Raw genomic sequence first — 52,498 nt, 5'->3', positions numbered from 1 at the left:
GTCGCGATGCCCCACGGGGCGGTCGAGTCGAACCCGGCCGGCACGGTCGAGAAGCTGACGTGGATGTGCGAGGTGTGCGAGTTCGACCCCGTGTAGGCGCGCCACGACCGGAAGTCCGGGTTGGTGATCCGCCGGTTGAAGATCACGTACCCGCCGGGGGCGAGCCGCGGGTCACCAGCGGCGCCAAGCTTGCGCAGATGTTCGGCCAGCCAGGGGGCGTCGATGCCGTCCTTGTCGATGTCTCGGGCCCGCACCACGCCGACACCGTCGAGCTTGACCCACGGGTTGTGGTCGCTCTGCCGTGACGCGTGCGCAGCATCGCCGATCGTGCCGTCGCTGCCCTTGTCGCGGCCCGGCCACCGCTGGTTGATCTCGGCGACCAGCGTCATGCTGGCCTGGCAGTTCCGCCAGCCCATCACACCTCCCCCGGCGCATCGGCCTCGTCACCGGCCCACCGCCACGGATCCGAGTGGTCCTGCTCCCCCGCGGTCACCGCCACCGGATAGGTGTGCAGCTCCGGGCCCGGATCCGGGTAGCCGACCGGCGGGAGCGCGACCGTGTGCGCGGGCCCGTACTCGGGGACATCGATCAGCGTCTCCCCGGACAACTGCCGGTAGATCGGACTGTCCACAGCTACCTCCCGGATCGAGATTGGGGATGCCACCACCGGCGCGGTCGCCAGCGCGGGCACACATGGGGCCCACAGGCGCCGCAGTCGGAGCCGGGCCGCAGGTGGCGGTGAACGTCGCGGGGATGCCCGCACCGGCACACGGTCACAGGGCTCTCCGATCAGTTCGGGGCATCCAGAACCCGCGCAGCCGTGCACCGGCAAGGAACGGCTCCACCACCACATCGATCTCGCTGGGCGAGCAGGACAGCGCAGCCGCCATCCCGTCCCGCAGCAGCCGCTCCGCCTCCACCACCGTGTCCGGGCAGCGGGTCGCCGCATAAGCGACGTCCGGGCCGCTCACAACCCGATCAGGAACGACGCCACCGTTCCGGCCGCGCCACCACCCGCGATCGCCGCCCCACACGCCACCCACACCTTCTGCTCGAGCTTCCGAATCCGCGATTCGTGGTCTTGCAGCATCGGGTCAAGCCGCTGCAGCAGCGTGTCCAGTTTGGTTTCGACCCGGACGAGCCGGTCGTGGTCGTCGTCGAGGTCAGAGCGCATACTGGCGGATCCAATCCACGTACATGTCGGACGGGATGTAGGGCCCGTTGCCGTTGAATCCGTCGAGCTGGATCGTCGGGTGCATCGACCGCGGCGGAATGTGGTCGGGGTTGCAGTCTTGGAACCACTGCACGTTGTCGATCCACCCGGTGACGCATTCGGTGGCCCATTCGACGGCGTAGTTGTGCCAGGCGGTGGCGTCGACCGGGTGGTTCTGGGTGTAGGTCTGCGAGTTGTCCGCGCCGTAGTGCAGGAAGAAGTTCACCGACTGTCGGTCGCCGCGGAAGATTTCGGCGTAGTCGATTTCGCCGCCGACCGGGAAGTCTTCGGCGTCGGGCCACAGGAGGAGCATGGGGTGGTAGGCGCCGTCCCCGGCCGGGGCCTTCATGCGGGCCTCCCACCGGCCCAAGTACTGACCAGACGTGTACTCCATGCCGCCGGTGCGGCCGGTCGCGTCGCCGTGCACCCGCAGCACCTCACCGTTGACGGAGAACGCGTCGGGGGTACGGATGCCGTTGCCGGCGTGCCCGGGGCCGTCGTACGGGTACCACTTGGCCGGGTCGGGCGCGCCGACGTAGTCAAACTCGTCCCCACCGACCGGGGTGCCCCAGCCGCGCTGCACGGCCGCCGAGGTGGGATCCCCGGCAGGTGGTGGTGTCGTCGCAGGCGGCGAGGTCGTCGTCGGCGCGGTGGTCGGCGCGGGAAGCTCAGTGGTGGGGGCCGGCGGCGGGGTGGTGGGGCACGGCGCCAGCACCACCCCGGGCAGCGTGGCCGGCGCCGACGGCGCGGACACGTCGATCGACGGCATCGTGATCTCGGTGCAGCCATCGCCGGTGTCGACCTGGGTCGAGCCACCAGTCACGCGGCAGCCAGTCAGGGCCAGCACAGCGGCCAGCAGCACGCCGACGGTGGCGGGCAGGCGAGAACAGGACACGAAACCCCCTCGGGGTGGGTGAACACAAAGGACAGGCAGGGGCGGCGGGTCAGCTGGGAATGCGCCCGAAGAACGAGCCCCGGTAGAGGGGGCGCTCCTGCACGACGGTGCCCGGATGGCTGTTGTCGATCATCCGGCCGTTGCCCACGTAGATGCCTACGTGATGGACCGGGGAGCCGAGAAACACCAGGTCACCTGGTCTTGCTTGGGCGGCGGGGATGCGGATGGTCCAGGCGGCCTGCTGCGCCGAAGTGCGCGGCGCCGACACCCCGACCGAGCGGAGCACCTGCTGCACCAGGCCCGAGCAGTCCACACCGGATCGGGTGTTTCCGCCCCACAGATAGGGCGTTCCTGCCCAGCCGCGGGCGGCGGCCACGATCCGATCCCCCAACGCCGACGACACGGGCGGGGCCGGCTTCCGCGTGGCGGGCGACGGCTTCGACTTCGACGTCCTCGGTGGTGCCGGTTTGACGGTGGCGGTCGGCGGCGGAGTCGAGCTCGACGGCGGAGACAGCGTGGTCGCCGTCGGCGGCACCACAGTGGACGGTGCGACCACCGTCGGGGCCGAGGATGCGGCGGTGGGGGCCTCCCCACCCGCCACCGCCGCCCCCCTGGTCGGCCACCCGCCCACCACCGCCGTTGTTATGACAGCAGCGGCGGCGAGCGCCGAACCCTTGACCACCCTCTGGATCGGGTGGGTGCGCTTTCTGTGCCGGCCAGCCATCGCTCATCTCCCCCTGATCCACGACATCCAGACGGACGGGGAGGACTGCGAGTACCGGTCAGCTGGCGGGCGGCGTCGGGATGGTCGGGCGGGGCAAAGGCTGCACCCACGCCGGATCCTTCACCCGAGCCTTCAGCCTCGTGACCGCGTCCGTGTAGCCGCGGCCGGCGTCCTCGATCAGCAGCCACACCCGGCCGCAGCGGCGGCAGGCGAGGTGCGCGATCTGCCCGTCCGGGCCGCGCACCTCCCACCGCCCGTTGGTCGGCGGACCGCCGTGCCCGGTCATCGCCCCGGACACATCCAGGTCGTGGCCTTGGGTGGCGCAGTCCTCGTCGTGCACCGCCTGCCGGATCTCGTCGGTCAGCTCGATGGCCACGCCACCCTCCCGTTACGTCCAGATGGCCCAGTTGATCGCGACACTCGGGGGCCGGTTCTCGTGAGCGCCGCCCCCACCGGCGTTGCTCTGCGACACGTTCACGCTGTGGCTGTGGCTGCCGTCGCTGCTGATGCTGTGACTGTGGCTGCCGTCCGACGATCCGGACCCCTGCGAGGTCGGGAACTGGGAACCGCCCGCGGTGCCGAACGTCTGGTAGTTGTGGCCGCCGTGGGAGCCGCCCGAGCCGGTGCCCCCGCCGTGGCTGTGGCTGCCCGCCGAGTTGGTCGACGCGGACACGCTGTGCCCGTGCGAGGGCATCTCGGCGGTGGTCAGCGTGACCCGGGCTTCCCCGAACAGCTGGCCCAGCGTGTACGTGTCGCTGCCGAGGGTGCCCACCCCGACCGGTACCCGGCCGCGAAAGTCGGGCAGCCCGAACGTCGTCGACCCGTCCCCCGACGTGAACAGCCCGGCCATCACCAGGCCCTGGTCCTGCACCCACTGCCACAACCCCGCATACGTGGTGCGGGACACCGTCTGGCCCTGCAGAAACAGGGTGTCCGGCTTCGGGGTCTTGCGGAGGGTCGGCTCGATGTCCCCGGTGGGGCGGCGCGCCACCCGCGCCATGATCGTCGACTGCAGGTCGGTCAGCTCCCGCTCGACCCGGGCCAGTTTCTCGATCTCGGATTCGGCCGGGCGATCGTCAGCCATCCGCGGCACCCCCCACTACACGAACTCGCACGACACCGACTCCTGCCCGGTCTTGGACACCGTGACGGTGCGTTTCCGCAACCGGAACGCGCCCACCGTCGACAGCAGCGAATGCAGCTGATAGGACACGGTGTCGCCGACGTCGTAGCCGGAGATGTCGGCGTCCGGGGTGACCCGCGCGTCCGGGCCCGGCACCAGCAGTGCCTCCCCCCGCGCATCCACCAGTCCCTGCACGTATGAGTCGAGGGTGGTTTGCTCGGACACCCCATCCCATGTGCCGGTGACCGCGGCCCGCCCGAACTTTGCCCGCAGCTCGGTGTTGGCGGCGGTCGCGTAGATCGGATCCGCGCCCGAGCTGGTGCCGGTGCCGAACGCCTCGGACGCGACATCCCCGGGGGCGACCGAGAACACGATGTTCGGGGAGGTCACGTTGCGGCCGTCCAACACGATCGCGTCCTCACCCGTCGACCGGTCAACCCCTTGGATGGGGTAGGCGAGTTTCAGCTTGCGGGTCGCCGGATCCACCGCCACATCGAACCCGTTCCGTCTCGCGCCCAGTTCTTCGACGCGCTGGCCGACGTTGTGCAGCTCTTTGGCCAGATAGGTGGCGTCGCGCAGCACCCCCGAGGCGCCGACATCGCTGGTGTCGATCCCAAAGTTGCCGTACTCCAGGGTCTGCCACTGGTCGATCAGGGCGGCGGCGATGGCGAACTGGTCGACCTGTTTGAACACCTGATCTGTCTGGACGACCATCAGCCGCAGGTAGCCGAGCAGCCCGGCGGCGCGCAGCGTCAACCCTTCACCCTGCACGTTCCCGCCCAGCAGCGGCCCGGTGAACACCAGCTTGCCGTCCCGGTACAGCCACAGCTCGGTCGGCGACGTCGCCAGGCTCCGCAACCGTTGCAGCACCGGCTCGGTCAGGCTGGACACCTTGCACCCGACATCCAAACGCTGCGGGCGGGACAGCTCGTCGGTCCAAGACAGCCCGGTCCAGTCGATCGGGTCGACCTCGAGGAAGGTGGGTGGCCCGGCGTTTTGCGGGATGCGGGCCACGCACACGAGCTCGAACGGGACGGTGATCTGCGCGGTCGCGACCAGGGCGGCGGCGGGGATCTCGACGACGATCCGTTGACCCGCGATGGCTGCCGTCAGCCGCACCGACGCCGTGGGGAGCGCCACCGCGGTGGCGTGAACGGGGCCGATGAGGTCCGCCAGCAGCCGAAGGGTGGCCGCCGGGAGCGCGACCGCGGAAACGCGGGAAGCGCCGGTCAGCGCGGCAACCAGCTTTAGTGGCGCGGACAGTGTGCCCGGCACCCGCTTCGCGCCCGGAGCAGACGCAACCAGCTGCACGGTGGCAGACAGTGTGCCCGGCACCCGCTTCGCGCCGGGCAGGCCGGCCAGCAGCTGCACGGTTGCCGTCGTTGCGGCGCCGCTGATGTGAACGGGATCGGTGAGCGCCGCGGCCAGCTGCAGCGGGGCCGTCAGCCCGGCGGTGGTGTCGTGGCGCGCCCCGCCCAGCCCGGCGGTCAGCCGCAGCGTCGCCGACAGCAGGTTGAGCTTCCGGCCCGTCAGCCCGGCGGTCAGCCGCAGCGTCGCCGACACCGCACCGGAGCCGTGTTTGGCGCCCGCCAGGCTGGCGAGCATCCGCAGAGACGCGGCGAGCGGGCCGGTCGCTCGCTTGGCCCCGGCCGCCTGCGCGACCAGCCGCAGGGGCGCCGCCACAGCGCTGGCGGCCCGCTTGCCGCCCGTCAGCCCGGCGGTCAGCCGCAGCGTCGCCGACACCGGGCCGGACTTGGCGATCGAGCCACCGGCGATGACCAGCGACAGCGACCGGTACGGGTCCTGCGAGGACCGGTTGGCGGTGAACGTCTTCGTGCCGGTCGCCCCGGTGCCCGTCAGCGCGAGCGACGCCACCGACGTGTAGGTGAACTGCGCCGAGATGTCGGTGCGTTCGGTCATCCCCGACGGGGGGCTGTAGCTGTTGCCGCGGCCCGAGTCGTAGTAGTCCGACGCGGCCGCGCACAGCAGCAGATCCCCGTCGGCCTGCCCCGACCCGACCGGGATCGACGGGGCGACGTGGCTGGTGCCCGCGCTACCGGTCGACCACGACGGCACCACCCGGATCGGGGTGGACGTGTCGGCGCCGGAGAGCGCCAACACGCTGATCACCGACGACGACGACGAGGACGACCCGAACGTGTAGCTGGACGGCTCCGACCCGCCCGCGACCTTGTACCAAACCTTGCCGACCGGGTGGAAGCTGCCGCCCGGGGTGGATGCCGTCGAGCCGGCCTGTGTCCAGCCGGCGGGGGCGGTCATCGCCGACCCGGTACTGGCCGAGTAGTCGCAGAACTGGACGGCGACCAGCAGGTCGCCCGAGGTGGTGCCGGTCGGCTTGGTGACGTTGACGCTGGAGACGCCCTCGCCCCACTGGGTGGAGGTGGCACGGACCGCTATCGCCACCACTCACTCCCCAGCCGCGAAGCCGACATCATGCCGAGAACGCTCAGTTGATGGCGTTGAGGGTGGGGGTGGCGGCGTAGGTGCCGTTCGAGCCGTACGACTCGGACGCGGCCAGCGCGCCCCCGTAGTAAAAGGTGCCGCCGCTGGCGAGGGTCCACAGCCCCCAGTGGGTGATCGTGGTGCCGGACGGGATGTCGAGGGTCACCTCCGACCCGGTGACCGACCCGTTCGTCACGCTGCCCCACGTGGTGGCCTTGCGCGCGTACGTGCCGCCGGTGACCTCGCTGGCGCCGGTGGTGCCGGGGTCGGCGGTGTGCAGGCTGATGTAGGTGGCCGCGTTCTTCACCGCGGTAACCGCGGTGGTGAGCGCGGTGTTCGTGTAGGCCATGGGGTGCCTTTCTGTGTCGGGGCAGGACGAGACACCCGCCAGCCCGACGGGCAGGGGGTGACATAAACAGGCGGGCGGAAGCCCGGGAGTGATTAGCGGGGGCGGCCCACCGGGGCGGGGTTCACCCCGACCATGTGTCCCGGTAGGACAGGGTGCAGCGCACCGGCGCCCCGGCTGGGGTGGTGCGCAGGTAGATCAGGTTGTAGCCGCCGTGCCCGGACGGGTCCGGGTTGATGTGGAACGGGTCCCGCGGCAACTGCCAGCTGCCGTACTTGGACTGGCCGTCCAGGGTGACGATCGAGCGGGGGGCGCCGGTGACGCGGGCATCCATGTCGCCCACCAGCACCGACCCGGACGGCAGCGTCACCTGCACGTCGAAGGTGACCAGCGCGGACACGTTCACCAGCTCGATCCGGGACACCGGCGGGCCCGAGGTGGGGCCCTCGATCGTGATCACCGGGTAGGCGGCGATGTTGCCGAGGTTGACCACCTGGGTCATCACCGGGTCCCCGGTGCCGGGGGTCACCGGGATCTCCACGGTGTGCGGGACCGCCGAATAGTGCCGCGGATCCGCGCACCGCAACATCACCGGCTGGCGGGCCAAGATCGTGCCCAGCGCGTCCACCTCGCGGGGCAGCTCGATCGGCCGGTAGCGCAGCATCCGCGGCGACTGCGCTGGGTGCCGCCAGATCAACTCCTGGTCGGTGTCCCGCCGGGGCACCAACGCCCGATACAACTCATCCAGGCGGCGCTCGACCTCGTCGCGGTCCCCGTCATACACGTGCACCTTGAGCAGCACCTGCCGCGCGGACTGCAGGTCGATACCGCGCAACGAGCCCGCCTCCCGGGGCTGGTCCTCATCCGAGGACCGCACCTGATAGCCGTACAGCCCGTCGTGGGATTCGACCGTGTAGGGGGTGCCCGCCCCGATCAGCAGCCCGGTCCAGCCACCCAGCCGGAACTGGTAGTTGAACGGACTGATGCGCGCCGACCCACCCGACGTCTGCAGTACTGGCGGGGCGGTCTTGCTGGCGAGCGGACCGAACACCGTCAGCGAGCCACGGCCCGACGTCTGCAGCGCCGGTGGCGCGTTGCGGGAGGTGAACCGGGCCGGGCCGGTCGACCCGCCACGCAACGTCACCAGCAGCGCCATCCACCGCCGCGTCGACGACAGGATCGTGTTCAGCGAGAAGCTGCCGGTGGAGGTGGCGATCGCCTGATGCACCGACAGCCGGGACCGTTCCCAGTCCTCGTTCCAGCCGCGCGACCAGTTCTGCGGGGACGTCGACTCGAACAGGCGGGCCAGGCTTCCACTGAACCCGAACTGGGCGGTGGAGGCGTACTGGTTCGCGACGAACCCCAACACGAGCTCGTCGCCCTGGCTGGTGGTGCCGGTGCTGCCGGAGAAGGCGAGTTGGCTTTCCCCGGAGCGGACGATCAGCTTGTCGACGACGTCGGCCTGCGCCATCCCCGAATACTCGAGTGCACGCAGCTGCAGGCTCTTATTGTCATCCAGCGCGGTCACCGACACCGACGTGATCGACGGAGACGCCTGCCGATACCACACCGTCATCTGCATGTCCCGCAAACCCGCGGAGCCGAGCTCGGTGAACCCCGAGGGAGTGGTGAGTCGGCTGGGCAGGGTGCCCGCGGCGGCGCACACCACCACGATCAGGCTGCCCGGAGTGGTCGGCCGGGTGAACGTGGCGGTGCAGGTGCGGGACTGGTATTTCGCCACCGTGTTGTAGGTGGACTGCTCCAACACCGGCGGCATCAGCTACGTCCCCTTCCCCAGGGTTCGGCTGTCACGGGTAGGGGTTCGGTGAACCTGCAATGTGGAAACCGACGCGTCGAGATCATTCCCAGGACATCACGAGCTGCCCGACGTCGAACTCGACCGGCGAGTTGCCGTTCTTTGGGGAGATCGGCGCATCCAGCGGGTTCGTGTACTGCGGGGTGCCACCCGACGACGAGGTGAACCAGCCGTAGTGGGTGACCAGCCCCCATGACCCGGTCGGGTTGGGGAAGATGAACTTCGCCCCGTTCGTCTTCGTCGTGGTCCCCGACGAGGTGGTCGCTGGCGGGAAGTTCGTGGCGTTGTTGGTGACCGCCACCCGCGCGTAGGCCCCGCCGACCGGCTCGGTGAAGTTCGACCCGTCGTCGTTCGGGGTCGTGGTCGACAGACCCAAATACCAGGTCGCCGGGGCCCAGGTGGTGGCGCCGCCCCCGAACTGGGAGTCGGCGATCAGCACCTCACGGGCATCGGTTGCGCCGATGATGACCACGCCCTTTCGCAGGTACAGAAAACAGACAGGACAGGACTGGTGGGGTCAGGACAGGCGCAGCGCGAGCATCGTCGACCGGGCGGTCTCGGCCGGGTCCCCGGAGCGGTCCTCCACGGTGATCGACGCCCCGGCGCCGCGGCGCTCGAGCAGCGTCAGCAGTTGGTCGAGTCGCTGCTCCACCCCGGCCTGATCGAGGGCCGGCCGAGCCGCGGCTGCGGCGGCTTGGGCGCGGGCGATCGCGGCGGACACGTCGACGGGGATGAGATCCCGCAGCCGCTGCGCTTCGGCCTGGGGCGGCATCACCGCGACCCGCGAGATCCCCGAGCCCGACATCGCGTTGTTCACGGTGGTGGCGGCCCGTTTGATCAGGTCGTAGCCGAACGCGTTCGCCCCGTAGCGGAGGAACGACAGCGAGCGGGCCGACCCGTCCAACGGCGCGTACACCTCCGGCACCCGCATGTTGTCCCCGACCACCCGCCACGTGTTCGGCGGCACCAGCGCTGCCCGGGCCGGCATCGGCCGCAGCCGGTGCCCGTCGAGGCTGCCCCACCGCCCCCCGCCCGCGAAGGCCACGGTCGGATGCCCGGTGCTGGTCGCGCCGAGCACCCCGCCGTCGGCCATCGGGGCCAACACGCCACCCTGGGCGAGGCTGCCGATCGGGCCCGCCAGCCGCCCCGGGACGGTGTTCACGGTGATGGTCGCGGTCCGGGGCCGGGCCGTGTGGTTGAGCGCCGCCTCCGCGTCGCCGGTGTTCGCCTTCGCGGTAGCCGTGCCCACCGTCGAGTTCGTCCGGGACTGCCAGCCGTCTACCGCCGCGTTGGCCGGACCCGCATTCGCGTTGACCGTGGACGTCGCGCTCGACTTATCGGTCCGCCCGAGGAACGCATCCAACACCTGGTCGGCGGGGAAGCTCTGCCCGTTGATGGTGACTGTGCCGGAGCCCTTGTTGACCGCACCGAGGTAGGCACTCAACACCTGCTCGGCCGGGAAGCTCTGCCCGTTGATCGTCACTGTCGCCGAGCCCTGGCCGATCGCGCCGAGCACGAACGCTAATGCCTGCTGCGCGGGCATCGACTGCCCGTTGATGGTCACCGTTTCGGCGCCAGCCCCGATCGCGGCCAGGATCGCCTGCAGCGCCTGCTCGGCGGGCATCTTGTTCGCCCCGACCTGCACCTCCGCCGAGGCGTTGGCGGCGCCGGCGAGGAACGCGTCCAGTTGGGCTTGCGCGGTCTCGGTTTGCGCGGTGACCTTGAACGTGCCGTCGGGTAGCTGCTCGACCTGGAACCCGAGGGCCTGCAGCTGCCCGACCGCCTCGGTGGTGAGGGCCTGCACGGTGACGGTCTTCGCCCCGGGCACGGCGTCGAACTGGGCGTTCAGGGTGATCATTTCGGCGGTGACGCCGGTCGCGTTCGTCTCGAAGATCGTGCGCGCGGCGGCCGGGATCAACCCGATCTGATCAGCCAACGCCCCGGCCTGCTGCTCGGTCAACCCGGCCGCGGTCGCTGCCTGAATGAACGCATCCCGCGACTGCGCCATGGCCTGCTCGGCCGCGGCCGCACCCGCGGCGACCCCGTTGACCGCGGCAGCCGCGTCACCGGCCCGCGCCGCTGCCTCCCCGGCCGCCTGCCCGAGCCCGACCAGACCGTTCTTCATGATCTCGGTCTGCGGTGCCCCGGTGGCGATCCCGGCCAGGCCCTGCTTGAGGAAGTCCAGCTTGGACGCGAAATCCCCCGACGCCTCGGCGGCCAGCCGGGTCTCCTCCTGGATCTTCTGGAACTCGCCCGAGGTGATGTTCAGTTCGCGCGCCAACTCGGCGGTCGGTGCGCCCATATCCCGGATCTTCCCGACCAGCAGCCCCATGTCGTGCTGCAGCATCGGGTCGGCGATGCCCGCCAACCCCGCGCGTACCCGTTCCGTCTCCGGGGCGAGCCCGGCCGCGTACCCGGCCAGATCGTTCAGGGTGATCCCGTAGCGCTCCAGCGTCTGCCGGTTGGCCTGATAGCCGCGGTCGGCCTCGATCAGCCCGCGGGTGTGCGCCGCCAGCTGGGCCTGCACCCGCTCCAACGCCCCCGCCTCACCCAACGAGGCCCGCACATAGTCGTCGGTGGCCACCCCGAGGTCCTTGACCTTCCGCAGGGTGCCGTCCTTCGCCAGCTGGGAGGCCTTCTCGTTGATCGTGGCCTGGGTGACCGCACCGGAGTACTTGTCCAGGGTGCCGGCCAGCGAGTCCAGGGCGGCCCGGTGCTCGGCGGCCTTCGCCGCCGCATCCGCCTGGTGCTGCGCCAGGATCCCCAACGCCACCCCAGCCGCGCCCAGCGCAACACCCAGCGGCCCACCGGCCATGCTGGTCACCCCGGACAGCGCCAGCTTCAGCTTGCTGCCGGCGCCGTCGACCTCCCGCATCTTCCCAACGAACCCGGACAGATGCCCGGACACCTTCTCGAAGATCGTCATGGCCTTGCCGGCGGCGGCGATCCCCAACAGCCCGGCAGCGACCGGGCCAGCGACCGGGGCGATCGCGGCCAGCGCGGTGGCGAGCGGCCCGATCGCCGACACCACGAGGTTCGCGAGCGTCGACGCCACCGGACCCACCGACTCGGCCAGCGCCGAGAACGCCTGCCCCAGCTTGGTGACCGCCCCCGTCTCCCCGATCTTGTTGATCACCTCGGAGACCGCGGTGACCAGGGCCTTCACCCCGGGCATCGCGGCGTCCACCGCCTCCCGGATCGCCCGGAACAGGTTGGTGATCGTCTCCTGGCCCTGCGCCGAGTTGACGAAGTTCCGGACCTCGGCGGTGATCCGCTCGACCGTGCCCAGGAAGTCGGCGCCAGCCGACTGGGCCGCGGTGAAGATCCCGCTGAGGGTGCCGCCGATGTTCCCGGCGATCCGCCCCAGCTGGGTCAGCGCGGTGACCCCCTGGTCGATCCACCGCCCGAGGTCACCGGACTGCTTCGCGCGGGCGATGAAGTCGGCGAACCGGGCCGAAACATCGGTGAAGGCTTCCGCCAGCCGCGGCAGCCGGGTCGAGCCGACCTCCGCGATGTCGACGAACGCCCTCGTCAGCGGCTCGATCGCCCCGGTGGCCTGCGCCGTCGACCGGCGCACGTTGTCGAGGATCGTCGACACGCTGCGCACACCAGCCGCCGAGGTCAGAAAACCCGTGGTCTCGTGCGCGGCCAGGTTGAACCCGTTCGCGATCCCCACCAGGGTCTTCTGGATCTCGGGCAGGAACTTCGTCGACAGCTGCTGCAGATCAGCGGCGACACCCTCGAACAGCTTCTGCTGGATGGCCTGCTGCATGTCCCGCCACGCGGGGGCGAGCCCACGCACCGCCTGGGCGGCCTCCCGCGCGGCCGGGGCGAGCTTCGCCAGCGCCTCGGCGGCCTTCGCCGGGTCCTCGTCGAGCGCGTCGGAGAAGCCCTTGAACCCTGCGGCGAGGGTGGCGACCGCGGCACCCGCCGCCATCCCGGCGGCGGGGATCAGCCACAACGCGCCCGTCGCGGTGACCGCGGCGCCGCCGATCGCGGCGATCTGCGGGGCCGCCGCGACCGCCGCCGCCGGGAGCGCGATCGCACCCAGCGCCCGCCCGAGCGCGGCGACCTTGACGATCGAATCCGACAGCGACCGGTCGACATCAACCTTGATCTTCGCCGTCTTGCCGTCGAGCTTGTCGAGCTCGCCGGACACGATCCCGAGCGCGGCCATCGCCGCCGCGGTGTCCGCCTCCACCTGCACATCCGCCGACTCGGCACCCAGCCGGGCCAGCTCGGCGTGCAGCCGCTCCATCTCCGCCCGCGCCGCCGCGGCGTCGATGTCCACACCGATGCGCTTGTCACCGAGGGCCTGCATCTCCCCGCGGACGCGGGCGAGCTCGCGCTGCGCCGGCGTCGAATCGGCGTCGAGCTCGATGTCGGGCAGCGCCTTGACCGCGGCCTCGAGCTTGCGGCGCATCGAGGTGGCGAACGCGCCGAGTTCCCGGTCGGCCTTGCGGGTGTCGACCTCGACGTCGACCTCGGCCTTCTTGCCGTCGAGCTGGTCGATCTTCTTGGCGAACCGCTCGACCTGCGCGGCCATCTTCACGAACGTCTGCGACGCCCGGTCGAGCGCGGAGACGTCGAACCGCAGGTCGGTGGCCACGACAAAGCACCCCTTCCACGGGTCTGATCAGGTGAAACGGGGGCTACTGGCGGCGGTGCAGGGTCAGCCGGTGGGGGGCTCCGGCTCACCGGAGCCGAACTCGACGGACTCGAGCAGCTCGAGCACCTTCAGGTCGTCCTCGAAGTCGTGCCACTTGACGTACTCGCCGGCGCGGCGTTTCGCGATCCACGCCAGCGCCGTCCAGGCGAGGGTGGACCCGCCGCGATCCATGAGCTTGTCCCGCCACTCCCGCACCGTCATCCCGGTGTGCCGTTCGACCGCGTTCAGTTCGGCGGCGGTGAACTGGTGGGGGTCGGCCTCGACGGTGTAGGGCTTGCCGTCGAGCCGCAACGTCACCTTGTCCAAAGTCCTCATCCTTCGATCTGCCGGGCCACGTCGGCCATCGCCTGCTCGATTCCGGCCCGCCACCGGGACTCGTAGCGCCGCAGCGTGGAGTAGAAGACCTCCTGGCCGCGCTGCTGCTCCCACACCTCGCGGTTGCCGAACACGGGGTGCCGCCACCTGCCGAGCCCGTCCAGCCCGTAGGACAGCGACCGGCCGTAGACCGGGTCGACGCGTTTGCCCTCGACCCGGATCCGGATCCCCGACCCGAGGATCGAGATCCGGGTGGCGGCCGCGACCCGGGCCCGCAGCCCCGACGACGATCCGCCACTGCGGGACGAGGTGACGTCGACGGTCATCCACGCGGCCCGCACCGCGCGTAGCGCCGGATCCCCCTCGGCGCGGATCGCCTTGGTGAGTTTGCGCTGCAGGTCGCCGCGGCCGGCCTCCCGGAGCCGCCGGGCCAGCGCCCGGTACTGCTCCTGCCCGTGGATCTTGGTCCACACCAGCGCCGCCGCCATTCACGCCTCCTCGGCCGGTGGTGGCCGGCGCAGCTGGATCGAGGTACCCCGCCGGTACTCCTTGCGGTGTTTCTCGAAGTCCTCGTCGGCCTGCGCGCGCACCTCGCAGCCGCGGCAGTGCGTCGGGGCCGCCTCGAACGCCCACGGGTCGTCCGCCCACTCGTCGGGGTGGGTGCCGCACGACGGGCAGGTTTGGGCCTGCCGGATGTGCCACCACAGCGCCTTGTCCCGATCCGCCCGATCCCAGCTCACGAACAGGCTGTGGGGGATACCGCGCGGCCCGCAGTAGGCCATCTCCAACGCGAGTTGGGCGTCGGCGCTCAGCCTTTTCCCGTGCTCACCCGCGGCGCCCGCCCATTCAGCGAGATCGCAGCGTCGAACAGCTCGTTGAGCTCGCCGTCGGTGACGTGCCTGGCGGCGGCGAGCTGCCGCCACTCGCCCTCCGACAGCGGCTGCTCCCCGTCCGGGGTGTCCACCGACGCGGCGAGCAGGGCGTACCGGAACGTCTTCGGATCCCAGATCGCACCCTTCGCGCGCTGCTCCTCCGACGGCGGGTGCGACTCGATCAACTCCTCCCACGCCTCCGGTGGCAGCGCCCGCAGCGGCACCACCCGCACCGGGACCGCCGCCAACGCGGCCTCCGCCTCGGCGAGCTCGGCGCGCTCCGCGTCCAGATCGAACGACCCGCGCGCCTGCTCAGCAGCAAGTGCGCGGGCCGCCTCCTCCACCCGCCGCGCCGCAACATCGTGCGCCGCCCGGTCGAGCACGATCGGGACCTGCGCGGTCGCCACCGGGCGACCGAACAGGTCCTCACGCAGACTCACGCCGGGACAGGAACGTTCTCAGACGGCTCGGAGGTGATCGCGTACGAGATCACCAGCGTGTCCGCCGCCCCGCCACCCACTTCACGGTTCTTCGAGTGCGACGTCACCGTCACCGGATACACGTCCATCTTGTTCGCCGCCACATCCCCACCGTCGAGGATCACGATGAACCCGGCCTGGTCGCGCGGCATCAGAGCGCGCGCGTCCACCCCCTCCTTGTCCATGTAGAACGTGATCGACGAGTCCTCGGCGGAGATCGTTCCCGGAATCGTGGAGGTGTAGCGGGACGCCAGATCCGGGGTCTGGATCATCTCCGAGGACACCGACCAGCCCGACCGGTCCGCCACCTGCGGCGACAGGTCAGTGCCCGCGTCCAACTCGAGCCGGGTCGGGGCGTCCGGGTCCGCGATCGCCGCCACCCAATAGAACTTCGTGGTCCCCCGGGACGTGTACCGGGTCGACGAGGTGATCGCCGGTGCGGCCATCAGTCACTCTCCTTCGTGTTGTGCCGCCGACCGGTCTTCGGGGCGGGGTCCTTCACCACCACGTCGGTGGTGTCCTGCGCGTTGGTGATCTTCCGCACCGGGGCGGGCGGGGTGGGGGTCATGGCCTGTTCGGCGGCGGTCTTGTCGGCCCGCCGCCGCTCGGCCCGCGCCGCCACCTCGTCGGCGTCGAGCGGCACCCACCCGGACGCCGCCAGCATCGGCACCGCTGAGGCCGCCACCTCGATCACCGCACCCGTCTGCGGGTGCCACACGTGCACGCGGGCGGCCATCAGCCGGCCACCGACGCCCTAAACGCGCCCACCGTCACCGACGTCGTGTCGCTGTAGGTGATCGACGCCAACCCGTCGGACGGGTTGCGGTACAGGCTCGCCGGGACCGCAATCAGCCGCGACTCCCCGTTGGGCACCGACACCGCCCGATCGGCCACGGCGAGATCCCCGTCCACGGTTTGCGGGGTGACCAGGGTGACGGTGATCGGGGCGGCGCCCCCGTTGGCCACCTCGAGGAACACGCCCGCACCCGGAGCGACCTTGTCCCCACCCGCAGACGCCGCCACCAACGCCGGGTTCACACCTGTGTTCACAATGGACTGGATGGCGAGCGTCGCCATACCGGCATCTCCTCTACTCGGTGCGGCGAGCGACGCTCACCGATACGTGTTGATCCGGACCGTGAACTCGACCAGCGCCAGGCATCCGCGGCCATCCTGGATCGGCCGGTAGTCCCAGGATTCGATGCGGGCGTCGATCACCCGACCAGGCAGCCCCAGATCGGGGGTCTGCTCGAGCACCGTGTCGACGGTGTCGAGCAGCTCGAACACCCGCGTGCGGCGGGTGGCCAGTTCGGTGTCGCCGCTCCATGACTGGGCGACACAGGTCAGGCCAAACGACTCGTCTGTTGACCCGACATGGAAGCCGCGGTACGCCGTCCCGGGGGCACCGGTCTCCACCGACACCCCGACCCCGATCGCGTCCGGCTCATCCAGATCCGTGATCGGCGGCCCATCATCCACCCGCACGGCCTGCCCAGCGAACGCGCCACGGACCAGCCCAAGCAGCGCGTCCACCGCCGCCGGGACCGCGCTGGACGCCATCAGACCAGCACCTTCGGGCCGACGATCTCCACAGCCGCCCGCGGGATCGAATAGCCAGCCACCACGATCGACTCGTCGTCGCCGCCGAACCCGCGGCGGCCACCGAGATCAGACCGCTGGCTGCGCCACAGGTGCTTCAGCACCATCTGTGCGGCCTTCACATACCGGGCCGGCGGCGTCTCGTAGCCAGCCACGAGAGTGAACCGCACCTCGCCGGATAGCCAAGGGCCGCCGATCACGGTCACAACCCCGGTCTCGGCGACATCGAAGTCGGCGACATCCCAGGTTCGGATCCCGTCGAGCGACACGATCGAGGTCAGCGACACGACCGGCACCCTGCGCAGGGCGACCCGTCGGGTCGGGGCGCCCATCATCACCGTCTCGGTCACCGTCCGGCTGGCCACCACCTCGCCGGCCAGCACCTCGAGCACCTCACCGGATGCGTCGATGAACCCCTGCAGCTCGGCGTCGGAGTCGGTGCGGGTCACGTCCATGTTCAGGAACGCTTTGGCTTCATCGAGCGTGAACAACCCCATCCAGCACCCCCTCCTGTGGCGTCACAACCAGTCCGACCGGTCGCCGTCAGTCCTCGTCTGGTTCGTCGGTCTTGCGCCGCGGGCGCCGGGTCGCGCGCCGCTCCCCGGGCGCCGCGGTCGCCTGCTCCACCGGGCGCGGCCCGACCGCGGTGACCCGCTCCCGCTCCACCTGGTCGACGTCCCGGGCGGGCGCGAACAGGTCCTCGCGTCCCTCGATCGCCCAGTGCCCGACCAGCAGGAGCATGGTCGGGTCGAACCGGCGCTTCACGCCGTCGGTGTCCACGCACACGAACGCCTGTGTGGGGCGCACGAACTCAGCCACGGCTCACTCTCCCGTTCACGCCGAGAGGGTCGACACCTGTTGCGGTGTCGACCCTCTCGGGTGGTGCGTTGTTCAGTTGGTCAGGACGACGAGGATCAGGTGACGTTGAGCAGCCGGAATCCGCCGTCGTTCACGCTGTCCGCGCCGGTGCGGTAGTAGGCGTAGAAGCCCCGCTGCCCGGTCGGGCGCCCAGAAGCGCCGAACAGGTGCGGAATGCTCTCCACCACCATCCCCAGCCGGTCGGTGATCACGTAGTTGGAGAAGTCCCCGAACAGCAGCACGTAGTTCTCCGCCGCCGCGGTGATCGACCCATCCATCGCCGAGGCCTCATGCGTCGGGTAGCCGAGCAGCCGAGCCGGCTGGCCAGCGCCGAGCCGCTCCCACAGCGCGTGGGAGTCGGAGGTGCCGAACTGCCGGACGTCGTTGTAGATCGTCTTGTTGGCGACCCACTGCGCCCGGGTCCGGTACTTCGCGGGCAGCGCCTCCTCAACCGCGTACAGGTCACCTACCGCGAACGTGTCAGCCCCGGCCGAGGCGACCAGTCGGGACGGGCTGGACGCCACGATCGCGGTCACGATCCCGGTCGGCTGCCCGGTGCCGGTGCCAGTGGCGAACGCCGCCGCCTCCAGGTCGTCCTTGCCCATCGCCAGCACGGTACCGATGGCCTCGGTGACGTTCCGCTCGTCCGCGAGCGCCTCGATGCTGATCGGGATGAACCCAGCACCCTTGTGATTCGGGATGGACGGCTGCGCGAACACCGTGGCGTCGTCGGACACCTCGGCGGCCTCCGCGTCCCACGACCAGGTGGCGTGCGTGGTCGACACCCCGTACCAGACGTCCCCGGTGGCCACCACCTTGCGGGAGATCTCCCGGATCGGGTTGGTCGACCCGTCCGAGGTCAGGATCAGGGTCGGGTCCAGCTGCTGCGGAATCAGATACCCACCGGCGTTGTCGGTGAGGCTCATGGCGCGCACCAGGGTGGAGGCCCGCTGCATCGCCGCCCGCTCCTCGTCGTCGAGTGCGTACAGCTCGTTGCGCAGCCCCTTCGCGAACGCCCGCAGATAGGCAGGGTCGGAGGCGACCAGCACCTGCCGGGCCAGGTCCCCCCGATCGGTGTCGAACCGCTCGAGGATGTCGGTCAGCGCGGCCCGGCGGGCGTCGGTCATCGCCGGCATCCGCTCGGCCGCGTCCAGCGCCCGCGCGCGAAGCTCCAGGCCGACCTGGTAGTGGCTGCGGCCGGGCACGTCCACCGCGGACAGGTCCCACGGGTTGCCGCGGCCCCGCGTCGGATCCGAGTCCCGCGGATCCGCGACCGGGTCCCGGTCGGCGTGCTCAGTGTTCCGCGGGTTCTGCGCGGCACGAACCAGCGCCGCCTCGCGGCGCTGCCGCTGCTCGGACTCGGTGACCCGGGTGGCTCGCTCGGTCTCGAGCTCATCCCAGCGGGTCTGCTGCTCGTCGGTGAGGGCGGCGTCGCCGGCCTCGGTGTGGATGGCGCGCAGCTCGTCGTCGATCTCGGCGATCCGAGCCCGCAGCTCCTCCAGCCTCATGGCTGGTCCTCCTTCAGGAAGGGGTAGAGGCGTGTCCGCCTCTCGGATGGGGTGAGACCGGACGGGTGGCTCGCGGCCGGCGCGTCGGTCGATTCCGCGGCGCCGTCGGTCGAGGTGCCCGTGACACGGGCGGCGTCGACCTCGGGGGTGCGAAGGGTGAGCACCCGCGACCGCAGCTCCTCGAACTTGTCAGGGTTGCGGGCACGCATGCGCTCGTAGAACTGATCGGTCATGCTGCGGACACCAGCGGTGGCGTCCGGGTTCGCGGGGAAGGTCACCGGGCCGAACTCGAACACCCGGACCTCCTTGATCGTGCGCTCAGGCAGACCATCGGGGTTGTAGTCCGAGCGGCCGGGTTCGTCGTTCCACTCGTCGCGCACGACCCGAAACATGAAGCTCGACCCGTAGGCGCCGGCGCGCAGCCCGGGGAGCAGATCACGGTTGTAGGAGGTGTCGAGCAGCGGCACCTCGTAGTAGGCGCCGACCTCGTCCTCGCGAACATCGCGGGCGCGGCCGAGCACCTTGTCGCCGATGTGGAAGTCGGTGCCGTGGTTGAACAACACCTTGACCGTGTCGCGGCCCTCGGCCAGGGTCTTGCGGAACGCCCCCGGCGCGGTGCGCTCCAGGAATCGGCCCTCGAACCACGAGTCGATCTCATACCAGGTGTCGAACACCGAGAAGTGCCCGGACATCAGGCCGAGGCTGCCGTCGCCGGGATCGCTGTCGTCGGCGCGCAGGTCGACCGTGCGCGGCACGGCGCGCACCAGATCCATGTCGCGCAGGGTCTCCATCAGGGTTCTCCTCACTCACCCGTCGCAGGGTCGCCAGTGCCCTCGTCGGGCGGGTTCGGAACGTCCTCCGGGGCGATCGGGTCGCTCTTCGTCGGCTGCTGCTCCTGCTGCGGGTTCGGGGGCCGCAACTGCACCGAAAACAGGCCGGTGTGCGCGAGCAGCGCCCAGTCCTCCGACTCCACCGCCCGAATCGCCGAGTCTGGGGTGAACCCGGCATCCACCAACTGCCGGATCGTGGTGGCCTGCGTGCCCTGGATTTCGGCGGCGTCCTTGCGGTCCTCCCGCAGGAACGGGATGTCGCGGTCGTCGTACCACAGTTCAGCGCCCTCGGGCGGGGGCACCAACGTGGCCAGCGACCCGGCGGCGTTCCGCCACAGCGGCCGCATCGTCCCGTCCGCCAGCCGACGACGAGCCTGCCCATAGTTCGAGTAGGTGGCCGACTGCAGGCCCTCGGACAGGCCCACGATCACCGGAGGCACCCCGGCCGCAGCGGCGATCCGGGTCTCCCCCGCGCCCTGCGTCAACTTGAAGTCCAGCTGCCGCAGGTCCGAGCCGACCACCTTCGCGTCCGCCCCACCACCCAGGTACAGCGTCTTGTAGGCGTTCGCGAGGCCACGGTGCTCGGTCTCCATTACCTCCTTGAACCGCTTGAACGCCTCCACCGACACCGACGGGTCGATCGACACCACCATGTTCGGGGTGGCGCCGTTCTCGAAGAACTTCAGCTTGTGGGTGGTCGCCGCGCTGTCCGACTGCAGCTCCGGGATGATCGGCTGCAGCCACGACATGCCCCGATAGGAGGCGACCGGGTCGGGGATCGGCGCGAAATGGGCGACCTCCTCGGGCATCAACAGCACCGGTTTCGCCGTCGACGTCGGCCCACCCGGCTGATAGATGTAGCCGAGCAGATCGGCGTCCAACGCGTCCGCCCCAAGCTCCGGTTCGTTTTCGGAGCCGAGGATGATCGTCACCCAGTCTGGCCGCAGCCTCCGCACCCGGCGGCGCGACCCCACCCCCTGCTTGGTCAGGTAGGCCTGCCCGGCGAGGTCCGCGTCGAGCAGCATCCGGGTCAGTAGATCCCCGGTGGTGCCGCCCCGCCACGGCCGCTCCAACAGCTGTAAATCCTTGGTCCCGAACAGGTCGCCGGGTCGCCCGTTCTGCAGCCTGCGGAACTGGAATCGGGCCTCGGAGAACACCAGCATCCGCGTCAAGATGCACGCGAAGATCACGCCGTTGCGCTTCAGGGCGCCCTGCACCAGGGCGGGGAAGTTCGCCTCGAGCTTCTCCTCCGACTGGCCGGGCAGGGTTTGGGTCAACCCCAGCCCGTAGCTGTGGCCACCGAACCCGAACGCGCCTAGCAGGTTCGCGTAGTCGTCCCAACCGAACCGCTGCTCGACTGCGGCCGGTGCCGGGCGCAGGGCACGCCGCAGGAGGTTCGCCACCCCGACTACCTCCCCGAGCCTTCGTCGCCGGCGTAGGCCAGCACAAACGACGCCGCGCACACCACGCCGGCCACGATCAGCGTCACCGGCAGGCCCCACAGCAGCAGCACCCCAGCCAGCGCGGTCACACAGCCAGCCAGGTAGCCGAGCAGTGGTGCGGGGAGGCGGGTCAGGCGAGGATCGCCCACGGCTCCACCTCCTCCGTGAGTGCCCCGTGTTCGATCGCGAGCCCGCGACCCCACGTCGCGAGAATTCCCGCCACAAACGAGTCGATCTTCAGGCCGCGCTTCTTCTTGACGATCTTCTTGTAGCGGTCGGACACCGGCAGGTCGTCGTCCTCCCGCGGCGCCTTCCGCCCACCCAACGCCACCGCCGCGTTCAGGGCGTGCTCGGTCACAGCAGGGTCGCCGTCGTGGCTGAACTGGCCCTCACCGTGCCGGAACGCGGTCTCCCACAACTCGATCGCCGCGTCCATGCGCCGCTCGACGTTCGTCGGGAACTCCACCACGATCGGCTTCCCGGCCGGGTTCGTCCCGAACTCGCCCGCCCACCGGTCGATGCTGGTCTGCCACTTGTACGGGTCCGGGATCACATGCCACACCTGGTAGGCGGACACCGCGTCCCGCATCGCCCGATCCACCAGCGGCTCCGGCACCTTCCCGCCGTAGTCGTCCGGGTTCCACACCCCGATCCGAAACCAGCGGCCATCGCTGATGCGGCAGGCCAGCAGCGCGGTGTCATCCCGGCTGCGGGAGCCGTCGAACCCGAGCGCCACCGGGGTGCCCCGCCCCAGCAGCTCGTCGGGGTGGGCCAGCGCATGCCAGCGGGTCACATCCACCGCCGGGCGCTCACCCGTGGTGACCTCGTCCAGGAAGTAGCGGCGCGCCTCCGCCTCACCGGTGGCCTTGTCGCGGATCTGGGCGAGGATCGCGGTCTCATCCACCCAGCCACCCGCGCGGCGGCACGAGTCCCCGTACTTGACCACGATCCGCTCGAGCACGACCGCGTCGTCGTCGAACTCGACCGGGGTCAGCGACGGCAGTTGCGCGGCCCGGTGGTCGATGTACACGCCGGGGGCCTTGCTGGCGGCAGTCTGCTGGGCGGCGCTGTTCTCCGACGGATCCCACGCGTTGGTCACCTCGGCCCACGAGCCGCCCATGCCAGCCAGGTTGCGTTTCATCGCCCGCGCCAGCCCCAGCCCGCCGTCCCGCTCGCACATCAAGTGGGTTTCGGTGAACGACGCGAACGTGATCGGGTTCCCCAGCCGCGACCGGGCGGCCGCGGTGACCGGCTCGATCCAGCCGTCCCCGTTGGGCAGCTTGATCCTAGTCTCGCCAATGTCCAGGCCCGGCGTGTCGGCCAGCGGGCCCTCCGACAGCATCCGGAACAACGGTCGGAACGTGTTGTCGGTCTGGTCGTCGCTGGTGGCCGCGATCTGGATCCACGGCGTGTCCACCGGGCGCCCCACCGGCTCCCCGTCGGCGTCCCAGCCGTCGAACTGCACCGGCCCGAGGGCGTGCGCGCAGCAGCGGGCCGCGTTGAACGGGTCCTTGCCCCACTTTTGGCTGCGCCGCAGCTGGCTGCCGTAGTAGACCAGCCCGTCCACCGGCCGCGGGAACCGCGGATGCACCGTGGCGTCCGGTTTGAGCCGATAGGCGTGCAGCAGATGCTGGGCCATCTCGTCGGTCAGCAGGTACGGGGCGCCGCGTTGCGGGCCGTCCGGGATCACCAGATGGGCCTCGATCCAGTCGATGACCACCCACCCCAGGGTGGGGAACTCGCCCGGCTCGTTCGGGCCCCGCCAGCCACCCTTACGGCGGCCCATCAGCGCTCGAAACGGTCCGGGACCGACCCGACCAGCGCCGAGGCGATCCGCCAGCCCAGCAGCGCCCCACCGACCCCGGCGCACACCTGCGCGACGAGGGCGGCCAGGTCAGCCAGCACCGTCGACCGCCTTCAACCCGCGCCGCGACCGCGCGGTCGCGGTGGTGCGGGCCGTGCGTTCGGCCCGCTGGCCGGCGACCTCGTCGGTGGCGACCTCCCAGCGCAGCCGCAGCATCGCCACTGGGTTCAGCCCCAGCCGATCCGACCAGAACCGGGCCTCCTTGGCGGCCTCGATGTCGCCGATCTCGGCGCGGATCTTCCACCGCACGTACTGGGCGACCTCGCGGGTCCACTTGAGTCGCTCCCACGCCACCGCCTGCGGGGTCGCCCACAGCTCCGCCCAGAGCAGCGCCTCGTGCTCGGCCAGCGTCGCCATCTGTGCGGACAGGATCTCGGCGCGCTCCCGCAGGCTCAACAGCCGCCGGGCGGCGTTCTTGGCCTCCCGGCCGGTCCCCTGCGCCTCCAGGGACGCCTCGTCGATCTGTTCGTGCAGTCGACCCAGTTTCGCCTGCGTAACCACGTCCGGCGGCAGCGGCCATGCGGGCGGCTCGCCCGTGCGACCCTCGGCCGGCAGCTTCGTCATCGGCACGGTGGCGTTGCGGCGGCGCCGGTTCGGGTTCGGGGGAGGACCGGGCACACCAACCACCCCCTCCACGTCGTCACAATCCGTAGCCGAAACACGTTCCGTCACGCAGCGTGGTCGTCACGGTGCGCGACACTCATTGCAAGTCGGGCAGCCGAAATGACTCCTGGTAACCCGTACAAAAACAGCGAGCCATGGGCAGCGGGGTCATGGGGGGGGTCACTATCCGCGATGAGGGGGTGCCCCCCTCCCCTGGGCGCATCTCCGCGGGTCACAGCCCTACTCGATGATCACGTGTTGCATTTCCGCAGGTCAGGACCTTGCGTCACCATTTGAGGCGACTGTCACGCTGCGTGATGGTCAAGCATTCACGTGACAATCACTCACAGTTACAGTCACGTTGGGTGAACCATCTGGATCAGATGGTGCGACGCGTGCGACCACCAGCAGACCGGTTGCACAAGGCGTGCTCGATCCGGCGGGGACCGTGCCGGCCACCGTGGGCGATAGCCACAGCGTGTCCGAGGTCGAGGGCCTGACCGTCCAGCATGGGCTGGCCGCAGCGGGGGCAGGGTTTGCCGATGGCTTTGGGCAGCAGCCGGGCACGCTCAGCCTGGTGCTCGGCGCCATAGCCACGCTGGGTGGTGTTCCCGCGGCGACCGTCGACCCGCCGCCGGATGGCCGCCGTGCATGCCGGGCAGCGGGTGGCGCCGTCGGTGAAGGTGCCGCAGTCGAGGCACTGCCGCGCAGCCATCCGCTGTCCTCCTGGTGACGGGGGGTGTCTGGTCGGCGACACTGTGCCGATGTCCCGCCTGCCGTACGTCGTGTGGTCCGCTGTGCTGTGCGCCCTCGCGCTGACTGGGTGCGCCGCAGAGCCTGGCCCGCCTGCTGCTGACCGACCCTCCGCCAGCCCCGCATCGTCGCTGTCGAGCTCGCCGATCCGGGACGAGTTCGGTACCCGGCAGGACCAAGCAACCGAACGGCTGGCCCTCTGCTACCGCTGGCACACCCAGCGTGGCGAGGTGGAGCAGTGCGGTGGCGAGTTGACGACGATGACGCTGCTCGGCCAGGAGATGCGCGAACGGATCAGCACGCTGCCGAACGCCGATCGGTACCGGACGGTGGTGGCCAGCCTCGACCGATTCCAGGCGGCGAGCGAGGGCTACGGCTCGGCGGAGTGCTGGCGTGGCTACACGGCTGGGTCGACACCGTGCTCCGGTTTGTACACGGAGATGGCGGTGGCGTGGACGGGCATGTCGATCGAGCTGCTCACGGTGGAGGGAACCGATAGCTGAGGCGAGTCCTGTCCAGACAGGACTCGCGATTCAACAGGATCTTACGTTCGCCGCAGGTCAAGATGCAACGCGACTTTCGGTGTCCACTTTGCGCCGCTCGTGGGATTTCTGGGCGTCGGCCATGGACCACAGTCGGTGGCGGCGTGTGCCGTAGGGATGCCAGCCGTCTTCGTGGGCCCATCGGCGGATGGTGCCGGGGGCGACGCCGTGGTGTTGGGCGAGGGCTTCGGTGTCGAGCAGCCGCAGCCGAGGCTTGATCATGAGGCGGCTCGGATCAGCGCTGCATCATCGGGGAAGTGGCGGCCGTTGAATAGCCAGCCACCCTCGGCGAGGGCGACGATCTGAGCGACGTACCGGTCGTTGCAGTACAGGTCGTAGAAGGTGCCTGAGCTGTACCGGCCGTCGGACCAGGTGACTGTCGCGGGGCCGAGCGGACTGCTGGTCGTCCAGTCGAGTCGAGGTGGCGGCACTTCGCGGCGAGCGGACAGTTCGTCGCGGGCAGCGGAGACCCTGGTCGGCGCGCTTCGCCGTGCTGCGAGTCGCTTTTCAAGTTCGCCGTGCTGGCCGCGGGCCTTCATCCACAGGGCCTCGCCGCTGCCTTCCCAGCCAGAGCCGCATCCTGTGTTGCGCGGGTTCTGACGTGACGATGGCCAGTCGTAGCCGCGGGCTTCCGGGATCTCAAGCCCGAGCGTGTATCGGCCGACGAGCCGCTGATGCGCCGGCCATCTGAGATGCCCGACGCTGGCGTACGCCATGGCTTCGTCCCGTTCGGTGAACTGGACTCGGTCCTTGCAGAGGAGACAGTGCACGATCCAGGAGCCCGGCGCTGCTACGCGCGTTTGCCAGTGGGCGGTGTCCGCCTGCCTCCACGGCGACAGCAGGCGCGCGACGGTCGCCTCGGTCGTCCGTGTGACAGTGATCCGGTAGCGCCGCGGAAGCGGGGTCAGCTTGTCGCTCATGACGCGTCCAGGAGGTCGCCGAGGCGCAGCCATTCGGTGCGTGGCCACTCTCTGCCGCAGGCTCCGCAGTGGATGGTGTCGCCGCGGGTGGGCGCGTACAGCGGGGTATCGCACAGCCGGGAGTGTTCGCCGTCGTCGATGGTGTTGGGGCAGCGGCCGATGCGTCGCCGCCCGTCCCCGGTGACGGGCTTCAACTGGGCTTGCAGCTGGCGCAGCTCGGCGTCCACCTCCGTCACGAGGGGCTGGCGGGTGATCCAGTCGAGCTGGTGGTCGATCCAGCGGGCCAGGTCGGGGACGTCGGCGCGGTCGGGTGGGCCGGTGATGCCGCGGTGTGCGGCGATGTCCCAGGCGATGGTGTCGAGCACTCCGCGCACCGAGAGCGGGGGGTGTTCGTGTTCGCGGTGTAGCCGGCCGTCGGAGCCGAGCCAGGTGCGGGCGACCGCGATGGAGCGGGGGTCGCGCATGGCGATGACGTGGTCGTTGGCGGGGCTGCGGGAGTGGAACCCGGGGCCGCGGCGGCCGCTGTCGCCGGTGGCGCCGGGGGTGGGGTCGAGCCGGGTGTAGCGGGCGACGATGTCGCCCAGGCGGTGGCGGAGCCGGTCGAGGCAGGGGCTGCAGGTGCGGTAGCCGCGGTCGGCGGGTGCCCACGAGGCGCCGTCGGCGGGTGGGCGGTGGAGGAGGCAGGCCCAGTCGGGTCGGTGGGGTGTGTCCATCGGGGTCCGCCTTCCGGGTGGTGTACGTTGCGGGCTGCTCCCCCTGTTGGTCTCGTCAACCTGGTTGGTGGTGGGCGGTGGGGTGGCCCGGTTGCGGCGGGAATCGTCCGGGCCACCCCACATTCATGTGATCTCCCCGAGCTGTTGCCGTAGCGCCTTGCGTGCGGCGTTGGCGGGGCCGCGCATCTGCTCGTACACGTGGGCGGGCATCACCTCGATGAGCTGGCCGTGGTGGTCGAGTAGCCGCACCGTGTGGACGTCGGTGGGGAGTGCGGGGAGCGGGTCGGTGGGGTCGTGGACGGTGACCTCGTGGCCGAGCCGGTGCACGGCGTCGCCGACGCGGACGAGGGCTGGGTCGGTGCTGGTGTGTTCGATGTGTTGGCCGCACCGGTGGCAGGTGGTGGTGTGCCAGCCGGTGGGGAGCATCCCGGCCAGGTCGGGCTCGGCGGGCTGGGTGGTCACGCGGGAAGCCCCCGTTTTGCCGCCTGGTTTGCCCCAGGAACGCCCGACAGGTGCGCTCCGGTGTCTGTGGCTGGTTTCGGCGTCTTCTGGCTTTCTGTGGCGTTTGAGGGCCGCGACAGGGTGTCGGGGTCGAACTCGCCGCGTTTCACCCCGGCCACGAAGGCTTCCCACTCGCACCGGTGGAACGCCAACGGCGGCAGGTCGGGCAGCTTCGAGTCCCGCACCAGCACCCAGCCGTCGACGGCCTGGACCTCGACGCATTCGCCGAAGTCGCATCGGCTGGCGCGCCGCCACCCGGTCACGAGCCCACCAGTCCGAGCATCTGCAGCACCTGCTTGGCCTCGGCGGCCGACAGCTGGCCGCGGTTGTAGCGGTTCAGCACGGTGCGGACCGCGGCGGCTTCCTCGTCGGGTCCGACGGTCGGGCTACAGCCGAGGCTGATGCCGGAGCGGTCGATGTCGCGGGAGATGCGGGTCACGCTGCCTCCTTGACGCGGACGCGGGCGCCGGGCTGCTCGTCGATCTCGGCGATCCGCTTGGTGGGGTGGAGATCGACCACCTGTGAGTCGTCGCGCCATACCACCCCGGACAGGGCGTCGAGGACGGCGCGGGTGAGCTTGTCGATGTCGGGGCGCTTGATGGCCGGTGGTGTGGCGCGTTTCGGGGTGCCGGAGGGGCGGGGCATCACGAACTCGATGCGGACGGTGAGCGGCCCGTCGAGCGGGGCGGCGGTGTGGGCTTGGGCGGCGTGCCAGGCGACGGTGGTGCGCCACGGGGCGACGTGTTTCGAGGATTCGACGAGGACGCCGTTGCCGACGTGCCGCTTGGAGCCTTGAGGTGCTGGCCTGCCGGGCACGAACAGGTCAAGCAGCCACCGGGTGTCGGGGCTGGCCATCAGGCGGCCTGCTGGTGTCGGGCCACGGCGAGGCTGGCGGCCCACCCGGATCGCCAGGCGCGTTCGCGGGCTTCGCGGTGCCGCTGGTGGACGTCGGCGATGACGCGGCGGTTGGTGGCGGCCCGGCACGTGCAGTCGGGGGCGAGCCAGCCGCACCGCTGGCATGGGTAGATGTTCACCGGGGTCTCCTCGTTTTCATGATCGTCGGCTTGGTCCTGCATGCAGCGCAGCGGCGGCCCACCCACCCTCTTTAGAGGGTGGGCCGCGCGTGCAGGACCGTGCAGGACGTGCAGGACGCGTGCAGGATTCCGACGCCCTGACCTGCACAAATGAAGATCGCGTGCAGGACGTGCAGGACCGCGTGCAGGACCGTGCAGGCCGTGCAGGATCGCGTGTAAAGCGCTGACCAGCACAAATGCCGCATAAGTGCTGGTCAGAGCGTTGACCAATCCTGCACGGGGCTGTGACCTGCGGTTTTGTCATGATCCGCCCCAGGTGGTGTCGGGCGCGGTTTGCGCCCACCTGTAGCGCACTTCAGGTTTTCCGTTACGGCCGACCTCACCTGGAACCCGCACCACCAGCCCCTCTGTGGCGAGCTTTTCGACCTTCCGACGGACCCGCTCCACATCCCCGCGGGACGGTTTGCCGGTCGACTCCGACAGCACCGCAGCAAGATCAACCGGCGTCCAGATCTTCCACGGCTCCAGCCGCATCACGTCCCCGGCGTCGGCCCGCTTCTCCACCTCGGTACGGCCCGCGTCGTGGTCGTGCACCAGCAACAGCGGACCCACCATCTCCGCGGGCTGTTTCAGGTGGTTGAGCTCAACCACAAGATCCCCGGCTTGTCCCCACACGAGGAACACCGACCCGGCGCCAGCGGACAGCTCCATCCCGCCGTGCATGTCCTGCAGCGTTTTGGGTGCCCCTTGGTTGGCGCCGTGTTTGCGCTGGTGGGCGATCTCGACGATCTCAATACCTTCGGCGAGGGCGCGTTGGCGGGCCCGGTTGTAAAGGCCGGCCTGTTCGCTGCCCACCAGGCCGACGGAGGCGTCTTTCACCGAGTCGACGATGATCGTGTCGGCTCCGTAGGCGCGGGCCGCCTGCAGCAGGATGTCGGGGCGGGCGGCCGCGTCCGCGGGCAGCGGACCCTTCCACACCACGAGCCGTGCGGCGAGCAGCTGCCGGTCGCCGTCGTCGACCATGCGCCGCATCGACCGGGCAATCTGCCGTGGCCGGTCCATCGCCAGATACAGCACCTTGCTGGAGGTGGGTTGGACGGGGAACCCGAGGAAGGTGTCGACGAGCCCGACGCGGGCGAGCACCAGCTGTTGGGTGATAGTGGTTTTCCCCACCCCTGGCGGGCCGGTGAAGATCAGTGCTTCGCCGGGCGCCCACAGCACTTGTGCGCCGCGCCCCCAGATCGCGGGTTCCTCGGCTTGGACGGCGAAGATGAAATCTTCGCCGGTGGCGACCTGCGGGTGCCGAAACGGATCACGTTCCCCGCTCGGGTTTCCGTCACCGCTGGGGTCCTCGTCGGGCTCGTCGTCTCGCCCTTGGTTGCTGTCGCCGACGGGTGCCGTGAACGGGTCGAGGGTGGCGGCGTCGGGTGCACCGTAGTCGGGGTTGAGTCGGACGATGCGGGGTTCGCGGCCGCCGTCGCGGACGGCGTGGACGATGGTGCGCCGCACCTCGTCGGCGGGTAGCCCGCAGGCGCGTCCTGCGGCGTCGAGCCGGTCAAGGGTGGTGGCCGGGTCGAGATGCCCAGCCGCGACGAGTTGCCCGATGCTGAACGCCGCCTTGTTGAGGGTGTGGTTGCGAACCCCTTCGGGGGCGGCCGCAACCTCGCGGCACTCGCTGTCGAGCGCGGCTTGGGCGTACCTGCGTGCCTGTGGGTCGTTGGTGGCGGCGACCGGCAGGTCGGGGACGGCGCGGATGTGTGCACGTTCAGGGCGTGGGAGTGCGCCCCGCTCGTACAGCACCGTCAGGAACGGGTGTTCTTTCTCGGCGGAGCTCATGCCGCGTGGGGGCCGTGTTCGACAGGTCGCTGCCCGCGGGCGGTGATGTGTGGGGAGGGCCGCACCCACCACTGGTAGCGGCGCCCGTCGGCGCGCCGGGAGGGTGGGGCGACGATGTAGCCGCCGCGGCCGCGGTAGTCCATGCCGGGGCGGAACCCGGCCAGGTTGCCGCCACCGGTGGGTTGGAACAGCACGTGCAGCCCCCCGCGGGGGGTGATGCTGATGCCGTGGATGTCGGGCAGCTTCCCCGAGTCGCGCAACTCAACCCATTCCCACAGGGCACCGGAGGGGGTGCCGTCTTTGCGGGTGATGTCGACGTCGAGGACGTCGAACATGTGACCGGTGGCGACACCGATGTTGCAGTGGGGGGCGTTGGTCCACCAGCGACGCACCACGTCGAGGTTGGTGGTGGCGTCTTTGAATCCGCGGGACCGCGGGTAGGGGATCTTGTCGCCGGGCTGCAGCGGAAAAACCGGCCAGCCGAGTTCGGCGTAGGCGACCGCGGCCCGGCCGAGCTGCGGCGGCCGCTGGTCGACACCGTCGAGTTGCGCGGCCAGTTGGTCGGCGGTGTGCTGGTCGTCGGCCTCGACGGCGGCTAGGAAAGCGTCGGCGAGCGGGTCTCCGGTCGGCGAACTGGTCTGGCAGTTGGGGTGTTGGGTTTGGCCGAGCTCGGCCAGCATCAACTGCTGGTCGCAGACGGTGCATGTCGAGTAGATACGCAACGGCCTGCCCTCCTTGTTGTGGTCGCCGCGGGGGGAGCGCGTGTTCTGAGTGGTCTCTGCCCCGCCACCAGTCGGGGGCTGGTGGCGGGGTCGACACCGCTCAGAACGGCGGCTGCGAGTTCTGGGCGAGGTAGTTGCGGGCGATGGCCTTGTCGGCGTCGGTGGGGTCCCCCAACATCCACGGGGGAGATTGGCCTGGCTTCTTGTTGCCCTGCCCCAGCCGGCCCAAATTCATGCGGCCGGTGCCGGCGTTCTTACGGACCTGGCCTTGTAGCACCCGCGGGAAGATGAGGGTGTCGGCGTACTCGTCGGGGGCGTCGGGTCCGTCGAGCACGACCACGTCGGCGCGGACGGCGTCGGTGTCGCCGTAGGAGGTTTTGATCCCGGTCTCGACGGAGTGGGGGGTGATCAGCAGCAGCCGGCCGTTGATCTCCTCCCAGGAGATGCCGCTCGAGCTGCCGGGCCCGTCGAACAGGTCGTCAGACATTCTTGTGCTCCTTCTTGTGCTTGTTCTCGGGGTGGTCCGCGCACCGGTGGGTGACGCGGAGGGGCCGCCAGTCGCGGGCGGCCCGGATCAGGGGGTCCCAGCCGATGCGGGGACCGAGGTAGCGCCATACCCGGTGTTCGGCGACGAGCGCGTCGAGGTCGGCGGTGATCGGCAGGTTGTGGCCGTCGAGCACGATCGGGGTGGGGGTGAGGTCGTCGCGGAAGGTGAGGGTGGGTTCACCGCAGTTGGGGCAGGTCGACTCGTCCTGACCGCTCCGGCGCGTGAGCGTCCCCATGAGGTGCCCACACCCGCACGCCTCCCGCAGAGGGTGGAGCAGACCGCCGGTGCCCACAGGTGTCGGCGGGTCGAACGGGTCGGCGCTCACGCTGTTCACCTCTCCCGCTCGATCCAGGCCAGCAGCTCACCCGCCGACGAGTCGCGCGGGACAAGATCGGCCAGTACGACGACGAGCGCGGTCATGCCGCACCGCCTGCCCCGTCCTGGTAGGCCTGGTCCCACACCCATTCGGGCCAGGCGTTGGCTTCCCCGTAGATGGGGTGCGGGACCTTCGCGGCCCGTAGGCCCGCGGCCCGACCGATCTGTCCGGCGCGCCGACCGAGCGGGTTGAGGAAGTCGACGCTGGTGGCCCAGTTGCGTCGTCGGGCGTAGGCGAGGGCGCTGTACCAGCCGTGGTTTCCTTCGAGCGCGTCGACACGGTGCCCGACCTCGCGCACGGTCTCCGCGGCGTGCTCGGCGACGAGTTCGGCCCGCTGCGCCGCGAGCTGCGCGGCTTCGATCTGGTCGATCGCGGCACGCAGGATGTCGAGCTGCGATGTGGGGGCGACCGAGTAGGAGCCGGTGCGGCGGATCGCTGGGAGCACCTCGTGGGTGATCCACCGCTTGAACGCCTTCGCCTCCGGTTTCCGGGAGCGGAGGATCAGCGAGTACAGGCCAGGCTCGTTGACGATGGTGACTTGCTGGTCACCGCCAGGGGTGCGGATAGTGTCCGCACCCTTCTCGTCGTCGTCGAGTCCACGGACAGCGTCGTGGACTCGGCCGATGTCGAGGATGGTGCACACGTCTGCGGCGACGAACCACGGCTCGCCGTCGATCTCGACGGTGCGCACCTCGTGCGCTCCGTAGTGGAACGGAACGATGTCGTTCACGCGGTCTTCCCTTCAAGTAGCTGCGCCTTCCGAGCGCGGCACACCTCGATCAGGTCGGGGGTGCCGTGGCCGGCGGCGTCGGCGGCGAACCACACCTGGTTGAGTGCGTCCACCGTGTCGGCGGCGCGGGCTTCTGCGGTGTAGTCGCGTGTCGCCGGGTCGACGGTGGTGTTGTCGCTGACGCTGTCGGGTTGGGTGGCGACGAGGAGGTCTTTGCGGGCCCGCTGCTCCCGCACATGCACCGACAGTTGGGCGAGTTCCCACCCGGCGGCGATGTTCACCCAGAACAGTTCGGCGCGGCCTTCCCCGGCCGGGCACCACACGATCAACCCCCAGTCGGTGCGCACCGGTCCTGGCCACGGGGTGCGCTGCCCAGTGCCGGGGTGGTAGGCCTGGCCGTGGGCGTACACGGCGAGCTGTACCGAGAATTTGATGCCGCCGAAGTCCATCGACCCGGACGTTTTCTCGTCGGTGACGACGACAGCCCCCGCGGGAATGTGGGTCCGGTCGGGGGCGGTGAGCGGCTGCCGCAGCCGGGACACCCGGTCAGGGGTGCCGGCGACTTGCAGTTCGTCGCAGACACAGAACTGTTCGATGGCGACGTGCTCGAACAGCGGCTCGGTGAGCCGCCGGTAGGCGTCGAGGTCGGCGGCGAACTCGGGGGGAATGAACCCGGGGTCTTCACCGCGGTCGATGCGTTCGGCGAAGGCGTGCATGCCAGTGCCGATGGTGGCGCGGGCGCTGGCCTCGGCAGCATCCATGGCTTGGTCGACGAGGCTGTTGAGCTTGTCTTTGCTGTCGCGGTGGGCGTTGACGGCGAGCAGCAGGTCGGGCCGGGAGGCGACCCCGATGGCGGTCATCCGTTGTTTCCAGCGGGTGAGCCCGTAGGTGTCTTCGAGCGCGCCGCCGAGGGTGGATGCGCGGGTGTAGCCGACGGGTTTGCCGCCGTCGGGTGGGGTGATGAGCGGCCGCCCCCACCGGTCGCGCCGGATCTCGGGGGCGGGGGTGTCGAACAGGTCTGCGGTCAAGACTCGTTTCCTTCGGGGCGGCCGCTGTTTGTTGGTTGGGTTACGGGCTGCGGTGGGGGTGGGGTTTCACGCGCCCGTCTCCGCGGCGTGGACGCGGGCCACCACCTGCTGGTGCCCTGCGACCGCCTCGACCTCGCTGCTGTAGCGGGCCTGTTCCTCGTCGAGGGGGCCACCGAGCACCATCGTTTCGAAGATCAGCGGGCGCCCGGAGCCGAAGCTGTGGTCGATGCCGAGGTGGACGGTGGAGACGGTGACGGCGCCGACGGTGTCGAGCGCGACCCGCCCGTCGTTGTGGCGGAAGGTGGCCACCCAGTCGTCCAGTGTGATCGGGTTGCCCTGCCGGTCGTAGTAGCCGCTCATGCCGTGTGGCCTCCTCGGGTGAAACGGTCGGTGAGGGTGTCGACCTGCCGGTGCCAGTCGGCCAGCCAGGCCGTCCAGTCGCGGCTTCGGCAGGTGCAGTCGGCCTCCGGGGGGTCGACGGGCCCGGGGTGGGTCCACACCCGACAGTCGGGGCGGTGCTGGTCGGCGGGTTCGCGGCTCATGCCGACCCCCGCAGGTCGCGGTCGATGGGGTGCAGAGCGCGGACCGGGACACCGGCCGCGAGGTGGTCGGCGTCGTCGAGGCGGGCGACCCGCAGCAGCCCGTGCCGGAACCCTTGGGTGACGGCGTGCGCCCGGTCGCGGGCACCGAGCGCGGCCAGGATGCGCCGCATATACGTTTTGATGGTGTTCTCGGTCAGGTGCAGGCGCCGCCCGATTCGGGTGTTGCTGTAGCCGACCGCGACCAGGTGCAGCACCTCCAGCTCGCGCGGGGTGAGCGGCCTGCTCATGCCGCGTCCATCCCGTCGAGGTTGTCAAGGAGGTTGACGGGTTCGGGGTTGCGGGAGGTGGACAGCGGCCACCACGCCCCGGCCTGCACGATCTCTTGCGCGCCCAGGACGAGCGCCGAGGTGCGGCATTGGGTGATGACGGGGCACCCGGCGCACCAGGTGTGGGCGACGTGTCGGGCCTGGTCGAGATCGACCCGGCCGCGGTCGTCGACGGGGGAGAACACGGACGGGTTGGCGTCGCGGCAGGCGGCGTGTTCCTGCCAGCCGAGGTTGGGGACGGCGGCGAGGCGGGTCACGACGTGACCTGCCGGGGGTGCTGCCCCTGGGGGTGGCCGTCCAGTTGGTCGGCGCGGGCGAGCAGCCGAACCCGCAGGTCGGCGTTGTTCCAATGCTCGAGCGCTTTGCCCCGGTAGCGGGCGGCGGTGACGTAGGCGGGTTCGTCTGGTCGCTCGTCGACCTCGACGTCGAGGGCCTCGGATGTGGTGTCGGTGGGCAGCCCGAAGCGGGTCGCGTACTGCGGCCACGGCAGCAGCTCCCCCTCGTCGCACCAGCAGTCGAGGTTGATTTCGTGGCAGCTGGTGCACCAGGTGGAGGTGTCGGCGATGTGGGGTGTGTGGGCTGCGTGGGGCGTGCGGGAATCAGCCATGGCCACAAGTTACCGCAAGTTCCCGCAATTCGTCCAGGGGCAGCCTGTGGCGACCTGCCCCTTTATACGGGTCTGCCCCGCACCCGGGCTACGGGGATGCGGGGCAGACTGTGGCGCCGTGCGGCTACCCGGCCCCTGACCTTGGTGGGGTCGGGCCGCGCTGGTGTTGGTAGTGCGACCCCAACCCGGCCGACCCGTAGGGCCGCTGGCAGGGTGAGCTCATGGGGTGGAGGGTGAGCTGCCCGATCACATCCCCGGGCCACAGTTCGAGGTGCAGGTCGCCGACGTTGACCACCTCCAACGTGATGTGGCCGGCGAACCCGGGATCGATCAGGCCGGCGGTGACGTGGACGGTCAACCCGAGGCGGCCGAGGGTGGAGCGGCCGTGCAGGATGCCGCACACATCGTCGGGCAGGGTCACGGTTTCGGCGGTGGTGGCGAGCAGGAATCGGCCCGGCTCCAACACGATCCCGTCCGACCCGTCGTGCAGTTCGGTGAGGTCGTCGGGGATAGCGGACAGGCGCACCCGCCGGAACAGGCTGCGATCGAAGCTGCGGTACTGGTCCCCGAGGGTGAGATCGACGCTGGCGGGTTGGATGCGGTCCGGTTTCAGCGGGTCGATCACCAGCCGGCCCGAGTCGAGCAGGGCGCGGATGTCACGGTCAGCCAGCACGCTGCGTCTCCTGCTCGGCGACCAGCCCGGCCAGCAGGGCGAGGTAGAGGATGGCGTCGTGGATGCGGCCCTCGATCGGCTCGGACAGGGTGCCGCCCCGGCGCAGGTAGGACAGGATCGCGTCGTGGTGTTTGCCGTAGAAGATCCCCCAGACTTGCAGCGGGGACAGCCCGAGCTCGGCACCCCGACGCCGGAAGTTGGCGAGCGCGTCATCGTGGGTGGCGTATTCCAACCCTTTGGAGTCGTTGATCTTCCGCACCTGCTCGAACAGGTCGTCGAGTAGCTGGTTGAACTCGTCGCGGGTCACACGGGTCTCCTGTCGTGGCTGAGGGTCTGCTCGCGGAGCCGGCGGGCCTCGCGTTCGGCCTGCCAGCGGCGCAGCACCTCGTCGCGGTAGGCGGCGTGGGCGGCGTTGGTGTGGGCGCGGGTCTGCCACACCCGCCGCGCCATCTGGCGTAGCGCCGCCGAGTAGGCGTCCAGCTCGTCGAGCCGGTCGGCAGCCTGCCGCAGCACCGCGCACGCCCCAGCCGCGCCGAGGGCGTCGAGCCGGTCGGCGATGGCGTGCACGTCCTCGGCCAGCACCGCGGGGGTAAGGTCCGCGGTCATGTGACAGACCCGGTGATCACCCACGGCTTGTCGATGTCGGCCCGGCGGCGTAGCTCGCGCTCCCATGCCTCGTCGGTTTGGCGGCGGGCGACCTCGCGGGCGACAGCGTCCTCAACAGCCTGGGTGGTGGCCGTTTCCCGCTGGGCGAGCACCCCATCCCACAGGCGCACGAGCATCTGGATGGCGGTCATCTCGCGGTCGATATCGGCCAGCTGCACGCGGGTGGTGTCGCCGGCGAGGGTGCGCGCGATCCGGTTGCAGGCGCGGCGTGCCTCTACCGCGCGGCGGGCCAGCAAGTCACGGTCGTCCTGGTCGGCCCACGTGTGGAGGTCCTCGGGGACCCGCTGGTGTGGGTAGCAGGCGTGGCGGACGGCTTTCTCGGCGTTGGCGGCCCACTGCTCGCGGGTCGGCCATCGGCGGTCAGTCATCGGTTCCCCTCCCTGGGGTGGCGTGCCGGTGGTCGAGCGCGTGGACGAGGGCGAGGACGGCGCGGCCGATGGCGAGCGCACGGGCGTCCTCGGCCGACAGGGACACAGCCTCCGGGGCTGGGGCCGGGGTTGTTGCGAGGGTGGGCGGGGCGCCATCGTCGAGTAGCCGTGCCGCGCTGCCCGGCGTCCAGCCGAGCGCGCGATCCAGCTTGGAGTACGTCAGCTCGTTGAGGCGCGTCTCCACACCGCGCTCGATGTTGCGCACGGTCTGGTGGCTGGGGCCGCCACGCTTTCTGAGCTGTTCCTTTCCCAGCCCGAGTTCGTGGCGCCGGGCCTTCACCGCGGCGGCCAGATCAGTGGGGCTCACCGCTTCCCCCTGCTGGCGTGCCGGAACGTGGCGGCGTAGACGATGGGGTGCTGGATCGGCCACCCGGCCACGTCACGGTGCTGGTAGGTGACGAACCGGCCGGTGCCGGTGACTTGCAGCCACACCCACCGGCCCGGGTCGGTGATGCGGATCACCCGACGCGCCTCGGGGTCTCTCGGGTCGTCGTCGGGGTGGACCCTGACGACCATCGGCGGGTCTTGGGTGGGGTCGCCGCACTGGTCGCGGGCGGGCCGGTAGGTGGCATCCAGCCGGGTCTGCCCGTCAAGGCTGGTCATATCCGGTCACCTCCGCCGCCGCGCCCAGGCCTTGCCCCAGCGGGCCCGGTCAGCCATCGGTCGCCTCCAGGGCTTGGATGGTGGGGCACGGCCACTCGTGCTGGTACGGCCCGCACACTGCGCAGTACGGGTCGTGCTCCGGTGCCGCCGGGGCGACGCGGTGTAGGTCGAGGGCGACCTGCCGTTGGGTGCGTAGCCGGGCGGTGGCGGCGAGCAGGTTCCGCACCGTGTCGGCCAGGTCTTGGTCGCTGCCGGGGTGCCGGTCGAGCACCGCCCACAGTCGGCGGCGCAGCCGCTCCAATTCCGCCGTGCGCTGTAGGTTCGGCGGCTCGTGGTCCCGGGTGCCGGACCACGCGCACCGCTCCCCGTAGGCGTCGTGGTCGGTGAGTCGCCCGTCTGCGGTGAGGGTGATGACCTCGCCGCACTGGCAGCGTCCACCGGCGGCGACCTCCCACGCTCGCGCAGTCTCGCCGCGCAGCCGTTCGACCTCGGCGGCGTGGGCGCAGCAGATCCGCTCGGGGTCGTGCCCGGCGCCGCAGTTGGCTTGCCGGGTGAGCCGCGCGATCTCGTCGGCGCGCCGGTCGTACTCGGCAAGCACGGCGACCAGCAGCGGCCCCGCCCACGTCTTGGCCCAGTGGCGGACCATCACCTCAGCGTCGGACAGGTCCGGGGTGGGAGTCGGGTCACTCATCGGGGGTGTCCTCCAGGAGGGTGGAGGCCTGCCGGAGCGAGGCCGCGACTTGGGCGGGCAGGCGGTGTCGACGGTGCAGCACCCCCGCCAGGGTGTGGATGTCGGCGACCTGCTCGGCGTCCGCCCACGCCCGAAACACGGCGCCGATCAGGGCGCGGTCGGTGTGGAGGTGCTGCCAGGCGACCCGGGTCGCAGCCGAGGCGGTGGGTTCCGCTGCGGCGAGGGTGGTGGCCTCCCGCAGGACCGCGGCCGCGGCCTGCCGTGTCTCGGCACGGCCCGCCGTCACAAGGTCTCCCCGGCGGTGAGGGCGGGGTGCGGGGTGCCGTGCCGGTAGTGCAGCGCCCACCCGTCCGCGTAGGCGACCGCCGGGCCGCCCTCCCGGTGTAGCCGTCCCTGCTCGTCCCGGTGCAGTTGGGTGGGGCGGTCGGTCAGTACCGCCACGTCACGCATCGGCCACCACCAGCCGACCGCCCGGGTCGCGGCGGCGAGCGCGTCCAGCTGCGGTGAGGGGGGCAGCCCAGCGATCGGCCGGGCGACCTGGTGGTAGGCCAGCCAGTACGCGTCCCGCCACGGGCAGAGGTGACCCCCGACCTCGTCCCAGAGTCGGTCCCCGGGCTGGTCGAGCACCGCCCTCGCCCCACCGAGCGGGGAGTCCGCCCACACCACCCAGGTCGGCGCCACCAGCCCCGCCGCCGTGTAGACGGCGCGCACCGCCGCCTCCGCCGCCGGGCGGTCACACCGCTCGGTGGACACACCGACCCGCATCCAGTCGTCCCGCACCCCCTGGATGTGGGTGAGCTGGTCCGCGGTCAAAGCGCCGTCGTGCATCATCGGGTCTCCTCGTCGGTGTCGTCGTCGGTGTCGTGGTCGGTGAGGTCGGCTCGTAGCGCCTCCACCACCCGCACCTGCCCGGCCGTGACGTGCGGGTAGGCGGCACAGATCTGCTCGACGGTCTCCCCGGCCGCCAGCCACTCCCAGATGGTGGCCACATCCAGCCGGGTGTGCCCGATCGTGGGGCGTCCGCCCCGGCGGGCGGGGTGGGTGACGATCAGCAGCTCATCCGTGCCCGGGTCGGCCGGGTCGGGGTGGCCGAGGATGCGGGCCAGCGCGGGCAGCGACTGCACCCGCCATGCCTGCACCTCCGCATCCCGCAGATACAGGCCGGAGTGGTCGGGGCGGCCCGTGATCCACGTCCACCCGTCGATCCAGTCCAGCCGGATGATCCGACGCGCGTCGAGGCCTGTCGGGTCGTCGTCGGGGTGGACACGCACCGTCCCCACCAGGTCACGGCCACAGGTCTCAGGCATCTGGGGTCTCCTCACGGTCGGGGCGGATCATCCGGGCGTACAGGTCGATCGCGGACTGCTGGAGCGCGGTGACGGTCGGCGCGAGGGGGGCCCGAGCGACGGCCCACGCGGCGTCCCGATCGGCGGCCCACGCGACGGCCCACGCGGCGGCCCACGCGGCGTCCCGATCGGCGGCCCACGCGACGGCCCACGCGGCGTCCCGAGCGGCGGCCCACGCGGCGTCCCACGCGGCGTCCCGATCGGCGTCCCGAGCGGCGGCCCACGCGGCGGCCCGAGCGGCGTCCCACGCGGCGGTCGCCTGCTCGCGCGCCTCCCGCACCACCAGCCCGGCGCGATCCGCCGACACCACATCCACAATCCGCCCTAGGTCGCGCACCCTCACCGCCGCCTCACGGCAGGACGGCACCAGATCCAGCCACGCGGGCAGCCACGTGCGGACCAGCCAATCCAGCGCCATATAGGAGCGGGTCTCGTCCAGGCCGTCACCAGCAGTGCCCAGCGCGGCCAGCCCCACCGTCTTGAGCCGCTGACGCGCAGCACGCGGCAGCACATCATTGAGGCCGCGCCCAAACACACCGAGCACCGGGGACACACATTGCGGGTGGTCGGTGTGCTCCTCCCCAGCCACCCACGCCAGCCACTCCATCAGACACACCCCGTCGCCGCGGGTGTCGTGGCTGCCGGACGCGAGCGGGGTGGCCAGCATTTCGGGGGTGATCGTGTAGGCGGTCAGGTCAGGCATTCGGGGGTCTCCTCACGGTCGAGGGTGGGGTGATCGGCGAGCCGCACGATCACCTCAGCCAGGTCCAGCACATAGGCGGCCAACCCGGCCGGCGGCTCACCGGGCCGGGTGTCGCACATGCGGGCAACAGTGGTCAGCAGCCCCCGCAGCGGGCCAGCCACCGAATGTGGCCGCTGCTGGTCGTGCCGGTCCAGCAGCTCCACCGCCCGCCAACACGTCTTGGCCGGGGTCACGCCGCCACCAGCCCGGTCACGCGGGGGTCGCCGTCGCGGGCGGCGCGGGTCAGGTGCAGCCGCAGCGCATCCGCGCTGATCCCCAAATGGGCGGCGACCTGGGCGTCGCTGTACCCGATGCCGCGCAGGTCTTCCAGGGCGTTGAGGACCTCGTCGCGGCGGCGCACCAGCCGCGGGAACCGGTCTAGCCAGCCGTCCCGCCGGGCCCTGATGTGGCAGCGGGCGCACAGGTTGCGGGCCTGGTGTGCCCGAAACCCTCGCCGCGGTGGCGCGGTGCAGGCCCGCAGCGGCCACCGGCAGCCGGGGTTGGCGCACCGCCACGCGTCCGCGGGCACGTCGGCGGGCGGGCCGCACAGGCCCCGCGGGTGATGCCCGACCACAAACCGGACGTGCTCGCCGCGCACCCGGCGTTGATGCCGATCGGTTTTGGTGGCGATCGAGGTGGTCTGCCCGCACCCACACAGGCACAGCCCGCCGGGGTTGGGTGGGGTCGGCTTGCGGCGGCTCACGCGGCGGCCCTGCCCTGCTCGGCCAACCGGACAGGCATAAGGAGATGCCGGTGCGCGCTGTCGTCGCTGTCGGGGAGCAGCAGCATCGGCCGGTTCGGGTTGGCCCCGAAACAGACCCGCACCCGCTCCGCCCCGCACGCCTTGAGCGCATCCGCGAGATAGGCCGGGTTGACCCCGACGATGATCGGGTCACCGACCAGCTCGTGCACCAGGGTGTCGGCCTGCGCCGAGCCGGTGTCGTCCCCGCCGGCGGACACGACGATCCGGTCGGTGTCCACGGCGAGCCGCACCTGCGCCACCCGGTCCGTGACGACCGCCACCTTCGCGGCCGCCTCCGCCAACCCGGCCGTGTCGACCACCGCGTAGCGGGACAGGTCGGTGGGCAACAGCTGCCGCCAGCGGGGAAACTCCACATCCAACAACCGGCCGACAAGCCGGTGCGACTCGGTGGCGAACCCGAGGTTGCCGCCGTCGTGGTGCACGGCCAGCGGCCCGCTGGGGGTGGCCTTGACCGCGGCGTCGAGCAGCCGCGGTGTCACCAACAGCTCCAGACTGGCCTCACCGGCCGGGGACCATCCGATGGTGGTGGTGGCCAGCCGGAACCGGTCGGTCGCCGCCAGGGCGATCCGGTCGCCGTCGGATTCGACGCGGACCCCGGTCAACATCGGCAGGCTGTCGTCCCTGCCCGCGGCCGGCACCACCGCCGCCACCGCCGCCCGCAACACGCCGGCGTCCACCGTCCCGACCGACTCGCCCAGGCCCGGGAGCTGCGGGTAGTCCTCCACCGGCAGCAGCGGCAACCGCCACTCCGACCGGCCCTCCCGCACCGTCAACCGGGCACCGTCCGCCGTGATCTCGACGTTGGACTGCTTGCCCAGCTTGGCGGCCACATCCGACAGCAGCCGGGCCGACACCAGCAGCCGGCCGGGCGTCGTCACCGTCGCCGAGATGGTGGCCGACAGGCAGGTCTCGTAGTCGTAGCCCGACACCGTCAGCTTGTCGTCGGCGACCTCGATCAGCAGACCCCCGAGGACGGGCACGTGCGGGCGGGTGGCGACAGCGCGTGCCGCCCACCCCGCCGCCTCATGCAGATCAGCAGCAGACACAATCAGACCGGTCACGCGGACTCCAAAGTGTCGAACAAAACAGGCAGTGACATCTCGTCGTCGAGGCGGCGCAAGTTGTCCACCGAGGTCCGCCAATAACTCGGCTTCAACTCGATCCCGACCCCGCGGCGACCCAACTTGCGCGCCACATACACCTCCGAGCCGATCCCGGCGAACGGCGACAACACCGTCTCCCCCGGGTTCGACCACAACCGCACACAACGCTCGATGAACCCCAGCTGGAGAGGGCAGATGTGCCGCTCATCCGCGTCGTCGCGGGCCACCCGGGCGTTGAGCGTGTCGGTCTCCTGGATGTCCAGCCACACCGGCTGCGCCCAGTCGATCCATTCGTCGTTCGACACATCGGTCTTGACCGGGATCGGGTTCTCCCCCCGGGGCCCGGAACATCAGCAGGTAGTCGGCCAGCGCCGGGCGTGTCTTCGACGAATCCCGGTTCTTCGTCACGAACATCAGCGCCTGCGCCTTGGTGCGGATCGCCTGCGCCTGCGGATCCTTGTTGACCGTCACCTCGCCGTGGAAGACCCATCCGGCCTCCTGGTAGGCGGCGATCACCTGCCCGCGGAAGTCAGTCAACCCGACCACCCCGTCAGAGGCTTTGGTGGTGGTGAGCTGCTGGACATGCACGCACGCGATCCGGCCGGGCATGGCCACCCGCAGCAACTCGCGGATGATGAAGCCGTAGTGGGTGAAGAACTCCTCGCGGGAGGAGCTGTTACCGAGATCCCGCGGGGTGGGGCTGTAGGTGAACAGGCTCGCGAACGGCGGCGAATGCACCGACAGGTGCACCGAACCATCGGCGATCTCAGTGAGCCGCTCGCACGAGTCCCCCAGCATCAGCGTCCAGTCCTGCCCGGACGCCTCATCGGTGATGTAGTCGTCGATCACGATGCCTCCAGAAGTTCGTGGCGGGCGCGGCGCATCTCCGCGACCAACTCGGCCATCACCTGCGCGGCGTCCCGCTCCTTGCGGGTCACGTTCGCGGCGATCTGCCGCTCCAACTCCGACAGCACGATGTGCACCCGCACGGGCCGGGTCTGCCCATACCGGTAGCAGCGGCGGATGCACTGGTAGTAGGACTCGAAACTGTCCGACAGCCCGACGAACGCCATCCGCGCGCAGTGCTGGTAGTTCAACCCGAAACTGGCGATCGCTGGCTTGCTGATCAGATGCTTGATCTCGCCGTCGGCGAACCCGAGCAGCGCCGCCGCCTTGTCCTCCGCTGACATCGCCCCGTGCACGTTCACCGCGCCCGGAATCAGCTCGGCGAGCCGGTCCGCCTCGTCGTTGAGCCCGCACCACAGCAGCCACGGCTCGCCCGGTTCGGCCGCGACCAGGGCGGCGGCCCGCTCGCAGCGGGCGTCCAGGGTTTCCCGCCGCACCCTCGCCCGGCCGCCCACCCCACCCAGGTCGGTGGCGAACAGCTGCCCGTCGACGTCGAGCTCGACACCCACCAACTCCGGGACGATCTCCAGGCCGGGCAGGATGTAGCCGTCGTCCGGATAGCCAAGATCCGTCGGCCGGCGGATCGCGAGCGCCCACGACGCCATCCACCGGAACATCGGCCGGCGGGCGTGGCCCTTCAACCGCCACCCGTCGTTGTCGTGCACGAAGTACGCGGACAGCATGCTGGTGCGGGTCGCGGCAGCGAGGAACTCGGCGTGGTTGGTGAGTTCCTCCACATCGTTCGGGCCGGGGGTAGCGGTGCACGCCAGACGGCGCGGGACGTCGGCGAAGTGCCGGATCAGCAGGTTGCGGGTCTTGCCGTCGGAACTCTTGAGGATCGACGACTCGTCGAGCACGACCGCGTCAAACACCGCCGGGTCGAACCGCTCCACCATCTCCAGGTTGGTGATCCACAACCCGGGCCCGGTCACCTCGCCCTGGCCGCGCACATAGGCCACCTGCAGGCCCAGCTTGTCTCGCGCTTCCCGGACGGTCTGGTGACACACCGCGAGCGGGGCCACGATCAGGCAGGTCTGCCCGGACAGGCGCGCCCACTCCAGCTGCATCATGGTCTTGCCCAGCCCGGTGTCGGCCCAGATCGCGGCCCGGCCCGTCCTCACCGCCCAGGCCACGATCTCGGCCTGCCACGGGTGCAGCAGCGGATGCACCTCGCCCAGGTCGACAACTCGGCCGTGGGAGGGCGCGACGGCGGTTTTGCGCCGCAGAAACTCGGTGTAGCTCACGGTCCCTCCGGGAACGTCCACGCCACCAACCACACGGCGACAGTCAGGGCGGCGAGGGCCACGATCAACGCGCTCATCGGGCACCCCCGGCGGCCAGCACCGCGGCCGCGAGCAGCCGCACATTGGTGCGGTCGCACGAGGTGACCGTCTCGCCGAGCCAGCCGGCGGCGAGCGAACACGCCACCTTGAGCACGCCGAGCTCGGATCCGGTGTCGAAGACCGGGCCCAGCCTCGCCGGCTGGCCGTGCGGGTGGTGGGCAAGATTGTCGAGCCGCCCCCAGTCCGGGGCGGCGAACGCCGGATGCTCGTCGCCGGGCCACCACTCGGTGAGCTCCCGGAACGGCGCCCGATCCAACCAGTGCCCGTGCGCAATCAACAGCTCCACCGCAGCCACCGCCGTCAGATCACCAGCGGCGTGGGCGCGCAACCCGGCCACCAGCTGGCCGGTGGGGACCTCGGCGGCGTTCACCGCGGCACCCCCACGGCCAGCAGGAGAGCAACCGCCACCGTGCTGGACCCGGCCAGAACACCGGCGGTGAACATCAACGTGCGGGCCGCCCAGCGGGGCGTCGAGTGGGTAATCGCGATGGCGAGGGCGACCAGCCAGGCGAGGCTGTCGTGAACGGGGCGGGGCCGGGCGTGCAGGCGGTGCCGCGGGCCGGTCGTCTGGTGGGCGGGGTGGGGGCGCAGATCGAGACACAGGTGTGCGGTCACGGCGGGACGGACCTTTCCGATGGGGGAGAAAAAAAGGGGGAGGTCAGGCGGCGGTGCGGCGGGGCCCGCTCAGGCGGCGTGGTCGTCGGGTTCGGGACGGAGGAACGCGTCGACGGCGGAGCGGCGCACGAAGTAGCGGCTGCCGCGTTTCACCCCGACCAGCTGCCCGGTTTGGATGTAGCGCAGCACGGTCTCGTAGTGGACGCCCAGCTCGCGGGCGACCTCGCGGGGGTTAAGGACGGGGTCGGTGGTCACGCCGCCGCCTCAGTGGGCACGGTGAAGTCGCTCAGGCGGCAGCCGAGGGCGGCGGCGAGGTCTTGGGCGACCGGCAGGGACGGCTGCTGCCCGTTCTTTTCGATCTGCCGGTACCAGTAGGCGCTGATCATGGCGCGTTCGGCGAGGGCTTCTTGGCTGAGATCGGCCGCGATGCGGAGGGATTTGAGGGTTGCCCCGTCGACCTCTATGGAGTCGAGGGGAACACGGAGCCGTTGCATGCCACAAGTTATAGCAACTTCCCGCAACCATGTCTAGCCAGTTAGCCGCAGGTTCTCGCGGCTTGTGTGGCGGGCGGCTGCCCGGCCTGCGACGATGACCGGGACGAGGCCGACACGGGGAGTTGCTTGGTGCTGCACACACGACATATGAAGTTGCGGGAAGTTGCGGTTACGCTGCCGGGCATGACGCTCGGCGAGGAAATCAGACGAGCCCGCGAACGCCTCCAGATGACCCAACCCCAGCTGGCCGCGAAGATCGGTGTCTCCGAGACCACCATCAGCAACTGGGAGCGGAACCTCTCCACCCCGAAAAACCGCATGGGGCGACTGCGGGAAGTGCTCCAGATGGACACCCCGCCCCCCGACAACACCACCACCCGCGGCGTCCTACTGAAAGACGCGACGTTCGCCGAGACCATCGCACACCTCATGACCCTCTACGGTCGGGCGGTCCGCGGCGACACCGAAGGGGCGACACCCTCGATCACGCTCACCGAACGGCTGCCCCCGAAGGAGGGCGACCCGACCCGGCCGCACACTCGGGGCCGCCTCAGGCCCGACACTGGATCGGGTGAGCATCGCAGCGGCTAACCCGGGCGGACGATCCGAATTGGTCCACGCTTCGTATCGGTTACGGCTTGGCGTAACCCGCTAACCAACCGACGGTTGCGAAAGATTCACCAAGTGTGACGATTCTGGCCTATGAGGTCTTGGCTCGGAGGGCTGCGGACGGTCGCCGTACCCCTCCCGCCAAGATCCTGTTTGCTCCGCACTGCGACGGCGACCACTACGTGATCGAGGACACGGCCGTGCCACCGCTCATCTGGGTATCTCGCACCCTCGATGCCCGCAGCCGCGCCCGCGCCGTCGACGAAGCACTCGACCTGCTCGAGCTCCTCCTCACCCAACGAGGCACCGAACTCGCCCAGGAGGTCTTCGTGCCCACTCAGCGCGCCGAGGAAACCGAGGACGCCGCACCCGAAGCCCCGCAGGTGATGTGATGGGCCGCCCAAGGATGCCGGTCGGAATGCACGGCACCATCCACGCCCGCAAGATCGGCAAGAAGTGGCTGGCCGTCACCTGGGTCCGCGACGCCGACGGTCGCAGGCGACAGGTCAAACGCGTCGGAACCTCAAAGCAGGACGCGCTCACCAGCCTGCAGCACGCCCTCGACACCCGCCCCGGGTTCGGTGGGTCCGACCTGTCGGGGGACTCACCGCTCCGCGAGGTTGCCGCCCGGTGGATGGCCGATATCGACGCGCAGGTCGCCGCCGGGGACCGGGCCCCCAACACGGCGCGGGTCTACCGCGGCGTGGTGAGACGCCACGTCACGCCCGCGCTGGGTGAGCTGCGGGCCCGGGAAGCCACCGTGACCCGCCTCGACGGGTTCCTGCAGCTGATACGCGCCCACCACGGCGTGGCCCTCACCAAAACCGTCCGCACCGTGCTCAACGGGATCCTCGGCTACGCGGTCCGGCACGGGCTCATCCCCACCAACCCGATGCGTGATGTCGGCCGGATCAAGGGGGACGCGAAGAAGCCGGCGCGGGCGCTCACCGACGTCGAGCGGGAACGCTGGCTGGCCGCGATGGACGCCGACGAGATCGCGGTCCGCCACGACCTGCCCGATCTGACCCGAATCATGCTCGCCACCGGGTGCCGGATTGGTGAGGTGCTGGCGTTGGACTGGGCGGCGATCAACTTCGACGACAAGACGGTGGCGGTTGACTGGACGGTGGTGCGGCTGGAACGCGGTGGCGGGCTGGTGCGCACGGCGACGAAGACGGCGGCGGGCCGGCGCACCCTGCACCTTCCGGGCTGGGCGGTCGACGTGCTCGCCGCCCGGCGGAACCGCGGCCGCGGCAGCGGGCCGGTGTTCCCGAACCGGGACGGTGGCTGGCGGGATCCGTCGAACACGTCCCGGTCGTTGCGGCAGGCGCGGGCCCGGGGCGGGTTCGGATGGGTGACCAGCCACGTGTTCCGCAAGACCGTCGCCAGCGTGCTGCACGATTCGGGGCTGACGGGGCGGGAGATCGCCGACCAGCTCGGCCACGCGAACCTGCGGACGCTGGAGCACTACATCGGGCGGCGGGCGGTCGGGGAGGCGGCGGCGTTGGCGCTGGAGGCGTCGTTCGGGGTTTGTGTGACGTAAGTGTGACTCGGGCTTCGCTGAAGATCACTTGCTAGGCCGCTGGCCTGGGGGGAAGCTCCTCCGACTGGACTCGAACCAGTAACCCTGCGATTAACAGTCGCATGCTCTGCCAATTGAGCTACGGAGGACCGTTCGTTGCGGGCGGGGGTACCGCTCGCTGGCAGAAGGAACCTTAGCGCACCCCGATCGCCCGCCTCGCAGACCCCCCGCCTGTCCCCGCCGCGTGCCACGTGCGCGGCTGGGGCAGGATGGGCCGACCACGACATCTGCGGAGGCGACATGATGAAGTTTCTGTTGGGCGCAGCCGTCGGCTACGTATTGGGGGCACGCGCCGGTCATGAACGCTACGAGCAGCTGATGCGGACCTACCAGCGGCTCGTCGACCATCCCGCGGTCCAGGGCGCCGCGGGTGTCGTGCGGGCCCGGGTCGAGGAGGTCATGAACGGCAGCAGGCACGCCGCTGGCAGCACCACCAACGGTCGCCGTCACTGATCCCGCTCGGCTCCGTTCAGCCCCGGCGCGCGACGGCGAATATCCGACGGAACGGGAACCAGGTCGTCCCGTCCGCCTGCATCGGGTAGGCCGTCCGTAGGCGGGGTGCCAACTCGGCGCGAAACGCTGCCCACCCGGCGTCGTCGAGCGCGTCGCGGACGGGACGCAGCACGGTTGCGCAGATCCATGCCAGCACGGGGTCCGCACCGGTGAGCCGATGGGTGTAGGTCGTCTCCCACACGTCGACCTCGGCACCCGCCCCGGCGAACAGCTGCGCGTACTCGACCGGCTCGGCGACGGGATCCTCCTCGCCGAGCGCCACAGCCCCGCGCCAGCGAGGTTCCTCGGTCAGCTCGCGGGCCAGCGTGTGCGAGGGTGACCGGTGGTTACCCGGGACCTGCATCCCGAACCAGGCGCCCGCGGGTAGCGCCGTGAGCCACCTGTGCAGCAACGCCGTGTGCCCGGGCACCCACTGCAGCACGGCGTTGGTGACCACGACGTCCGTGTCCGCGGCGGGGAGCCACTGCCTGACGTCGCCCAGCTCGGCCGCCACCCCCCGGCCGCGGGCCGCCTCGACCATCTCCGGAGACGAATCCAGCGCCTCGACCGTCGCCGCCGGCCAGCGCCGGGAGAGCACCGTGGTGAGCTGCCCGGGACCGCAGCCGAGATCGACGACCCGGCGCGGCGCCGTCGCCCCGATCCGGGCGAGAAGATCGAAGAACGGCCGGGCGCGATGATCATCGAACCGCAGGTACAGCTCCGGGTCCCAACTCGTACCCATCATCGCTGGTCAGCGAGCCCTGTGAGTGCGTAACAGTGTTCTAACACTGTTACGCACTCACAGGGGGAGTTGGCGAGCCACATCGGCGGCGAGCCGGCGGACGAGAGCGGGATCGGTGCCCGGGTCGGCACGGACCTGCAGGACCGTTCCGTCCTGGCCCGGGACCTTGCGCTGCAGGAACCACGCACCCCCGCCCGGAAGGTCGCGATGGTGGCGGAACCGGATGGATCCGGTGACCCGTTCCTGCACGATCTGCGGGACCCTCCCCGGCTCGGCGAGCCGTAGCCGGCGCGGCGGCAGGTCGACCAGGAGCACTGCCCCACCCATGTCCCCGGCCTCGCTGGCCTCGACGAGCACGATCGCCCCGTCCCGCCACACCGCCTTGCTGATCAGATGCCAACCGACCCGGCGCGGAGCATCACCCGGCAGCCACACCCCGTACGAGGTGGCGACGACGTGGCCGCCGCCGGCGACCGCCGCGATGGCCAGCACCCGCTCCTGCGCCTCCAGCCTGCCGCCGAAACCGGCCGGCAGCTCGTCAGAGCCGGTCAGCTTCGCGGCGACCCGTTTGAGCAAGCCCATCTAGATCGCCCCCATCGCCTTGTCCCGCAACGCGATCCGATACTGCTCCAGCGGTACGAGGTCACCGAAGAGCTGATGGTATGCGTCCTCGTCGTCCACCGGATTGGTGCGTTGCAACCGTGCCTTGAGCTCGGCGACCTGCGCCTCGACCAGCGCCAGCCGCACCCCGGCGACCACGCTGCCGACATAGCGGGCCTGGTCGGTCTCGCCGCGCGCGGCGCTTCTGCGCGGAAGGTCCAGCGGCTCGACGGCCAGCTCACTGACCAGCCCGCGGACATCCGCCGCGCACGCGGCGACGACGGCCTCCACCCAGGCAGGCCCGACCAGCCCGCCGCAGACTCCGCCCGCAGCCTGGATCCCGCGGTGCACCCCCGCGAACGAGGGGTGGCTGAAGGCCTGCTCGGGGAGCTCGTCGTAGGGGGGCCCGGCGATCGCGGGAACCTGCAGGGCGGCCTTGAGCGCCTCCCGCTGTAGATGCAACCGCGGGTCGCCCTTCCGCGGCGCCGTCGCAGGCTCCCGGCGACCCCGTCCGCCCCGTCCCCCGGCGTGTTCGCGCACCCGCCGCACGACCATCGCGATGTCGTCCCAGCTGGTCCAGCCCGCGAGCCTGCGGGCGTACTCGTCGCGCAGCTCCTCGCGGCGGATCCGGGCGACCAGCGGGACGGTGCGCTGCAGGGCGGCGACCCGGCCCTCCGCGGTGTCCAGGTCGTAGTCGCGCAGCATCGAGCGGATCGCGAACTCGAACAGCGGCTCGCGCCGGGCCACGAGGTCGCGCACGGCGGTGTCCCCGTGGCGCTGCCGCAGCTCGCAGGGGTCCAGCCCGTCGGGCGCGACGGACACGAACGTCTGAGCGGCAAAGGACTGGTCGCCCTCGAACGCCTTGAGCGCGGCCGCCTGCCCGGCGGCGTCGCCGTCGAAGGTGTAGATGACCTCGCCGAGATCGAACGAGTCGTCCCCGATCAGACGACGGATCACGCTGATGTGTTCCGGACCGAACGCCGTGCCACAGGACGCGACCGCCGTCGGCACCCCGGCCAGATGCATCGCCATCACGTCGGTGTAGCCCTCGACGACGATCACCTGCCGGTGCTTGGCGATCGCCCGCTTGGCCAGGTCCAGCCCGAACAGCGCGTGGGTCTTGCGGTAGACCGGGGTCTCGATCGTGTTGAGGTACTTGGCCTCGATCTGGTCGTCGTCGAACAGCCGGCGCGCGCCGAAGCCGACGACATCCCCGCCGAGGTCCCGGATGGGCCACAGCAGCCTGCGGTGGAACCGGTCGATCGGGCCGCGCCGACCCTCCTTCGACAGACCCGCCTTCATCAGCTCGTCGAGGGAGAACCCGGCGCCGAGCAGGTGCTTGGTGAGCGTGTCCCAGCCGGCCGGAGCGAACCCGCAGCCGAACCGCTGCGCGGCGGCCGCATCGAAGCCGCGGCTGGTGAGGAACTGCAGTGCGGGCGCGCCCTCCGGGGTGCGCAGCCGGGCGGCGTAGAACTCCGCGGCGCGCCGGTTGGCCTCGAGCAGTCGCGAGCGGGTACCGCGGTCGCGCTGCACGCTCGAACCGCCGCCGGTGTAGGTGAGGCGGTAGCCGATCCGGTCGGCGAGTCGCTCGACCGCCTCGACGAACCCGATGCTCTCGATCTTCATGACGAAGTCGATGACGCTTCCGCCCTCGCCGCAGCCGAAGCAATGGAAGGTGCCATGAGTCGGGCGCACGTTGAACGACGGGGTCTTCTCATCGTGGAACGGGCAGAGCCCCTTCATCGACCCGGCCCCGGCGCGCCGCAGCGCGACGTACTCGCCGACCACCTCGTCGATCCGGGTGCGGTCGCGGACCTCCGCGATGTCGCTGTCCCGGATCCGCCCTGCCACGATCGATGAGTCTAGGCGCGGTCCTTCACCGGCCGGCACGGCGTGACCCGCTCCCCCGTCGATCCCGGCGCGGCGCTGATCGTGCGTTCCGCGGCGATCAGGGGGTGGGTGCCCGCCCGGTCGAGCAGCGCCCGGATCCGGGACTCGGCGTCGGCGCCGACGGCCGACCATTGGGCGGCGAACCGGCCGGAGAGGATCTCACCGCGCAGGATCTCGGTGAACCGCTCGCGCAGCGTCCCGACCAGCTCGGCCGAGCGCTCCAGGTGCAGCAGCTGCCCGTACTGGCTGGTGCGCGAATGCACCCGGAGCTGGTCGAGCAACCCCATCTCGGCGATTCGCGCAAAGACCTCGGCGGGCTCGCCGGACAGGTACATCTCGTCGAGGATCGCGTCGTCGCTGAATCCGGCGGCGGCCAGGACCTCGTAGGACGCCTGCAGGACGGCGAACACGGTGGGCCAGATCGCCTGCTCGGTGAACAGGTCCAGCGCCGCCTCCTCCCGGGCGCTGGAGGCCACCGCGCCACCCGCCGTGGCGCCGATCGCGCGGGCGATGGCCAGCGCGGTGTGCAACGCCGTCCCGGTCGCGTCGCGTTCCACCGAGACCAGGCACGGGTAGCCCACCCCGCGCCGGTAGCGATCGCGGACCGCGGCGCCGATCATCCGCGGCGCCACCATCACCACGTCGATGTCGCCGGGCAGGTCCAGCAGGCCGAACGCCAGGTTGTAACCGGAGGCGACGACGACGGTGTCGCCGGCGCGCAGCCCGGGCGCGACGTGTCCGGCGACGACGCCGGGCTGGACCTCGTCGGGGATCAGCAGCAGCACGATCTGACCCACGCGGGCGGCCTCGTCGATGCCGAGGACCTCGAACCCGTCGCGTACCGCACGGTCGCGACAGTCGTCATCGCGGTTGCCGATGACGACGCGCCCCCCGGAATCGCGCAGGTTCTGCGCCTGCGCACAGCCCTGGTTGCCGTAGCCGATGACGGCCACCGTGCGGCCGGTGAGAACACCGAGGTCGGCGTCGCTGTCGTGGTAGGTCCGTGCCCGCATCCCGGCTCGCCCCTCCCCTCGTCGCGCCTCCGTTGTACCGCAGGACGCGGATCACATGTGTCGTTGCCGCGTCCGCGGGCCGGGGCCGACGAGGATCGCCGGATGCGTGCGACAGGTGGTACCCGGTTTCGGCGGACGTGGCGGGTGGCGCTGGCAATCCTGACGGCCGGTGCGCTCAGCTCCGGGTGCGCGGCGCTCGAGCTGCTGGACGTCGGCGCGCCCGCGCCGACCGGGGAAGCCGCCACGGCCCTGGACACCCTTGCGGTCAAGGGGCGAGCGCCGAAGACCGGGTACGACCGCGAGCAGTTCGGTCCCGCCTGGGCCGACGTCGACAACAACGGGTGCGACACCCGCAACGACATCCTCCGGCGTGACCTGTCGGGCGCCGAGCTCAAGCCCGC

79 protein-coding genes and 1 tRNA gene (2 of these 80 cut by a window edge) are annotated in these 52,498 nt (G+C 70.8%); 7 read left to right on the top strand and 73 right to left on the bottom strand.

The genetic code is table 11. The features are described from left to right. From ACFQE5_RS22420 to ACFQE5_RS22280, 29 genes are all read right to left on the bottom strand, one after another. Positions 1-416 carry the 5' portion of a hypothetical protein gene (locus tag ACFQE5_RS22420; protein WP_379587849.1) on the bottom strand. 376 nt of this gene lie to the left of the window's left edge, so only the first 416 of its 792 coding nucleotides appear in the window; the start codon lies at positions 414-416; the stop codon falls past the left edge of the window. Further along, positions 416-631: a hypothetical protein gene (locus ACFQE5_RS22415; RefSeq protein WP_379587848.1), complete on the bottom strand. Its 216-nt coding sequence runs from the start codon at positions 629-631 to the stop codon at positions 416-418. The genes ACFQE5_RS22420 and ACFQE5_RS22415 overlap by 1 nt, the downstream gene beginning before the upstream one ends. A 142-nt stretch (positions 632-773) precedes the next feature. Continuing rightward, positions 774-971 (bottom strand): hypothetical protein, encoded by a 198-nt coding sequence (locus ACFQE5_RS22410; RefSeq protein WP_379587847.1) that lies wholly within the window; start codon positions 969-971, stop codon positions 774-776. Next, positions 968-1,174, bottom strand: a complete 207-nt coding sequence (locus tag ACFQE5_RS22405) for a hypothetical protein (RefSeq protein ID WP_379587846.1) — start codon at positions 1,172-1,174, stop codon at positions 968-970. The genes ACFQE5_RS22410 and ACFQE5_RS22405 overlap by 4 nt, the downstream gene beginning before the upstream one ends. Further along, positions 1,164-2,108: a glycoside hydrolase family 16 protein gene (locus ACFQE5_RS22400; RefSeq protein WP_379587845.1), complete on the bottom strand. Its 945-nt coding sequence runs from the start codon at positions 2,106-2,108 to the stop codon at positions 1,164-1,166. Before ACFQE5_RS22400 ends, ACFQE5_RS22405 begins: the two co-directional genes overlap by 11 nt. Before the next feature lie 49 nt (positions 2,109-2,157). Beyond that, on the bottom strand, positions 2,158-2,484 hold the full coding sequence (locus tag ACFQE5_RS22395; protein WP_379587844.1) for a C40 family peptidase: 327 nt from the start codon (positions 2,482-2,484) through the stop codon (positions 2,158-2,160). 406 nt (positions 2,485-2,890) lie between these two features. Next, the gene (locus tag ACFQE5_RS22390; RefSeq protein ID WP_379587843.1) at positions 2,891-3,208 is read right to left on the bottom strand and encodes a hypothetical protein; all 318 of its coding nucleotides are present in this window, start codon (positions 3,206-3,208) and stop codon (positions 2,891-2,893) included. 12 nt (positions 3,209-3,220) lie between these two features. Further along, complete coding sequence (locus tag ACFQE5_RS22385) at positions 3,221-3,916, bottom strand: tail fiber protein (RefSeq protein WP_379587842.1); 696 nt, start codon at positions 3,914-3,916, stop codon at positions 3,221-3,223. Between the two features lie 15 nt (positions 3,917-3,931). After that, a complete protein-coding gene (locus ACFQE5_RS22380) occupies positions 3,932-6,379 on the bottom strand; it encodes a hypothetical protein (RefSeq protein WP_379587841.1) in 2,448 nt (815 codons plus the stop codon). A 43-nt stretch (positions 6,380-6,422) separates the two neighbouring features. Continuing rightward, positions 6,423-6,767: a phage tail fiber protein gene (locus ACFQE5_RS22375; protein ID WP_379587840.1), complete on the bottom strand. Its 345-nt coding sequence runs from the start codon at positions 6,765-6,767 to the stop codon at positions 6,423-6,425. Between the two features lie 121 nt (positions 6,768-6,888). Beyond that, positions 6,889-8,541: a hypothetical protein gene (locus ACFQE5_RS22370; RefSeq protein ID WP_379587838.1), complete on the bottom strand. Its 1,653-nt coding sequence runs from the start codon at positions 8,539-8,541 to the stop codon at positions 6,889-6,891. A gap of 82 nt (positions 8,542-8,623) precedes the next feature. Next, on the bottom strand, positions 8,624-9,052 hold the full coding sequence (locus ACFQE5_RS22365; RefSeq protein WP_379587836.1) for a phage tail fiber protein: 429 nt from the start codon (positions 9,050-9,052) through the stop codon (positions 8,624-8,626). A gap of 45 nt (positions 9,053-9,097) precedes the next feature. Continuing rightward, positions 9,098-13,189: a hypothetical protein gene (locus ACFQE5_RS22360; RefSeq protein WP_379587834.1), complete on the bottom strand. Its 4,092-nt coding sequence runs from the start codon at positions 13,187-13,189 to the stop codon at positions 9,098-9,100. A gap of 63 nt (positions 13,190-13,252) precedes the next feature. Next, complete coding sequence (locus ACFQE5_RS22355) at positions 13,253-13,564, bottom strand: hypothetical protein (protein ID WP_379587833.1); 312 nt, start codon at positions 13,562-13,564, stop codon at positions 13,253-13,255. Continuing rightward, a complete protein-coding gene (locus ACFQE5_RS22350; RefSeq protein ID WP_379587832.1) occupies positions 13,561-14,052 on the bottom strand; it encodes a hypothetical protein in 492 nt (163 codons plus the stop codon). Before ACFQE5_RS22350 ends, ACFQE5_RS22355 begins: the two co-directional genes overlap by 4 nt. Continuing rightward, positions 14,053-14,304 (bottom strand): hypothetical protein, encoded by a 252-nt coding sequence (locus ACFQE5_RS22345; protein WP_379587830.1) that lies wholly within the window; start codon positions 14,302-14,304, stop codon positions 14,053-14,055. 68 nt (positions 14,305-14,372) lie between these two features. After that, on the bottom strand, positions 14,373-14,876 hold the full coding sequence (locus tag ACFQE5_RS22340; protein ID WP_379587829.1) for a hypothetical protein: 504 nt from the start codon (positions 14,874-14,876) through the stop codon (positions 14,373-14,375). Next, the gene (locus tag ACFQE5_RS22335) at positions 14,873-15,361 is read right to left on the bottom strand and encodes a phage tail tube protein (protein WP_379587828.1); all 489 of its coding nucleotides are present in this window, start codon (positions 15,359-15,361) and stop codon (positions 14,873-14,875) included. The genes ACFQE5_RS22340 and ACFQE5_RS22335 overlap by 4 nt, the downstream gene beginning before the upstream one ends. Next, positions 15,361-15,651 carry a hypothetical protein gene (locus ACFQE5_RS22330; protein ID WP_379587827.1) on the bottom strand — a complete coding sequence of 97 codons (291 nt, stop codon included), beginning with the start codon at positions 15,649-15,651 and terminating at the stop codon, positions 15,361-15,363. The genes ACFQE5_RS22335 and ACFQE5_RS22330 overlap by 1 nt, the downstream gene beginning before the upstream one ends. Further along, a complete protein-coding gene (locus ACFQE5_RS22325; RefSeq protein WP_379587826.1) occupies positions 15,651-15,992 on the bottom strand; it encodes a hypothetical protein in 342 nt (113 codons plus the stop codon). The genes ACFQE5_RS22330 and ACFQE5_RS22325 overlap by 1 nt, the downstream gene beginning before the upstream one ends. 36 nt (positions 15,993-16,028) lie before the next feature. Next, positions 16,029-16,475 (bottom strand): hypothetical protein, encoded by a 447-nt coding sequence (locus ACFQE5_RS22320; protein ID WP_379587825.1) that lies wholly within the window; start codon positions 16,473-16,475, stop codon positions 16,029-16,031. After that, complete coding sequence (locus ACFQE5_RS22315; protein ID WP_379587824.1) at positions 16,475-17,011, bottom strand: hypothetical protein; 537 nt, start codon at positions 17,009-17,011, stop codon at positions 16,475-16,477. The genes ACFQE5_RS22320 and ACFQE5_RS22315 overlap by 1 nt, the downstream gene beginning before the upstream one ends. A gap of 46 nt (positions 17,012-17,057) precedes the next feature. Next, on the bottom strand, positions 17,058-17,333 hold the full coding sequence (locus ACFQE5_RS22310) for a hypothetical protein (RefSeq protein ID WP_379587823.1): 276 nt from the start codon (positions 17,331-17,333) through the stop codon (positions 17,058-17,060). Positions 17,334-17,428: 95 nt separating this feature from the next. Further along, the gene (locus ACFQE5_RS22305) at positions 17,429-18,880 is read right to left on the bottom strand and encodes a phage major capsid protein (RefSeq protein ID WP_379587822.1); all 1,452 of its coding nucleotides are present in this window, start codon (positions 18,878-18,880) and stop codon (positions 17,429-17,431) included. Beyond that, entirely contained in the window at positions 18,877-19,671 is a 795-nt protein-coding gene (locus ACFQE5_RS22300) for an HK97 family phage prohead protease (protein WP_379587821.1), read from the bottom strand. Before ACFQE5_RS22300 ends, ACFQE5_RS22305 begins: the two co-directional genes overlap by 4 nt. 11 nt (positions 19,672-19,682) lie before the next feature. After that, complete coding sequence (locus ACFQE5_RS22295) at positions 19,683-21,113, bottom strand: phage portal protein (RefSeq protein WP_379587819.1); 1,431 nt, start codon at positions 21,111-21,113, stop codon at positions 19,683-19,685. 5 nt (positions 21,114-21,118) lie between these two features. After that, positions 21,119-21,301, bottom strand: coding sequence for a hypothetical protein (locus ACFQE5_RS22290; RefSeq protein ID WP_379587818.1), 183 nt, complete (start codon positions 21,299-21,301; stop codon positions 21,119-21,121). Next, the gene (locus ACFQE5_RS22285; RefSeq protein ID WP_379587816.1) at positions 21,283-22,938 is read right to left on the bottom strand and encodes a hypothetical protein; all 1,656 of its coding nucleotides are present in this window, start codon (positions 22,936-22,938) and stop codon (positions 21,283-21,285) included. Before ACFQE5_RS22285 ends, ACFQE5_RS22290 begins: the two co-directional genes overlap by 19 nt. A 108-nt stretch (positions 22,939-23,046) precedes the next feature. Next, positions 23,047-23,580 (bottom strand): hypothetical protein, encoded by a 534-nt coding sequence (locus tag ACFQE5_RS22280; RefSeq protein ID WP_379587814.1) that lies wholly within the window; start codon positions 23,578-23,580, stop codon positions 23,047-23,049. A 466-nt stretch (positions 23,581-24,046) separates the two neighbouring features. Between ACFQE5_RS22280 and ACFQE5_RS22275 the strand changes: the two genes are divergently transcribed. Further along, positions 24,047-24,352 carry a hypothetical protein gene (locus ACFQE5_RS22275; protein ID WP_379587812.1) on the top strand — a complete coding sequence of 102 codons (306 nt, stop codon included), beginning with the start codon at positions 24,047-24,049 and terminating at the stop codon, positions 24,350-24,352. A 31-nt stretch (positions 24,353-24,383) separates the two neighbouring features. Then, positions 24,384-24,875 (top strand): hypothetical protein, encoded by a 492-nt coding sequence (locus ACFQE5_RS22270; protein WP_379587811.1) that lies wholly within the window; start codon positions 24,384-24,386, stop codon positions 24,873-24,875. A 257-nt stretch (positions 24,876-25,132) separates the two neighbouring features. Here ACFQE5_RS22270 and ACFQE5_RS22265 read toward each other — a convergent pair whose 3' ends face one another. From ACFQE5_RS22265 to ACFQE5_RS22075, 39 genes are all read right to left on the bottom strand, one after another. Then, positions 25,133-25,834, bottom strand: a complete 702-nt coding sequence (locus tag ACFQE5_RS22265) for a hypothetical protein (RefSeq protein WP_379587810.1) — start codon at positions 25,832-25,834, stop codon at positions 25,133-25,135. After that, complete coding sequence (locus ACFQE5_RS22260; RefSeq protein WP_379587809.1) at positions 25,831-26,547, bottom strand: hypothetical protein; 717 nt, start codon at positions 26,545-26,547, stop codon at positions 25,831-25,833. Before ACFQE5_RS22260 ends, ACFQE5_RS22265 begins: the two co-directional genes overlap by 4 nt. Positions 26,548-26,670: 123 nt before the next feature. Then, positions 26,671-27,009: a hypothetical protein gene (locus ACFQE5_RS22255; protein WP_379587807.1), complete on the bottom strand. Its 339-nt coding sequence runs from the start codon at positions 27,007-27,009 to the stop codon at positions 26,671-26,673. Beyond that, entirely contained in the window at positions 27,006-27,311 is a 306-nt protein-coding gene (locus ACFQE5_RS22250; RefSeq protein WP_379587806.1) for a DUF397 domain-containing protein, read from the bottom strand. Before ACFQE5_RS22250 ends, ACFQE5_RS22255 begins: the two co-directional genes overlap by 4 nt. After that, a complete protein-coding gene (locus ACFQE5_RS22245) occupies positions 27,308-27,487 on the bottom strand; it encodes a hypothetical protein (protein ID WP_379587804.1) in 180 nt (59 codons plus the stop codon). Before ACFQE5_RS22245 ends, ACFQE5_RS22250 begins: the two co-directional genes overlap by 4 nt. Then, positions 27,484-27,903 carry a RusA family crossover junction endodeoxyribonuclease gene (locus ACFQE5_RS22240; RefSeq protein ID WP_379587802.1) on the bottom strand — a complete coding sequence of 140 codons (420 nt, stop codon included), beginning with the start codon at positions 27,901-27,903 and terminating at the stop codon, positions 27,484-27,486. Before ACFQE5_RS22240 ends, ACFQE5_RS22245 begins: the two co-directional genes overlap by 4 nt. Next, entirely contained in the window at positions 27,903-28,082 is a 180-nt protein-coding gene (locus tag ACFQE5_RS22235) for a hypothetical protein (protein ID WP_379587800.1), read from the bottom strand. The genes ACFQE5_RS22240 and ACFQE5_RS22235 overlap by 1 nt, the downstream gene beginning before the upstream one ends. Before the next feature lie 300 nt (positions 28,083-28,382). After that, on the bottom strand, positions 28,383-29,591 hold the full coding sequence (locus ACFQE5_RS22230; protein WP_379587799.1) for an AAA family ATPase: 1,209 nt from the start codon (positions 29,589-29,591) through the stop codon (positions 28,383-28,385). Between the two features lie 323 nt (positions 29,592-29,914). After that, positions 29,915-30,640 carry a bifunctional DNA primase/polymerase gene (locus tag ACFQE5_RS22225; RefSeq protein WP_379587798.1) on the bottom strand — a complete coding sequence of 242 codons (726 nt, stop codon included), beginning with the start codon at positions 30,638-30,640 and terminating at the stop codon, positions 29,915-29,917. Positions 30,641-30,740: 100 nt separating this feature from the next. Continuing rightward, the gene (locus tag ACFQE5_RS22220; protein ID WP_379587797.1) at positions 30,741-31,127 is read right to left on the bottom strand and encodes a hypothetical protein; all 387 of its coding nucleotides are present in this window, start codon (positions 31,125-31,127) and stop codon (positions 30,741-30,743) included. Further along, a complete protein-coding gene (locus ACFQE5_RS22215) occupies positions 31,120-31,512 on the bottom strand; it encodes a hypothetical protein (RefSeq protein ID WP_379587796.1) in 393 nt (130 codons plus the stop codon). Before ACFQE5_RS22215 ends, ACFQE5_RS22220 begins: the two co-directional genes overlap by 8 nt. Positions 31,513-31,603: 91 nt before the next feature. Then, the gene (locus ACFQE5_RS22210; RefSeq protein WP_379587795.1) at positions 31,604-32,293 is read right to left on the bottom strand and encodes a BRO-N domain-containing protein; all 690 of its coding nucleotides are present in this window, start codon (positions 32,291-32,293) and stop codon (positions 31,604-31,606) included. After that, positions 32,290-33,321: a hypothetical protein gene (locus ACFQE5_RS22205; protein WP_379587794.1), complete on the bottom strand. Its 1,032-nt coding sequence runs from the start codon at positions 33,319-33,321 to the stop codon at positions 32,290-32,292. The genes ACFQE5_RS22210 and ACFQE5_RS22205 overlap by 4 nt, the downstream gene beginning before the upstream one ends. Before the next feature lie 66 nt (positions 33,322-33,387). Beyond that, entirely contained in the window at positions 33,388-33,681 is a 294-nt protein-coding gene (locus ACFQE5_RS22200; protein WP_379587793.1) for a hypothetical protein, read from the bottom strand. After that, complete coding sequence (locus tag ACFQE5_RS22195) at positions 33,678-33,863, bottom strand: hypothetical protein (protein ID WP_379587791.1); 186 nt, start codon at positions 33,861-33,863, stop codon at positions 33,678-33,680. Before ACFQE5_RS22195 ends, ACFQE5_RS22200 begins: the two co-directional genes overlap by 4 nt. Further along, complete coding sequence (locus ACFQE5_RS22190) at positions 33,860-34,150, bottom strand: response regulator transcription factor (RefSeq protein WP_379587790.1); 291 nt, start codon at positions 34,148-34,150, stop codon at positions 33,860-33,862. The genes ACFQE5_RS22195 and ACFQE5_RS22190 overlap by 4 nt, the downstream gene beginning before the upstream one ends. After that, positions 34,147-34,446: a WhiB family transcriptional regulator gene (locus ACFQE5_RS22185; protein ID WP_379587788.1), complete on the bottom strand. Its 300-nt coding sequence runs from the start codon at positions 34,444-34,446 to the stop codon at positions 34,147-34,149. Before ACFQE5_RS22185 ends, ACFQE5_RS22190 begins: the two co-directional genes overlap by 4 nt. After that, entirely contained in the window at positions 34,443-34,796 is a 354-nt protein-coding gene (locus ACFQE5_RS22180) for a hypothetical protein (RefSeq protein ID WP_379587787.1), read from the bottom strand. Before ACFQE5_RS22180 ends, ACFQE5_RS22185 begins: the two co-directional genes overlap by 4 nt. Positions 34,797-34,920: 124 nt before the next feature. After that, positions 34,921-35,469: a dCTP deaminase gene (dcd, locus tag ACFQE5_RS22175; protein WP_379587786.1), complete on the bottom strand. Its 549-nt coding sequence runs from the start codon at positions 35,467-35,469 to the stop codon at positions 34,921-34,923. After that, positions 35,459-35,776 carry a hypothetical protein gene (locus ACFQE5_RS22170; RefSeq protein ID WP_379587785.1) on the bottom strand — a complete coding sequence of 106 codons (318 nt, stop codon included), beginning with the start codon at positions 35,774-35,776 and terminating at the stop codon, positions 35,459-35,461. The genes dcd and ACFQE5_RS22170 overlap by 11 nt, the downstream gene beginning before the upstream one ends. Continuing rightward, positions 35,773-36,075, bottom strand: coding sequence for a hypothetical protein (locus ACFQE5_RS22165; protein WP_379587784.1), 303 nt, complete (start codon positions 36,073-36,075; stop codon positions 35,773-35,775). Before ACFQE5_RS22165 ends, ACFQE5_RS22170 begins: the two co-directional genes overlap by 4 nt. After that, on the bottom strand, positions 36,072-36,503 hold the full coding sequence (locus ACFQE5_RS22160) for a hypothetical protein (protein ID WP_379587783.1): 432 nt from the start codon (positions 36,501-36,503) through the stop codon (positions 36,072-36,074). Before ACFQE5_RS22160 ends, ACFQE5_RS22165 begins: the two co-directional genes overlap by 4 nt. Beyond that, a complete protein-coding gene (locus tag ACFQE5_RS22155) occupies positions 36,496-36,870 on the bottom strand; it encodes a helix-turn-helix domain-containing protein (RefSeq protein ID WP_379587782.1) in 375 nt (124 codons plus the stop codon). The genes ACFQE5_RS22160 and ACFQE5_RS22155 overlap by 8 nt, the downstream gene beginning before the upstream one ends. Further along, the gene (locus ACFQE5_RS22150; RefSeq protein WP_379587781.1) at positions 36,867-37,166 is read right to left on the bottom strand and encodes a hypothetical protein; all 300 of its coding nucleotides are present in this window, start codon (positions 37,164-37,166) and stop codon (positions 36,867-36,869) included. Before ACFQE5_RS22150 ends, ACFQE5_RS22155 begins: the two co-directional genes overlap by 4 nt. A 49-nt stretch (positions 37,167-37,215) precedes the next feature. Beyond that, on the bottom strand, positions 37,216-37,857 hold the full coding sequence (locus ACFQE5_RS22145; protein ID WP_379587780.1) for a hypothetical protein: 642 nt from the start codon (positions 37,855-37,857) through the stop codon (positions 37,216-37,218). Further along, positions 37,850-38,143: a hypothetical protein gene (locus ACFQE5_RS22140; protein ID WP_379587779.1), complete on the bottom strand. Its 294-nt coding sequence runs from the start codon at positions 38,141-38,143 to the stop codon at positions 37,850-37,852. Before ACFQE5_RS22140 ends, ACFQE5_RS22145 begins: the two co-directional genes overlap by 8 nt. Beyond that, positions 38,140-38,688: a DUF6745 domain-containing protein gene (locus ACFQE5_RS22135; RefSeq protein ID WP_379587778.1), complete on the bottom strand. Its 549-nt coding sequence runs from the start codon at positions 38,686-38,688 to the stop codon at positions 38,140-38,142. The genes ACFQE5_RS22140 and ACFQE5_RS22135 overlap by 4 nt, the downstream gene beginning before the upstream one ends. Beyond that, the gene (locus ACFQE5_RS22130; RefSeq protein ID WP_379587777.1) at positions 38,685-39,164 is read right to left on the bottom strand and encodes a DUF433 domain-containing protein; all 480 of its coding nucleotides are present in this window, start codon (positions 39,162-39,164) and stop codon (positions 38,685-38,687) included. The genes ACFQE5_RS22135 and ACFQE5_RS22130 overlap by 4 nt, the downstream gene beginning before the upstream one ends. Then, entirely contained in the window at positions 39,157-39,906 is a 750-nt protein-coding gene (locus ACFQE5_RS22125) for a hypothetical protein (RefSeq protein WP_379587776.1), read from the bottom strand. The genes ACFQE5_RS22130 and ACFQE5_RS22125 overlap by 8 nt, the downstream gene beginning before the upstream one ends. After that, positions 39,894-40,139: a hypothetical protein gene (locus ACFQE5_RS22120; RefSeq protein ID WP_379587775.1), complete on the bottom strand. Its 246-nt coding sequence runs from the start codon at positions 40,137-40,139 to the stop codon at positions 39,894-39,896. The genes ACFQE5_RS22125 and ACFQE5_RS22120 overlap by 13 nt, the downstream gene beginning before the upstream one ends. Beyond that, complete coding sequence (locus ACFQE5_RS22115; protein WP_379587774.1) at positions 40,136-40,648, bottom strand: hypothetical protein; 513 nt, start codon at positions 40,646-40,648, stop codon at positions 40,136-40,138. Before ACFQE5_RS22115 ends, ACFQE5_RS22120 begins: the two co-directional genes overlap by 4 nt. Next, the gene (gene dnaN, locus ACFQE5_RS22110) at positions 40,645-41,769 is read right to left on the bottom strand and encodes a DNA polymerase III subunit beta (RefSeq protein ID WP_379587773.1); all 1,125 of its coding nucleotides are present in this window, start codon (positions 41,767-41,769) and stop codon (positions 40,645-40,647) included. Before dnaN ends, ACFQE5_RS22115 begins: the two co-directional genes overlap by 4 nt. Next, the gene (locus ACFQE5_RS22105) at positions 41,766-42,038 is read right to left on the bottom strand and encodes a DNA methyltransferase (RefSeq protein ID WP_379587771.1); all 273 of its coding nucleotides are present in this window, start codon (positions 42,036-42,038) and stop codon (positions 41,766-41,768) included. The genes dnaN and ACFQE5_RS22105 overlap by 4 nt, the downstream gene beginning before the upstream one ends. Further along, positions 42,016-42,660 carry a hypothetical protein gene (locus tag ACFQE5_RS22100; RefSeq protein WP_379587770.1) on the bottom strand — a complete coding sequence of 215 codons (645 nt, stop codon included), beginning with the start codon at positions 42,658-42,660 and terminating at the stop codon, positions 42,016-42,018. The genes ACFQE5_RS22105 and ACFQE5_RS22100 overlap by 23 nt, the downstream gene beginning before the upstream one ends. Then, the gene (locus ACFQE5_RS22095; RefSeq protein ID WP_379587769.1) at positions 42,657-43,961 is read right to left on the bottom strand and encodes a helicase-related protein; all 1,305 of its coding nucleotides are present in this window, start codon (positions 43,959-43,961) and stop codon (positions 42,657-42,659) included. Before ACFQE5_RS22095 ends, ACFQE5_RS22100 begins: the two co-directional genes overlap by 4 nt. 73 nt (positions 43,962-44,034) lie before the next feature. After that, the gene (locus tag ACFQE5_RS22090) at positions 44,035-44,430 is read right to left on the bottom strand and encodes a hypothetical protein (RefSeq protein WP_379587768.1); all 396 of its coding nucleotides are present in this window, start codon (positions 44,428-44,430) and stop codon (positions 44,035-44,037) included. Further along, positions 44,427-44,675: a hypothetical protein gene (locus ACFQE5_RS22085; RefSeq protein WP_379587767.1), complete on the bottom strand. Its 249-nt coding sequence runs from the start codon at positions 44,673-44,675 to the stop codon at positions 44,427-44,429. The genes ACFQE5_RS22090 and ACFQE5_RS22085 overlap by 4 nt, the downstream gene beginning before the upstream one ends. A 69-nt stretch (positions 44,676-44,744) precedes the next feature. Next, on the bottom strand, positions 44,745-44,930 hold the full coding sequence (locus tag ACFQE5_RS22080; protein ID WP_379587765.1) for a helix-turn-helix domain-containing protein: 186 nt from the start codon (positions 44,928-44,930) through the stop codon (positions 44,745-44,747). Beyond that, complete coding sequence (locus tag ACFQE5_RS22075; RefSeq protein WP_379587763.1) at positions 44,927-45,169, bottom strand: helix-turn-helix transcriptional regulator; 243 nt, start codon at positions 45,167-45,169, stop codon at positions 44,927-44,929. The genes ACFQE5_RS22080 and ACFQE5_RS22075 overlap by 4 nt, the downstream gene beginning before the upstream one ends. 183 nt (positions 45,170-45,352) lie before the next feature. Between ACFQE5_RS22075 and ACFQE5_RS22070 the strand changes: the two genes are divergently transcribed. From ACFQE5_RS22070 to ACFQE5_RS22060, 3 genes are all read left to right on the top strand, one after another. Continuing rightward, on the top strand, positions 45,353-45,760 hold the full coding sequence (locus ACFQE5_RS22070) for a helix-turn-helix transcriptional regulator (protein ID WP_379587762.1): 408 nt from the start codon (positions 45,353-45,355) through the stop codon (positions 45,758-45,760). A gap of 95 nt (positions 45,761-45,855) precedes the next feature. Next, a complete protein-coding gene (locus tag ACFQE5_RS22065) occupies positions 45,856-46,170 on the top strand; it encodes a hypothetical protein (RefSeq protein ID WP_379587761.1) in 315 nt (104 codons plus the stop codon). A 26-nt stretch (positions 46,171-46,196) separates the two neighbouring features. Then, positions 46,197-47,321 (top strand): tyrosine-type recombinase/integrase, encoded by a 1,125-nt coding sequence (locus ACFQE5_RS22060; RefSeq protein WP_379587759.1) that lies wholly within the window; start codon positions 46,197-46,199, stop codon positions 47,319-47,321. A 55-nt stretch (positions 47,322-47,376) separates the two neighbouring features. On the opposite strand, the gene ACFQE5_RS22055 is transcribed toward ACFQE5_RS22060, so the two are convergent. Continuing rightward, positions 47,377-47,449: transfer RNA gene (locus tag ACFQE5_RS22055), tRNA-Asn, on the bottom strand. Positions 47,450-47,600: 151 nt separating this feature from the next. On the opposite strand from ACFQE5_RS22055, the gene ACFQE5_RS22050 reads away from it, so the two are divergent. After that, entirely contained in the window at positions 47,601-47,813 is a 213-nt protein-coding gene (locus ACFQE5_RS22050) for a hypothetical protein (RefSeq protein WP_379587757.1), read from the top strand. Between the two features lie 16 nt (positions 47,814-47,829). On the opposite strand, the gene ACFQE5_RS22045 is transcribed toward ACFQE5_RS22050, so the two are convergent. The 4 genes from ACFQE5_RS22045 to ACFQE5_RS22030 are packed head-to-tail and all read right to left on the bottom strand — an operon-like array spanning position 47,830 to position 52,097. Next, positions 47,830-48,597 (bottom strand): trans-aconitate 2-methyltransferase, encoded by a 768-nt coding sequence (locus tag ACFQE5_RS22045; protein WP_379587756.1) that lies wholly within the window; start codon positions 48,595-48,597, stop codon positions 47,830-47,832. A 54-nt stretch (positions 48,598-48,651) separates the two neighbouring features. After that, a complete protein-coding gene (locus ACFQE5_RS22040) occupies positions 48,652-49,176 on the bottom strand; it encodes a hypothetical protein (protein ID WP_379587754.1) in 525 nt (174 codons plus the stop codon). Continuing rightward, on the bottom strand, positions 49,177-51,045 hold the full coding sequence (gene dnaG / locus ACFQE5_RS22035; protein WP_379587752.1) for a DNA primase: 1,869 nt from the start codon (positions 51,043-51,045) through the stop codon (positions 49,177-49,179). It lies immediately after the preceding gene. Positions 51,046-51,056: 11 nt separating this feature from the next. Then, positions 51,057-52,097, bottom strand: coding sequence for an NAD(P)-binding domain-containing protein (locus ACFQE5_RS22030; RefSeq protein ID WP_379587750.1), 1,041 nt, complete (start codon positions 52,095-52,097; stop codon positions 51,057-51,059). 102 nt (positions 52,098-52,199) lie between these two features. Here ACFQE5_RS22030 and ACFQE5_RS22025 point away from each other — a divergent pair, with 102 nt between their 5' ends. Then, positions 52,200-52,498: the beginning of an HNH endonuclease family protein gene (locus ACFQE5_RS22025; RefSeq protein WP_379587749.1), read on the top strand. 427 nt of this gene lie beyond the right edge of the window; only the first 299 of its 726 coding nucleotides appear in the window; it begins with the start codon at positions 52,200-52,202; its stop codon lies off the right edge, out of view.

Source organism: Pseudonocardia hispaniensis, from assembly GCF_042658695.1.
GTDB lineage: Bacteria > Actinomycetota > Actinomycetes > Mycobacteriales > Pseudonocardiaceae > Pseudonocardia > Pseudonocardia hispaniensis.
The sequence above is the reverse complement of the archived record's forward strand: the minus strand, read 5'-3'. Positions and strand labels throughout refer to the sequence as shown.

Bases quoted from the DNA above. Each gene is read 5' to 3' on its own strand.
- ACFQE5_RS22045 (WP_379587756.1), bottom strand. From the start codon at position 48,597: ATGATGGGTACGAGTTGGGACCCGGAGCTGTACCTGCGGTTCGATGAT.
- ACFQE5_RS22285 (WP_379587816.1), bottom strand. From the start codon at position 22,938: ATGGGCCGCCGTAAGGGTGGCTGGCGGGGCCCGAACGAGCCGGGCGAG.
- ACFQE5_RS22190 (WP_379587790.1), bottom strand. From the start codon at position 34,150: ATGAGCAGGCCGCTCACCCCGCGCGAGCTGGAGGTGCTGCACCTGGTC.
- ACFQE5_RS22030 (WP_379587750.1), bottom strand. From the start codon at position 52,097: ATGCGGGCACGGACCTACCACGACAGCGACGCCGACCTCGGTGTTCTC.
- ACFQE5_RS22335 (WP_379587828.1), bottom strand. From the start codon at position 15,361: ATGGCCGCACCGGCGATCACCTCGTCGACCCGGTACACGTCCCGGGGG.
- ACFQE5_RS22060 (WP_379587759.1), top strand. From the start codon at position 46,197: ATGCACGGCACCATCCACGCCCGCAAGATCGGCAAGAAGTGGCTGGCC.
- ACFQE5_RS22160 (WP_379587783.1), bottom strand. From the start codon at position 36,503: ATGACTGACCGCCGATGGCCGACCCGCGAGCAGTGGGCCGCCAACGCC.
- ACFQE5_RS22195 (WP_379587791.1), bottom strand. From the start codon at position 33,863: ATGAGCCGCGAACCCGCCGACCAGCACCGCCCCGACTGTCGGGTGTGG.
- ACFQE5_RS22240 (WP_379587802.1), bottom strand. From the start codon at position 27,903: ATGGCCAGCCCCGACACCCGGTGGCTGCTTGACCTGTTCGTGCCCGGC.
- ACFQE5_RS22165 (WP_379587784.1), bottom strand. From the start codon at position 36,075: ATGACCGCGGACCTTACCCCCGCGGTGCTGGCCGAGGACGTGCACGCC.
- ACFQE5_RS22145 (WP_379587780.1), bottom strand. From the start codon at position 37,857: ATGAGTGACCCGACTCCCACCCCGGACCTGTCCGACGCTGAGGTGATG.
- ACFQE5_RS22300 (WP_379587821.1), bottom strand. From the start codon at position 19,671: ATGGAGACCCTGCGCGACATGGATCTGGTGCGCGCCGTGCCGCGCACG.
- ACFQE5_RS22350 (WP_379587832.1), bottom strand. From the start codon at position 14,052: ATGGCGGCGGCGCTGGTGTGGACCAAGATCCACGGGCAGGAGCAGTAC.
- ACFQE5_RS22315 (WP_379587824.1), bottom strand. From the start codon at position 17,011: ATGGGGTTGTTCACGCTCGATGAAGCCAAAGCGTTCCTGAACATGGAC.
- ACFQE5_RS22180 (WP_379587787.1), bottom strand. From the start codon at position 34,796: ATGGCTGATTCCCGCACGCCCCACGCAGCCCACACACCCCACATCGCC.
- ACFQE5_RS22050 (WP_379587757.1), top strand. From the start codon at position 47,601: ATGATGAAGTTTCTGTTGGGCGCAGCCGTCGGCTACGTATTGGGGGCA.
- ACFQE5_RS22375 (WP_379587840.1), bottom strand. From the start codon at position 6,767: ATGGCCTACACGAACACCGCGCTCACCACCGCGGTTACCGCGGTGAAG.
- ACFQE5_RS22305 (WP_379587822.1), bottom strand. From the start codon at position 18,880: ATGAGGCTGGAGGAGCTGCGGGCTCGGATCGCCGAGATCGACGACGAG.
- ACFQE5_RS22075 (WP_379587763.1), bottom strand. From the start codon at position 45,169: ATGCAACGGCTCCGTGTTCCCCTCGACTCCATAGAGGTCGACGGGGCA.
- ACFQE5_RS22280 (WP_379587814.1), bottom strand. From the start codon at position 23,580: ATGACGAAGCTGCCGGCCGAGGGTCGCACGGGCGAGCCGCCCGCATGG.
- ACFQE5_RS22260 (WP_379587809.1), bottom strand. From the start codon at position 26,547: ATGGACACACCCCACCGACCCGACTGGGCCTGCCTCCTCCACCGCCCA.
- ACFQE5_RS22265 (WP_379587810.1), bottom strand. From the start codon at position 25,834: ATGAGCGACAAGCTGACCCCGCTTCCGCGGCGCTACCGGATCACTGTC.
- ACFQE5_RS22040 (WP_379587754.1), bottom strand. From the start codon at position 49,176: ATGGGCTTGCTCAAACGGGTCGCCGCGAAGCTGACCGGCTCTGACGAG.
- ACFQE5_RS22355 (WP_379587833.1), bottom strand. From the start codon at position 13,564: ATGAGGACTTTGGACAAGGTGACGTTGCGGCTCGACGGCAAGCCCTAC.
- ACFQE5_RS22125 (WP_379587776.1), bottom strand. From the start codon at position 39,906: ATGCCTGACCTGACCGCCTACACGATCACCCCCGAAATGCTGGCCACC.
- ACFQE5_RS22370 (WP_379587838.1), bottom strand. From the start codon at position 8,541: ATGCCGCCGGTGTTGGAGCAGTCCACCTACAACACGGTGGCGAAATAC.
- ACFQE5_RS22405 (WP_379587846.1), bottom strand. From the start codon at position 1,174: ATGCGCTCTGACCTCGACGACGACCACGACCGGCTCGTCCGGGTCGAA.
- ACFQE5_RS22200 (WP_379587793.1), bottom strand. From the start codon at position 33,681: ATGAGCGGCTACTACGACCGGCAGGGCAACCCGATCACACTGGACGAC.
- ACFQE5_RS22385 (WP_379587842.1), bottom strand. From the start codon at position 3,916: ATGGCTGACGATCGCCCGGCCGAATCCGAGATCGAGAAACTGGCCCGG.
- ACFQE5_RS22070 (WP_379587762.1), top strand. From the start codon at position 45,353: ATGACGCTCGGCGAGGAAATCAGACGAGCCCGCGAACGCCTCCAGATG.
- ACFQE5_RS22270 (WP_379587811.1), top strand. From the start codon at position 24,384: ATGTCCCGCCTGCCGTACGTCGTGTGGTCCGCTGTGCTGTGCGCCCTC.
- ACFQE5_RS22130 (WP_379587777.1), bottom strand. From the start codon at position 39,164: ATGCCTGAGACCTGTGGCCGTGACCTGGTGGGGACGGTGCGTGTCCAC.
- ACFQE5_RS22330 (WP_379587827.1), bottom strand. From the start codon at position 15,651: ATGGCCGCCCGCGTGCACGTGTGGCACCCGCAGACGGGTGCGGTGATC.
- ACFQE5_RS22150 (WP_379587781.1), bottom strand. From the start codon at position 37,166: ATGACCAGCCTTGACGGGCAGACCCGGCTGGATGCCACCTACCGGCCC.
- ACFQE5_RS22325 (WP_379587826.1), bottom strand. From the start codon at position 15,992: ATGGCGACGCTCGCCATCCAGTCCATTGTGAACACAGGTGTGAACCCG.
- ACFQE5_RS22220 (WP_379587797.1), bottom strand. From the start codon at position 31,127: ATGTCTGACGACCTGTTCGACGGGCCCGGCAGCTCGAGCGGCATCTCC.
- ACFQE5_RS22320 (WP_379587825.1), bottom strand. From the start codon at position 16,475: ATGGCGTCCAGCGCGGTCCCGGCGGCGGTGGACGCGCTGCTTGGGCTG.
- ACFQE5_RS22135 (WP_379587778.1), bottom strand. From the start codon at position 38,688: ATGATGCACGACGGCGCTTTGACCGCGGACCAGCTCACCCACATCCAG.